Annotated in this window: 47 protein-coding genes (1 of these 47 running past the window's edge); 23 read left to right on the top strand and 24 right to left on the bottom strand. The window is 61.5% G+C overall.

Annotated features, from left to right (window positions below; translation table 11 throughout):
- The 5 genes from ACIOU9_RS16815 to ACIOU9_RS16795 all read left to right on the top strand — a co-directional run.
- Window positions 1-592, top strand: the final stretch of a protein-coding gene (locus ACIOU9_RS16815; RefSeq protein ID WP_332488025.1) for an amidase family protein. 863 nt of this gene lie to the left of the window's left edge; only the last 592 of its 1,455 coding nucleotides appear in the window; its start codon lies off the left edge, out of view; its stop codon occupies window positions 590-592.
- 24 nt (window positions 593-616) lie between these two features.
- Window positions 617-1,813, top strand: coding sequence for a CoA transferase (locus ACIOU9_RS16810; protein ID WP_332499347.1), 1,197 nt, complete (start codon window positions 617-619; stop codon window positions 1,811-1,813).
- Window positions 1,777-3,372, top strand: a complete 1,596-nt coding sequence (locus ACIOU9_RS16805; RefSeq protein WP_402697634.1) for a carboxyl transferase domain-containing protein — start codon at window positions 1,777-1,779, stop codon at window positions 3,370-3,372. Before ACIOU9_RS16810 ends, ACIOU9_RS16805 begins: the two co-directional genes overlap by 37 nt.
- On the top strand, window positions 3,369-4,331 hold the full coding sequence (locus ACIOU9_RS16800; protein ID WP_286134385.1) for an Lrp/AsnC family transcriptional regulator: 963 nt from the start codon (window positions 3,369-3,371) through the stop codon (window positions 4,329-4,331). The genes ACIOU9_RS16805 and ACIOU9_RS16800 overlap by 4 nt, the downstream gene beginning before the upstream one ends.
- A 260-nt stretch (window positions 4,332-4,591) precedes the next feature.
- A complete protein-coding gene (locus ACIOU9_RS16795) occupies window positions 4,592-7,327 on the top strand; it encodes an aminotransferase class I/II-fold pyridoxal phosphate-dependent enzyme (protein ID WP_105662684.1) in 2,736 nt (911 codons plus the stop codon).
- A 172-nt stretch (window positions 7,328-7,499) separates the two neighbouring features.
- Here the strand turns inward: ACIOU9_RS16795 and ACIOU9_RS16790 are convergent, their stop codons facing one another.
- From ACIOU9_RS16790 to ACIOU9_RS16770, 5 genes are all read right to left on the bottom strand, one after another.
- Entirely contained in the window at window positions 7,500-8,741 is a 1,242-nt protein-coding gene (locus ACIOU9_RS16790) for a serine hydrolase (RefSeq protein WP_105662683.1), read from the bottom strand.
- Window positions 8,731-10,356, bottom strand: coding sequence for a biotin carboxylase (locus tag ACIOU9_RS16785; protein ID WP_105662682.1), 1,626 nt, complete (start codon window positions 10,354-10,356; stop codon window positions 8,731-8,733). The genes ACIOU9_RS16790 and ACIOU9_RS16785 overlap by 11 nt, the downstream gene beginning before the upstream one ends.
- A gap of 226 nt (window positions 10,357-10,582) precedes the next feature.
- Window positions 10,583-11,986, bottom strand: coding sequence for an NAD-dependent epimerase/dehydratase family protein (locus tag ACIOU9_RS16780; protein ID WP_286134710.1), 1,404 nt, complete (start codon window positions 11,984-11,986; stop codon window positions 10,583-10,585).
- A 174-nt stretch (window positions 11,987-12,160) separates the two neighbouring features.
- Window positions 12,161-13,666: a sodium/proline symporter PutP gene (putP, locus tag ACIOU9_RS16775; protein ID WP_400289564.1), complete on the bottom strand. Its 1,506-nt coding sequence runs from the start codon at window positions 13,664-13,666 to the stop codon at window positions 12,161-12,163.
- A 136-nt stretch (window positions 13,667-13,802) separates the two neighbouring features.
- Window positions 13,803-14,765 (bottom strand): LysR family transcriptional regulator, encoded by a 963-nt coding sequence (locus ACIOU9_RS16770; RefSeq protein ID WP_105658876.1) that lies wholly within the window; start codon window positions 14,763-14,765, stop codon window positions 13,803-13,805.
- Between the two features lie 233 nt (window positions 14,766-14,998).
- On the opposite strand from ACIOU9_RS16770, the gene ACIOU9_RS16765 reads away from it, so the two are divergent.
- Window positions 14,999-18,517: a proline dehydrogenase family protein gene (locus tag ACIOU9_RS16765; RefSeq protein ID WP_402697631.1), complete on the top strand. Its 3,519-nt coding sequence runs from the start codon at window positions 14,999-15,001 to the stop codon at window positions 18,515-18,517.
- 73 nt (window positions 18,518-18,590) lie between these two features.
- On the opposite strand, the gene ACIOU9_RS16760 is transcribed toward ACIOU9_RS16765, so the two are convergent.
- Window positions 18,591-19,190, bottom strand: coding sequence for a hypothetical protein (locus ACIOU9_RS16760; protein WP_332727621.1), 600 nt, complete (start codon window positions 19,188-19,190; stop codon window positions 18,591-18,593).
- 94 nt (window positions 19,191-19,284) lie between these two features.
- Between ACIOU9_RS16760 and ACIOU9_RS16755 the strand changes: the two genes are divergently transcribed.
- The 4 genes from ACIOU9_RS16755 (at window position 19,285) to ACIOU9_RS16740 (ending at window position 24,492) form a co-directional block, all read left to right on the top strand.
- Window positions 19,285-20,193, top strand: a complete 909-nt coding sequence (locus ACIOU9_RS16755) for a LysR family transcriptional regulator (RefSeq protein ID WP_400343791.1) — start codon at window positions 19,285-19,287, stop codon at window positions 20,191-20,193.
- A 162-nt stretch (window positions 20,194-20,355) separates the two neighbouring features.
- Complete coding sequence (locus ACIOU9_RS16750) at window positions 20,356-21,702, top strand: MFS transporter (protein ID WP_359192590.1); 1,347 nt, start codon at window positions 20,356-20,358, stop codon at window positions 21,700-21,702.
- A 37-nt stretch (window positions 21,703-21,739) separates the two neighbouring features.
- Window positions 21,740-23,023 (top strand): M20 family metallo-hydrolase, encoded by a 1,284-nt coding sequence (locus tag ACIOU9_RS16745; RefSeq protein WP_400343793.1) that lies wholly within the window; start codon window positions 21,740-21,742, stop codon window positions 23,021-23,023.
- Window positions 23,020-24,492, top strand: coding sequence for an amidase (locus tag ACIOU9_RS16740; RefSeq protein WP_359192585.1), 1,473 nt, complete (start codon window positions 23,020-23,022; stop codon window positions 24,490-24,492). The genes ACIOU9_RS16745 and ACIOU9_RS16740 overlap by 4 nt, the downstream gene beginning before the upstream one ends.
- Before the next feature lie 60 nt (window positions 24,493-24,552).
- On the opposite strand, the gene ACIOU9_RS16735 is transcribed toward ACIOU9_RS16740, so the two are convergent.
- From ACIOU9_RS16735 to ACIOU9_RS16720, 4 genes are all read right to left on the bottom strand, one after another.
- Window positions 24,553-25,725: an ABC transporter permease gene (locus ACIOU9_RS16735; RefSeq protein ID WP_332488005.1), complete on the bottom strand. Its 1,173-nt coding sequence runs from the start codon at window positions 25,723-25,725 to the stop codon at window positions 24,553-24,555.
- A complete protein-coding gene (locus tag ACIOU9_RS16730) occupies window positions 25,722-26,603 on the bottom strand; it encodes an ATP-binding cassette domain-containing protein (protein WP_332488003.1) in 882 nt (293 codons plus the stop codon). Before ACIOU9_RS16730 ends, ACIOU9_RS16735 begins: the two co-directional genes overlap by 4 nt.
- Before the next feature lie 79 nt (window positions 26,604-26,682).
- Window positions 26,683-27,348, bottom strand: a complete 666-nt coding sequence (locus ACIOU9_RS16725; RefSeq protein WP_105658871.1) for a response regulator transcription factor — start codon at window positions 27,346-27,348, stop codon at window positions 26,683-26,685.
- The gene (locus ACIOU9_RS16720) at window positions 27,345-28,715 is read right to left on the bottom strand and encodes a histidine kinase (RefSeq protein WP_332502674.1); all 1,371 of its coding nucleotides are present in this window, start codon (window positions 28,713-28,715) and stop codon (window positions 27,345-27,347) included. Before ACIOU9_RS16720 ends, ACIOU9_RS16725 begins: the two co-directional genes overlap by 4 nt.
- Before the next feature lie 149 nt (window positions 28,716-28,864).
- On the opposite strand from ACIOU9_RS16720, the gene ACIOU9_RS16715 reads away from it, so the two are divergent.
- A complete protein-coding gene (locus ACIOU9_RS16715; protein WP_359192574.1) occupies window positions 28,865-29,416 on the top strand; it encodes an acyl-CoA thioesterase in 552 nt (183 codons plus the stop codon).
- Between the two features lie 47 nt (window positions 29,417-29,463).
- Here ACIOU9_RS16715 and ACIOU9_RS16710 read toward each other — a convergent pair whose 3' ends face one another.
- Window positions 29,464-30,090 carry a phosphoribosylanthranilate isomerase gene (locus tag ACIOU9_RS16710; protein WP_400343803.1) on the bottom strand — a complete coding sequence of 209 codons (627 nt, stop codon included), beginning with the start codon at window positions 30,088-30,090 and terminating at the stop codon, window positions 29,464-29,466.
- A complete protein-coding gene (locus tag ACIOU9_RS16705) occupies window positions 30,087-31,073 on the bottom strand; it encodes an acyl-CoA thioesterase (protein ID WP_400343805.1) in 987 nt (328 codons plus the stop codon). The genes ACIOU9_RS16710 and ACIOU9_RS16705 overlap by 4 nt, the downstream gene beginning before the upstream one ends.
- A 118-nt stretch (window positions 31,074-31,191) precedes the next feature.
- Here ACIOU9_RS16705 and ACIOU9_RS16700 point away from each other — a divergent pair, with 118 nt between their 5' ends.
- From ACIOU9_RS16700 to ACIOU9_RS16690, 3 genes are read left to right on the top strand one after another with little or no spacing between them, the layout of a single operon-like run.
- The gene (locus ACIOU9_RS16700) at window positions 31,192-32,931 is read left to right on the top strand and encodes an ABC transporter ATP-binding protein/permease (protein ID WP_402697630.1); all 1,740 of its coding nucleotides are present in this window, start codon (window positions 31,192-31,194) and stop codon (window positions 32,929-32,931) included.
- Entirely contained in the window at window positions 32,931-34,691 is a 1,761-nt protein-coding gene (locus ACIOU9_RS16695; RefSeq protein WP_402697629.1) for an amino acid ABC transporter ATP-binding/permease protein, read from the top strand. Before ACIOU9_RS16700 ends, ACIOU9_RS16695 begins: the two co-directional genes overlap by 1 nt.
- Window positions 34,692-34,751: 60 nt before the next feature.
- Complete coding sequence (locus tag ACIOU9_RS16690) at window positions 34,752-36,518, top strand: FMN-binding glutamate synthase family protein (protein WP_400289589.1); 1,767 nt, start codon at window positions 34,752-34,754, stop codon at window positions 36,516-36,518.
- On the opposite strand, the gene ACIOU9_RS16685 is transcribed toward ACIOU9_RS16690, so the two are convergent.
- From ACIOU9_RS16685 to ACIOU9_RS16670, 4 genes are all read right to left on the bottom strand, one after another.
- On the bottom strand, window positions 36,515-37,579 hold the full coding sequence (locus tag ACIOU9_RS16685) for an enoyl-CoA hydratase/isomerase family protein (RefSeq protein WP_402697628.1): 1,065 nt from the start codon (window positions 37,577-37,579) through the stop codon (window positions 36,515-36,517). The genes ACIOU9_RS16690 and ACIOU9_RS16685 overlap by 4 nt on opposite strands.
- 59 nt (window positions 37,580-37,638) lie before the next feature.
- Window positions 37,639-38,544 carry a LysR family transcriptional regulator gene (locus ACIOU9_RS16680; RefSeq protein ID WP_105658862.1) on the bottom strand — a complete coding sequence of 302 codons (906 nt, stop codon included), beginning with the start codon at window positions 38,542-38,544 and terminating at the stop codon, window positions 37,639-37,641.
- A gap of 46 nt (window positions 38,545-38,590) precedes the next feature.
- On the bottom strand, window positions 38,591-38,854 hold the full coding sequence (locus ACIOU9_RS16675; protein WP_105658861.1) for a hypothetical protein: 264 nt from the start codon (window positions 38,852-38,854) through the stop codon (window positions 38,591-38,593).
- 135 nt (window positions 38,855-38,989) lie between these two features.
- Window positions 38,990-39,466: an Lrp/AsnC family transcriptional regulator gene (locus tag ACIOU9_RS16670; RefSeq protein WP_133834920.1), complete on the bottom strand. Its 477-nt coding sequence runs from the start codon at window positions 39,464-39,466 to the stop codon at window positions 38,990-38,992.
- A gap of 237 nt (window positions 39,467-39,703) precedes the next feature.
- Between ACIOU9_RS16670 and ACIOU9_RS16665 the strand changes: the two genes are divergently transcribed.
- The gene (locus ACIOU9_RS16665; RefSeq protein ID WP_402697626.1) at window positions 39,704-40,948 is read left to right on the top strand and encodes an MFS transporter; all 1,245 of its coding nucleotides are present in this window, start codon (window positions 39,704-39,706) and stop codon (window positions 40,946-40,948) included.
- A gap of 21 nt (window positions 40,949-40,969) precedes the next feature.
- On the top strand, window positions 40,970-41,452 hold the full coding sequence (locus tag ACIOU9_RS16660; protein WP_332487982.1) for a hypothetical protein: 483 nt from the start codon (window positions 40,970-40,972) through the stop codon (window positions 41,450-41,452).
- Here the strand turns inward: ACIOU9_RS16660 and ACIOU9_RS16655 are convergent.
- The 3 genes from ACIOU9_RS16655 to ACIOU9_RS16645 form a co-directional block, all read right to left on the bottom strand.
- Complete coding sequence (locus ACIOU9_RS16655) at window positions 41,439-42,431, bottom strand: LLM class flavin-dependent oxidoreductase (RefSeq protein ID WP_105658859.1); 993 nt, start codon at window positions 42,429-42,431, stop codon at window positions 41,439-41,441. The genes ACIOU9_RS16660 and ACIOU9_RS16655 overlap by 14 nt on opposite strands.
- Before the next feature lie 126 nt (window positions 42,432-42,557).
- Window positions 42,558-42,761, bottom strand: coding sequence for a cold-shock protein (locus tag ACIOU9_RS16650; RefSeq protein WP_013349999.1), 204 nt, complete (start codon window positions 42,759-42,761; stop codon window positions 42,558-42,560).
- A gap of 294 nt (window positions 42,762-43,055) precedes the next feature.
- Window positions 43,056-44,573: an MFS transporter gene (locus ACIOU9_RS16645; protein WP_402697624.1), complete on the bottom strand. Its 1,518-nt coding sequence runs from the start codon at window positions 44,571-44,573 to the stop codon at window positions 43,056-43,058.
- 134 nt (window positions 44,574-44,707) lie between these two features.
- On the opposite strand from ACIOU9_RS16645, the gene ACIOU9_RS16640 reads away from it, so the two are divergent.
- Window positions 44,708-45,262: a TetR/AcrR family transcriptional regulator gene (locus ACIOU9_RS16640; protein ID WP_402697623.1), complete on the top strand. Its 555-nt coding sequence runs from the start codon at window positions 44,708-44,710 to the stop codon at window positions 45,260-45,262.
- Window positions 45,263-45,279: 17 nt separating this feature from the next.
- Window positions 45,280-46,536, top strand: a complete 1,257-nt coding sequence (locus ACIOU9_RS16635; RefSeq protein ID WP_332594915.1) for an MFS transporter — start codon at window positions 45,280-45,282, stop codon at window positions 46,534-46,536.
- On the opposite strand, the gene ACIOU9_RS16630 is transcribed toward ACIOU9_RS16635, so the two are convergent.
- Together ACIOU9_RS16630 and ACIOU9_RS16625 are read right to left on the bottom strand one after the other, a co-directional pair.
- Window positions 46,533-47,189 (bottom strand): trimeric intracellular cation channel family protein, encoded by a 657-nt coding sequence (locus ACIOU9_RS16630; protein ID WP_105658855.1) that lies wholly within the window; start codon window positions 47,187-47,189, stop codon window positions 46,533-46,535. The genes ACIOU9_RS16635 and ACIOU9_RS16630 overlap by 4 nt on opposite strands.
- 59 nt (window positions 47,190-47,248) lie before the next feature.
- Window positions 47,249-47,788: a DUF1697 domain-containing protein gene (locus ACIOU9_RS16625; RefSeq protein WP_402697621.1), complete on the bottom strand. Its 540-nt coding sequence runs from the start codon at window positions 47,786-47,788 to the stop codon at window positions 47,249-47,251.
- 75 nt (window positions 47,789-47,863) lie between these two features.
- Here ACIOU9_RS16625 and ACIOU9_RS16620 point away from each other — a divergent pair, with 75 nt between their 5' ends.
- Window positions 47,864-49,813, top strand: a complete 1,950-nt coding sequence (locus ACIOU9_RS16620) for a prolyl oligopeptidase family serine peptidase (protein WP_402697619.1) — start codon at window positions 47,864-47,866, stop codon at window positions 49,811-49,813.
- Here the strand turns inward: ACIOU9_RS16620 and ACIOU9_RS16615 are convergent.
- Together ACIOU9_RS16615 and ACIOU9_RS16610 are read right to left on the bottom strand one after the other, a co-directional pair.
- Window positions 49,810-50,220: an RNA-binding S4 domain-containing protein gene (locus tag ACIOU9_RS16615; protein ID WP_402697617.1), complete on the bottom strand. Its 411-nt coding sequence runs from the start codon at window positions 50,218-50,220 to the stop codon at window positions 49,810-49,812. The genes ACIOU9_RS16620 and ACIOU9_RS16615 overlap by 4 nt on opposite strands.
- A 43-nt stretch (window positions 50,221-50,263) precedes the next feature.
- Entirely contained in the window at window positions 50,264-50,560 is a 297-nt protein-coding gene (locus ACIOU9_RS16610) for a hypothetical protein (RefSeq protein WP_286172318.1), read from the bottom strand.
- A 129-nt stretch (window positions 50,561-50,689) separates the two neighbouring features.
- On the opposite strand from ACIOU9_RS16610, the gene ACIOU9_RS16605 reads away from it, so the two are divergent.
- From ACIOU9_RS16605 to ACIOU9_RS16595, 3 genes are all read left to right on the top strand, one after another.
- Complete coding sequence (locus tag ACIOU9_RS16605) at window positions 50,690-53,119, top strand: Tex family protein (protein WP_402697656.1); 2,430 nt, start codon at window positions 50,690-50,692, stop codon at window positions 53,117-53,119.
- 145 nt (window positions 53,120-53,264) lie between these two features.
- Window positions 53,265-53,765, top strand: coding sequence for a ferritin (locus tag ACIOU9_RS16600; protein ID WP_133834868.1), 501 nt, complete (start codon window positions 53,265-53,267; stop codon window positions 53,763-53,765).
- A 100-nt stretch (window positions 53,766-53,865) separates the two neighbouring features.
- On the top strand, window positions 53,866-54,579 hold the full coding sequence (locus ACIOU9_RS16595) for an SH3 domain-containing protein (RefSeq protein ID WP_133834867.1): 714 nt from the start codon (window positions 53,866-53,868) through the stop codon (window positions 54,577-54,579).
- A gap of 17 nt (window positions 54,580-54,596) precedes the next feature.
- Here the strand turns inward: ACIOU9_RS16595 and ACIOU9_RS16590 are convergent, their stop codons facing one another.
- Window positions 54,597-55,262, bottom strand: a complete 666-nt coding sequence (locus ACIOU9_RS16590) for a LuxR C-terminal-related transcriptional regulator (RefSeq protein WP_402697614.1) — start codon at window positions 55,260-55,262, stop codon at window positions 54,597-54,599.
- Between the two features lie 406 nt (window positions 55,263-55,668).
- Here ACIOU9_RS16590 and ACIOU9_RS16585 point away from each other — a divergent pair.
- The coding region (locus ACIOU9_RS16585) for a choice-of-anchor G family protein (RefSeq protein ID WP_402697613.1) at window positions 55,669-57,671 on the top strand (2,003 nt) is incomplete at its 3' end.

Genomic DNA, 57,671 nt, shown 5'->3' with positions numbered 1-57,671 from the left:
GGCCGCTGGCGCAATTGTCGAAGAGGCGTGCATTGACTTTACCGATGCCGACGAAGTCTTCGGCAACACCAGGGCCTTCGATTTCGCCACTAATCTTGGCGGACTAGTGCGGAGCCACGGCTCGCTGATCAAGCCCGAGGTCCTCTGGAATGTCAAGAAGGGGACGGACCTCGACGGAGAAGCCATGATTTCGACGATGGCGGCCCGAACCCGGCTGGAACGAGCAGTTCAGCGCTACTTCTCGCGCTACGATCTGTTCCTCTCCCCGGCAACCCAGGTCTTGCCCTTCGACGCAGCGCAGCGCTGGCCTGAGCAAATCGCTGGAACCCGCGCCGAGACCTATCTGGACTGGATGCGATCTGCCTGCCTGCTCTCGGCCACGAGCCTGCCGGTCATCGCCATGCCAGGAGGCTTCACCGAGTCCGGGCTTCCGGTGGGATGGCAGCTGGCGGCGAATCACTACAAGGACGCCCAGCTGCTCAATTGGGCTGCCGGCTACGAGGAGCAGAACCGCTTCGCAGACGTGATGCCGGTTCTGGCCACTGATCCGCAGTCGGTGGCCGTCAATGCAGTCAAGACCGCCAGCGCCTGATACCGGAATTCTAGAGAGGCAAATATGAACAAGGAACAGCACAGCACCGGACCGCTGTCCGGGTACACCGTCATCGACTTGTCGCGGGCCTTGGCTGGACCGCATGCCACGATGATGCTTGGCGATCTGGGAGCCCGAGTAATCAAGGTGGAAAATATCCAGGGCGGCGATGACACCCGAGGCTGGGGTCCGCCCTTCGTCGGGCCGGAGGAGGACCGCCAATCGACCTATTTCCTCTCGTGCAACCGCAACAAGGAATCCATTGCCCTGGATCTGAAGAGCCCCGACGGAATCCAGACCCTGCGCAGCCTGCTGACGCAGGCCGATGTCCTGGTAGAGAATTTCCGCCCCGGAGTGTTGGACCGGCTCGGCTTCGACGATGCAGCCCTGCAGATGATTAACGGAAAGCTCGTGACCCTCTCGATTTCCGGCTTCGGCCATGACGGCCCTGAAGCCTGGCGCAGCGGATACGACCAGATTCTGCAGGGCGAGGCCGGGCTGATGTCGCTGACCGGTTCCGGACCGGAGGACCCGCAGAAAGTCGGCGTTCCCATCGGAGACCTGCTGGCCGGGATGTACGGATCCTACGGCGTGCTGGCGGCCCTGCTGGAACGCGAGCGCACGGGCAGAGGCCAGCATGTGCGCACCTCGCTGCTCGCATCGATCATCGGAGTGCATGCCTTTCAGGGCACCCGCAGCACGGTTGCAGGACAGGTTCCGCGCGCCCAGGGCAACCACCATCCATCCATCGCGCCCTATGGACTGTTCCGCAGCGCCGATGGCTTTGTGCAAATTAGCGTGGGCAGCCCGAAGCTCTGGGATTCACTGGTGGCGGCATTCCAGCTGCCAACCGAGGGGTTCGAAACCAATGAGCATCGCGTCGAACGGCGTGACGAGCTCATCGAAGCCATCGAAGAAAAGTTCATGCGCCACGGTACCAGCCAGCTGCTGGAAATGCTCGGTGAAGCCGGCGTCCCTGCCGGCATCGTCAGAACCCTGGATGAGGTGTACGAATGGGACCAGGTGCGCTCGCAAGGCCTGGCATTGAATGTCCAGCACCCGTTGCTAGGGGAGCTGACCCTCCCAGGCGCGCCGCTGCGGTTCTTCGAGGGCGGCAAGGAAGTCACCCGGACCGGGCACTCCGCTCCGCCACTGCTGAACCATGACGAGCAGCGGATCCGGGAATGGCTCAAGACCCGCGCGCAGCAGGCGGTGCGTTGAGTATGGTGCAGGAGAAAATCGAGCACATCAGTGCACAGCACATGATCGACCAGGTGCTCGATGTGGGCAGCTTCGAGAGCTGGGATGAGCCGGCGGATTATTCTTTTGCCGATGACGCCTACCGGGCCCAGCTGGAAGAAGCCGCGCGCCATTCCGGGGCCGACGAAGCGGTACTGACCGGATCCGGCACAATCAATGGCCGCAAAGTGGCCGTCGTCCTCTCCGAATTCGGATTCCTGGCCGGATCAATTGGCCAGGGCACCTCCCGCAGGATTGCTTCGGCATTCGAAAAAGCCGCCGCATTGGGACTGCCGGTACTGGCTTCCCCGGCCTCGGGCGGAACCCGGATGCAGGAGGGAACCCCTGCGTTCGTGTCGATGGTGCACATCACGGCCGCGGTTAGGGCGCATTCTGCTGCCGGGTTGCCATACCTGGTGTACCTGCGGCATCCCACCACCGGAGGGGTTATGGCGTCGTGGGGATCCACCGGGCACATCACCATCGCACAGCCCGGTGCCCTGCTGGGATTCCTTGGTCCGCGCGTGTACGAGACCATCTACGGCAAACCCTTCCCGCAGGGAGTGCAAGTCTCCGAGAATCTCCACAAGCACGGGCTGATCGACGCCGTGGTCCCGGTCCATGAGCTGGGCGGGCTGGTCAACCGGGTGCTTGCAATCATCGCCCCGGGAGATCTGATCGACTCGATTGCCGGCTACCCCTTGGCAGATGACCGGAGACTCACCGAATCCCAGGTGTGGGATGCCATACTCGCCACGCGCAAATCCCGACGCCCCTCGGTGCGCCACGTCATCAAGTACGCCGCCAGCGATGCGTTGCAGCTTTCCGGGAGCACCGAAGGGGAAAGCGATCCGCGGATGTACCTGGCGCTCGCGCGCATCGGGGGCCAGCCGGCGGTGGTCATCGGCCAGGACCGGTCGCGGATAGACCACTCCGAAAACCTCGATCCGCTGGGGCCTGCCTTCCTGCGCGAAGCCCGGAGGGGGGCGCTGCTGGCACAGAATCTGGGCATAGCGATGCTCACCGTGATCGACACCGAAGGAGCGGCGCTGAGCCGTGAGGCCGAGGAAGGCGGCATGGCCGGGCAGATTGCCCGCTCGCTGAGCACCTTGGTGGGCATTGGCGTTCCGAGCGTTTCGCTGCTGCTGGGCCAGGGCACCGGAGGCGGCGCACTTGCCTTGCTGCCGGCTGATATCTCCATAGCCGCAGCAAACTCCTGGCTCTCCCCGTTGCCGCCGGAGGGAGCCAGCGCGATCATGTACCGGGACACGGAGCACGCCGCACCGTTGGCTTATGCCCAGAAAACCGATGCATACTCGCTGCGACGTGCGGGGATAGTACAGGTGATCGTCCCCGAGGAGTATGATGTGACCACCGCTCCGAAGCGCTTCTCGCTGGAAATCGGAGCGGCAGTGTCCACGGCGCTTGCGCAGCTTGCGGCGACAGATGCCGCGCAGCTGCCTGGCCGGCGCGCGCTGAAGTATGCATCGATTGGCCGGCCGAAAACGGCCAACCAGGAGGTGCGGGACGCCGCTGGATGACTAGAACAGAGGAACGGATGATCGAGCTGAGCACGGTGCAACGCCGCATCATTGCCGCCCTCCAAGTGGACGGGCGAGCCACCTGGCGGAAGATAGCTGCCGTGCTTGACCTGCCTGAACGCTCGGTCGCCCGCCATGGCGCGTGGTTGCTGGAGAATGGGCTGGTTACGGTTGCGGCGATCCGCCACCGCGAGCATTCGCTGCTGATCGCGTGCACTTGCGCCCCGGGCACCGGGCGGATTGCCAGTGAATCCTTGTCTTCCCGGCCGGATACCAGCTTTTCCTACCAGGTCACTGGCCGGGAGGATCTCGTCGTGGAAATGCACTACAACGGAGATGTGACCGAAGTGCTCTCCCTGGAACTGCCTGCTACGCCGGGGGTCTCGTCGATTGTCGTGTATCCGGTGTTGAAGTACTTCAAGACGATCCGCGGGTGGCGCCTGGGATCCTTGAAGCCCGCAGAAGAGCTTGCCTTGCAAAAGGACCCGGATGTCACGAGCTGGCGCATCCAGCCGAACCTCAACTCCAAGGACGAGCAGATCATCGATGCTTTGCACGATGACGGCAGAGCCAGCTTCGAGTCGATTGCCCGCCGGGTGGCGATGAGCGAGACCTCTGTTGCGCGGCGGATCGATTGGCTCCTATCCACCGGGCAGATCGCCATTCGCGCCCTGGTTGAGCCCCTGGCCGTGGGGTTGCCGGTCGAGGCATTGCTCTGGGTTTCGACGACGCCATCCCAAGTCGAAAAATTGGGCCAGCGACTCGCCACCCGACCGGAAGTTCGCTATGCAGCGGCCGTGGCCGGGGATTGCCAGTTGGTGGTCGACGTGACGGTGGCCAACCAGGCCGAGCTCTATGACTTCATTTCCCACAGCGCCTGGGGGAACTCGATGCTGCAAGTTAAGGCCTCTCTGGTGGTTAGCGCCCGCAAACGCGGTGGGCGGCTGATCAGTAGCTGAACCAGACCAGGAAACCGCGTCGTGCAGCACCAGAATTCAACTGGAGTCCAACTCGTCTTTGGCCGCTGTTCGCCGCTGGGCCCAGGAAGGTGAACGGCAAGTGAACACTTCGCCGAAAGGCGATAATAATGCGTAATATCGCCTCAAGGGTTCGGAACCGCTTCGGAAGTGGCATAGTCTCACGATACCGGGCGGCATGGCTTCGCTCGCGCTGTTAACAACCAGTTAACGCTGCAGGGGTGAAAGGAATACCGGCAACCGTGAGCAAGAGGTTGACCTACGGGACGAACCAGGGAACGGCTACGCCTGAAAGCGCGTGGCGCAAACGCAAGGACGCGTGGGAGCACTTGGGCTATGTGCTCAGCGAGATCTCTTCTGAATACCAGGAGGAAGACCGCCGCACGGAGCACGAACTGGAGGCCGGCCGGTTGCTGGGGCTGCTGGCAGCCATAGAACCGTACTGGGCGAATCCCGGCATCGAATACTTCAACGAGGTTTCCCGGCTCATGTCCGGCGGGCAGTACGAAGATGCCATGAAGCTGGTCTACCAAGCGAACCAGACCTTCAGGACGCTGACCCAGTACATTGACCTTGAAGGCCATGACGAGGCGGAACAGGATCCATCCCAGCTGGGTAACGGTGCACCTGGCAACGCCAGGGTGCAGGCACCGATGGTGGAAATCCTGCTGGTGGATAATGGCCCGGCGGAGGAGATTGAGCTTTTCAAGGAAGAAATCGCCGAACAGCGCCAGCGCACCGATCCGTTCCACTACAACTTCGTGGTGGTGCCCAGCGTGGAAGATGCCTTGGCCGCGATCCTGATCAATCCCGGCATCCAGTCCGTCGTGCTCACCGCCCGCTTTGATGTGCGCACGCGCCGCCGGCTATCCTCGACGCTCAAGAATTTCATTGCCCGGCGGATGGAAGGCTATTTCCAATCCACTAGGCAGATCCAGGGCCTGCTGGATCTGGAAAACATCCTCGATGAACTGCGCCCTGAAGTCCCGGTGTACCTGATCGCCGGGGTCGCCCTGGAATCGATTGCCCACGAGATCACCGGGCGTTTCCGCCGGATCTTCTCGCGCAATGACCGGATGGATCTGCACCTGTCGATTGTCTCGGAAGTGCTCGAACGCTACCAGACCCCGTTCTTCAACGCGCTGCAGAAGTACGCCAAGCGGCCTGGCGGGGTTTTCCACGCCATGCCGATTTCCCGTGCAGGTTCGGTGCAGAACTCCCCATGGGCCAGGGACCTGGTGGACTTCTATGGCAAGAACCTGCTGCTGGCCGAAACCTCGGCCACCTCCGGCGGGCTCGATTCCCTCCTGGACCCGCAAAGTTCCATCAAGAAGGCCCACGAGCTGGCGGCCCGGGCTTTTGGCAGCCACCGCACCTACTTCGTCACCAATGGCACGTCGACCGCCAACAAGATCGTGCACCAGTCGATTCTCGCTCCGGGGGACATCGTGCTGGTGGACCGCAACTGCCACAAGTCCCACCACTACTCGCTGGTGCTCGCCGGGGCGAACGTCAGCTACCTGGAGGCCTACCCGCTCAACGAGCATTCGATGTACGGGGCGGTGCCGCTGGAGGAGATCAAGGGACGGCTGCTGCAGCTGCGCCGCGAGGGCCTGCTGCACAAGGTCAAGATGCTGACCTTGACCAACTGCACCTTCGACGGGATCATCTACGACCCGCGCCGGGTGATGGAAGAATGCCTGGCCATCAAGCCGGATCTGGTGTTCCTCTGGGACGAGGCCTGGTTCGCCTTCGCAGGATTCCACCCGGTGTACCGCCAGCGCACCGCCATGACCGTGGCGGCCGTGCTGGAAAAGCAGCTGGAAACCGCGGATTACCACCAGCGCTACTCCACGCAGCGTGCGGCCCTTCCAGCACCGGGCACCATCGAGCACCCGGAGAATGACCAGGCCTGGCTGGACACCCGGTTGATTCCGGATCCGGAGCAGGTCCGTCTGCGAGTGTATTCCACCCAGTCCACGCATAAGACTCTGACCTCCTTGCGCCAGGGCTCGATGATCCACATCTACGACCAGGACTTCGCGGTGCGCAACCTCAACGCCTTCCGCGAGGCCTACATGACCCACACCTCCACCTCGCCGAACTACCAGATCCTCGCCTCGCTGGATATCGGCCGGCGCCAGGCCGAGCTGGAAGGCTATGCGCTGGTGCAGCGCCAGGTCGATTTGGCGCAGTCGATTTCGCGGGCCATGGCGCGCAACGAGCTGCTGGGCAAGTATTTCAAGATCCTGCACTCGACGGACCTGATCCCGCAGAAGTACCGCCGGTCCACCACGCAGAACCCGGTGCGCGACGGGCTGGCAGCCTGGGACGAAGCCTGGGCAGAAGACGAGTTCGTGGTCGACCCCTCACGCCTGACCTTGGACATCAGCCGCACCGGCGTGGACGGGGACACGTTCAAGCACGAGTACCTGATGGATGGGCATTCGATCCAGGTCAACAAGACCAGCCGCACCTCGGTGCTGCTGATGACCAATATCGGCACCACCCGTTCGGCCGTGGCGCACCTGATCGAGGTGCTGGTGAAGATCGCGGAGGAACTGGACCGCAAACGCCGCCTGGATGGGAGAGTGCTGGCGCTGGGCAAGAAGCCCGCGGCCGAACAGATTCCCTTGCCGGACTTCAGCGCCTTCGCTCCTGAATTCGCAGGAGGCGGTGGAAGCGGGGACATGCGCTCGGCCTACTACCTGACCTACCAGGACCCGGCGACGCATTTCCTGTCCTCCGCGCAGATCCGCACCCAGCTGGTGAACGGAGAACGCGTCGTGTCGGCGGTATTCGTCACCCCGTACCCGCCGGGATTCCCGGTGCTGGTCCCCGGCCAGGTCATTACCATATGCATTCTGGATTACATGGACCGATTGGACACCCGCGAAATCCACGGTTACCACCAGGATCTGGGCTACCAGGTGTTCACCTGCGAAGCCCTGGAACAGGTCGCGGCGCAGCAGCCCTGAGCGGTTTGAGCGGCTTGCCTTGAACGCAGCTCGCGGACCCACCCGGCATCCCCGGGTGGGTTCCGGCTTCCGCGGCGAAGAACGCTGCACGCAAGAACAGTTGCCGTCACGACCCGAAAGGCCCTGATTCGCGCACCGAATGCGCAAATCAGGGCCTGAATCGTAAGCAGCCCTAAGGCTGTATTTTCCGTCCGGCCAGATGCGCCGAGATCGCCTCGAACGCACGAATGGTCGGGAACAGCTTGGAAGCATCCTGCGGCAGCGGCCAGCTGGAAAGCTTGACCGCGACCAGCTTGGTCGCCGGATCCATATAGATCATCTGGCCATGGATGCCCAGGGCCACCGCGGCCCCGGTGGCAGGGTTCGGGAACCAGATCTGGTTCCGGTAGTGCCCGCCGGGCATCATGTTGTCGCCCGGGGACTGGGCGAACGCCTGGACCAGTGCGGGATCGGTGGCGAAGGTGTCGGCGATCCATGCCTCGGAGAGAACCTGCTTGCCGGTCAGCGCACGCCCGCCATTGACATAGAGATGGCCGAAACGCGCCAAATCGCGCAGGCAGGCGTTGAATCCGCCGTCGAACATTCCGGTGCCGAATTGGTCAACGCCCATCACCAGATCCTGCTGGGCACCGAGCTTGGACCAGACATAGTCCGAAAGCAGTTCCTGCAGCGGGGCGCCGCCGGCGGCTTCCAGCACCCAGCCCAGGGCGTCGGTCTCGCAGGAACGGTATTCGAAGACCCCGCCGTGCGGTCCCTTGGCCTGCAGGGTCAGCAAGAACTCGTACATCCCGATAGGCCCGATGCCGCCACGCGACGGGGCCCAGCCGATGGCTTCCTCCAGCTGGCGCACCTCGGCATTGGGATCCAGATACTCTTCGGAGAATTTGATCCCGGAGCGCATATCCAGCAGGTCGCGCACCCGGGCGCCGGCATAGCCGCTGCGTTCCAACGCCGGCACGTAGGTGGCTACCGCCTGCTGGGTATCAAGCATTCCGGCGTCCACCAGCGCCCCGGCCAGGGAACCCACCAGGGTCTTGCTGACCGACATCAGCAGATGATCGGTCAGCGAGGTCATGGTGTTGTAGTACTTCTCCCAGAGGATCCGTCCATTGTGCATGACCAGCACGGCGTCGGTATTGGTCGCGTGCATTACCCCGCGCACGGTCAGCGCCGGGTCGGTAATGCTCGCCTTGGCCACTTCCAGTTTGCCCAGCTTCTCCTCGGCCAGGTGCAGCCTGACGATCGGGCCATCGCCGCGCGAGACCTTCACGGTGGGATGGATCCTGGCGATGTTCTGGAATGAGCGCTTGATGTTCTGCGGGTACTGCCAGGTGGCGATGTTCAGCGCCTTGCTGGGAGGACCTGCCAAGTTGGCCGCCATGTGCCCGGTGGCATCAGTCGCTTCAGTTGCCATGCTCTGATGGCGGAACGTCAATTCCCTTGTATTGGGATCGGATGCAGGAGATGAAGTGCTTGGCATCGATGCTGAGCTTGGTTTTCTTCTTGCCTTCGTACTGCAGCTTGGCCTTGGTGACCAGGACCCCAAGATCGGCTCCCTTCCATCGGTAATCCTCTACGCCGTAGATGCGCAGGAAGAATGCTTCCTTGTGGGTCTGTAGCTGGTGCCAGTCCAATGCGGAACGGGAAAATTGCAGCTTGCCGCGCGAGTCGAGGTAATAGTTTCCGGTGCGTGGGGCATGGGTGATGTACTGCAGGATGTCATCGGTTTCCTTGATGATCATGTGGCTCCAGACATCAGCCCCGCTCATCTCTTCCCAGCGAGCATTGATCTCGTCAACGTCCAGCTCGAATTCCACATCAAGGAATTCAAGCAGGTGGAAGAGGAACAGCGGCACGTCGGCATAGGCTCCGGCGGTGACGTTGGTGATGGCGCTGGCCCCGGAGATGCGCGGGTTCAGTTCGCCCAGGTACACCTCGTCGGTGTCGGTGTCCACCAGCACGTCCACCTCGAAGAAGCCGCGGTAGCCGGTGTCCTTCAGACCGTTGCCCACCTTGCGGACCAGATCGATGGCGCGCGAGCGCTGCGAGTCGGTGACCACATCCGGGTGCATCTCATTGCCGCACCAGCCGCCCTTGTACGGAGTCAGTTCCTTGTAGCCGGCCAGTTCGGTCAGGATCGGCCCCACCACCGTGCCGCATTCGGTCAGCACTGCCTCAACGGCTACCGGCTGGTTGTTGATGCGCTTCATGATCTTGAGCTGTTCGCCGATGATGTTCTTGGCATGCGCCTTGAACTGCGCCTTCGAGTCGATGAAGAAGGTCGTCTTGCCCGAATCCCCGTAGGGGGTCTGGACCACTAGGTCCTTGCCCAGGCCGGCTTCCTCGGCCAGTTCCATGAGCTCGTCGTAGTTATTGGCGGTGCCCAGCACGTTGGGCACCGATGGTGCGCCGGCGGCATTGCCCAGCTCGGTGGTAACGATCTTCGAGTCCAGTTCGGTGCGCAAGGCGGCCGAGGGCAGGATCAGGTCGTAGCCCAGTTCCTCGCAGATTGATTCGGTTTCCTCGTCGAAGAAGACCATCGCGATCTTCGGCCGGGGACCGCCCGGGGTGCACTGGGAATCGATGTATTCGCGGACCTCGGAGTTCTCCAGCAGCCAGTTGTTGATCTCTTCGGCGCTCTGGAAATCGACATAGGGCTTCTCGGCGGGGGTGAAGACCCGCGGGTGGTGGCCGTCCCAGCCGTCGTAGTAGGTGATGTAGCTGAATTTGCGGACCCATCGGTCAAGGCCCAGCAGATTGACCGGGGTGGCGCCGAGGAAGAAGATCGGAGTGGTATTGGTGCGGAAGAAATGGCGAACTTCGCTCATGTTCTTCAGCTTGCGGTCCATGCGCAGGACCTTGGCCGGGAGATTCTCGGGTTCGGACTCGTTGTAGGCCGCGTCGACGGCGACGTTGGCGCTGAGCTGATCGGTAACAACGCGCGCCTTGTGGCGCAGCTTGTCCAGATCGCTGGGTTTGGGTATGCGGTGGCGAGAAGCCGGGGCGTGGGCTTCAAGAATGTTGGCCATGATGTGGAGATGTCCTTTGAAACTGTCCGAAGAAGGGCGGTTGCACGGCACAATGCGTGACAGTTTCATGCTCAGCGCTCATCGTAAGCACCGGCACACGTTCTGCTTAACGCGTGGTGAACATTGAGCCCGCCCCCGCCGATGCGGCCTGTGACTTGGCATGCAACGGCAGGTTCGGGCTCAAAGCTAGGTAAAGGTTACTCCTTATTGCGGTAACTGGCGGCTGCTAGCCAGACACCGTCGATGCGAAATCCAGCTGCTGGAATTCGAATCCGGCCTGCTGCAAGACTTCGCTGGTGACCTTGCGGCCGGTCAACGCGACCCGGGCATTGGATCCCATGACCGCGGCGCCGATCTTGGGCAGCACCGACCCGGTGGGCAGGCCAGGCAGCCCAGCGATGGATCGCAAGGCGGCCATGACCTCGGCATTGCGCAGCGGTTTCGGGCTGGCGGCATGCACCAGGCCGGCAGGGATGGAAGGCTCTTCGAAGCCGAGCAGGCAGCGGATCAAGCGCAGCCAGTCTTCCAGCCCGATCCAGCTGAACCACTGCTTGCCGTCTCCCAGCGGACCGCCCATGCCGGTATTCACCAGCAGGTTCAGCGGGCCAAGCAGGGGAGCGTCGGGGTGCATCACCAGCGAGGTGCGCAAGAGATAGCGCTGCTCGGCGTTGACCGCGGCCTCGGCGAAGGCCTGCTCCCATGCCGAAGCGACCCCGGTCATTTCCGGCAGGGCGCGCTGGTCGCTGGGAACGGGGCTGGACTCGGTCAGCTCTTCCTCGCCGGCGTCACCGAAGATGGCGGTGGTGCTGGCCTGGATCCAGGTGGCCAGCTGGGGCGCCGAGGCTGCGGCTTCGGCCAGGGTCTTGGTGGAGGCCACGCGCGAGTCGGTGAGCGCTGCGATGTTCTCCGGGGTGTTGCGCTTATCGACGCGCTCGCCAGCCAGATTGACCAGGTGCACCGGATTCTTGCTGGACAGCGCGCGGGCCCAGGGCCCCTGGTGCACGCCATCCCAGCTGTACTGCTCGGCAGGGAAATCATTTTCCGGGTTGCGGGTCAGCACCGATACGGAAATGCCGCGGCAGACCAGATCGGCGACGAGGTTGCGGCCAAGGAATCCGCGACCGCCGGAGATCACCACATGGGCATCGCGCTTGCGGTGCGCACCCGGGGCGATGATCCGGTACAGGCGGGCCGCCGCGATGGCGAAGTCCTTGCACAGGGCGTTGGCCACGGTGAATTTGAAAGCGGTGGTGCCCGGGCCGTTGAGCTCAGCGGTGAAGTGCAGCACGGATCCGTGCTCATGGGGCTCTACCTGCCAGCGCAAGACCATTTCACCGGCCGGCTGCGGTTGGGTGAACTCCACCATGAGGGTGTCCTGGTTGCGCCGGGTGATGGAGCCCGAAGGCGCGGTGCTGCGGTGCAACGGGCCGAAGAACTTGCCCGGCGGCAACAGATCCACCTTGGTGCCCACGCCGCGCTGGTCGTCATGCACGATGAAGCCGTCGAAGCTCTTCATCCACTGGCCGGTCTGCGACAGGTTGCCCACGATCGAGTAGACGGCCTGCGGGCCAGCGGCCAGGAACTGCGACTCGGTGCGCTGCCAGTGCGTGAATTTACTCGTGGTGCTCATCTTGGAATAGTTCCTTCCAGCTCGGTTTCTCGGGCATAGCTCTAGGCTACTGTGCCCGGTGCACTTCGGCAGGATAGACATCGAAGCCTGCCTGAACTGTTACACCAGGGTCCTGGAACGGGAAAAGCTCCCTTGGTCCATGCGGACCAAGGGAGCTTCGGATCGGGGCGTTGGCTAGGCAGTAACCTTGGCGCCGACTTCCTGTTCCATTTCGGTGAACTCGCCATCGATGGTCGGGTTCGGGCGGTAGGTTGCCCGGGAAACCAGCCATGCGACAACCAGTGCGGCGAGGAAGCCCGGGACGATCTCGTACATGGCCGAGGCCAGCACGTCCACGTTGCCCCAGATGAACACCACGACGGCGCCGGTGACCATGCCGGCGAAACCGCCCACGGCGGTCAGCTTGCGCCAGTACAGGGCCAGCAGGACAACCGGGCCGAAGGCGGCACCGAAGCCCGCCCACGCGAAGGAGACCAGCTCAAGGATGGAGGAGTTCGGGTTCAGCGCCAGCAGGGCGGCGACGACGGCCACCAGCAGTACGCCGGAGCGGCCCAGCATGACCAGGGCCTTGGGCGAAGCCTTGCGGCCGGTGATGTTGTACAGGTCCTCCACCAGTGCCGAGGAGCAGACGATCAGCTGCGAGGACATGGTGGACATGATGGCCGCCAGCACAGCGGCGAGCACCAGTCCGGCGATCAGCGGGTGGAAGAAGATCTGGCTCAGCAGCAGGAAGACAGTTTCGCTGCTGGCCTTGTCCAGCGGCTGATCGGCGAAGTACGCGACGCCGATGAACGCGGTGGCGATGGCGCCCAGGGTGGTCAGGAACATCCAGCCAATGCCGATGCGCCGTGCGGTCTTCGCTTCGCCCGGGGTGCGCAGCGCCATGAAGCGCACGATGATGTGCGGCTGGCCGAAGTAGCCCAGGCCCCACGCTGCGGTGGAGAAGATGGCCACGGCGGCCAGGATCGCGCTGTTGTCGCTGAAGGAGGAGAACAGGTTGAACGCTTCGGGATTGACTTCGGTGACCTTCGAGGTGATGTCCCCGATGCTGCCGATCTGGATGACTGCCACAATTGGCACGGCAATCAGTGCGGCGAACATCAGCACGCCCTGGACCATATCGGTCAAGGATGCTCCGAGGAAGCCGCCGAACAGGGTGTAGAGCAAGGTGATTCCTGCCACGAAGAACATGCCCGCAAGGTACTGCCAGCCGAAGGAAGCCTCGAAGAACTTGCCTGCAGCCACCATTCCCGAGGATACGTAGAAGGTGAAGAACACCAGGATGATCACCGATGCGCCGATGCGCAGCAGGTGGCTGTTGTCCTTCAGGCGCTTTTCGAAGAAGCTCGGGATGGTGATGGCGTTCTGCGAGATCGCGGTGTAGGAACGCAGCCGCGGGGCGACGAACTTCCAGTTCAGCCACGCGCCGATGAGCAGACCGATGCCGATCCATGCTTCGTGCAAGCCACCGAGGTAGATGGCGCCGGGCAGGCCCATGAGCAGCCAGCCGGACATGTCGGATGCGCCTGCGGAAAGGGCTGCGACCCACGGCTTCAGGCCGCGGTCGGCCAGCATGTAATCGTCAATGTTGTTGGTGCGGCGATATGCAATATAGCCGATGCCAAGCATGGCGGCCATGTAAATTGCGATCGCAATCATCTGGAAAGTCTGGTCGGACATTTTTCCTCATTACCGTTTGTGCCTGGGGCTTTTCTCAGCCGCCATAGGCGCGGATTTCTGTGGTGCGAGTCACCACTATGGCACTAATTCTCCGGTTTGTCGCCGGGTGCCATTTGGTCTGTGATCATTCTGTTATCTAGTCGACCGTATCGAAGTCTGCAGGGGTAGCCAAAATCGCGGAGTTGCTTGCATCACTCATTCCGGGCTGCGCGTGCAGCGATTTCCGCACCGCGCGGATGGCCGGGGATTGGGTGGAGGAATGCCGCATGGCGGTGAAGATGGTGCGCTCGGGAGAGCCGGGAAGATCCACCGTGCGCAGGCTGCTGCGCTGGTCGCGCAGGACCAGCTCGGGGAGCATCGCCACAGCGTTGCCTGAGGCGACTAACTGCACGTGAGCCTGCAAATCAGCGGTTTCGTAGCGCAGGTCTGGCTCGAACCCCGCAAGCCGGCAAGCCTGCAAAGCCCAGTGCCGGCTGGCGGCACCCGCCGGTTCCACCACCCAGGGCAGGGAGTTGGCATGCTCCAGGGTGTGTACCCGGTCGAATTCGGCGTTCCCGGCCGCACCTCGTGCCGGCAAGGCCAGGCGGATCGGATCGTGAGTCAGAACACGCCGATCGAGGTTGTCGTAGTGCGGCGCGGAATGCCCCGAGTACTGCTCCGCGACCACCAAATCGAAACTTCGGCTGCTGGTTTCATTCAACGCGTCCGCCGGTTCCTGCTGGCTCATTTCCACCCGCAGGTTGGGGTGCTTGGTGCGCAGTTCGCGCAGTACCGGTGGCATGAGGCGGAGCATGGCCGTCTGGAAAACCGCTAGTCGGACGGTTCCAGAGACGGTGGACATGGCCGCGGACAAATCCGCTTCGGCGCGTTCCATGGAATCGAGCAGTTCTTCGGTATGGGCCACCAGGATCTGGGCCTGAGGGGTGAGCTTGAGGGTGCGCCCGGTGCGCCGCAGCAGCTCCACTCCGGTTTCGGATTCCAGCTGGCTCAGTTGCTGCGATACGGAGGAGGGGGAGTAGCTCAGTGCATCGGCCACCTCGGCAATGGTTCCGCGGATATGCAATTCGCGAAGCAAGCGCAATCTTCTCAGTTCAAGCACGGTTTTCCCGCCATTCAGCTAGTGGGGACTCTCGGAGTCTAGACACTTCGGCAAAACCGAACGAACATCTTCGGTTTTGTTCACTTTTGCTTAAGACAATATAGGTTCATACTCGATCTTGCACACAGCTTTTCTTGGCGGTTCTCTGGCAACAGCAGACCACCGGATTAGCCATAACGACATCAGCGTTCGGTGCCGAACCACAAGTACGAATTGCATCGAAGGGACCACCAGTGTCTTTCACCTCCACCCAGCACGTAGTGCCAGCCGCACTAGATGCCGACGGCAACCCGCTCACCTCGCCGGCCGAACTCGCTGACGACGTCATCAAGCTGGTGCGCCGCTGGCTCACCGAAGCTTCCGAATACCCTGTAGATGCTGCCGCTGCCCGTCTGGCCGGTGTGCTCAAGGACCCCAAGGGCCTGGACTTCACCGTAGGCTTCGTCGATGGCGTGATCCGCCCCGAAGACCTGAAGGTCGCAGCCGCCAACCTCAAGGCGCTGGCTCCCATGGTGCCAAGCTTCCTGCCCTGGTACATGCGCAAGGCCGTCGCAGTAGGCGGCGCCATGGCCCCAGTCGTGCCGCAGGTAGTAGTTCCCATCGCCCGCAAGGTCTTGCGCGAGATGGTAGGCCACCTGATCATTGACGCCTCGGATGCCAAGCTCGGCGGCGCGATCTCCAAGATCAAGCGCGAGGGCGTGGACCTGAACGTCAACCTGCTCGGCGAGGCCATCCTCGGCGAAGGCGAAGCAGCCCGCCGCCTGGATGGCACCACCAAGCTGCTGGAACGCAACGACGTGGACTACGTGTCGATCAAGGTCTCCTCCACCGTCGCCCCGCACAACCACTGGGCGTTCGATGAAGCCGTGGAGCACATCGTGGAAAAGCTGCAGCCGCTGTACGAGCTGGCTGCCAACAGCCCGAAGAAGAAATTCATCAACCTGGACATGGAAGAGTACAAGGACCTGGAGCTGACCATCGCGGTCTTCACCAAGATCCTTTCCAAGCTGGAATTCAAGGACCTGCCCGCCGGCATCGTGCTGCAGGCCTACCTGCCAGATGCCCTGGGTGCAATGATCCAGCTCCAGGAATTCTCCGCGGCCCGCGTGGCCGAAGGCGGCGCACCCATAAAGGTCCGCGTGGTCAAGGGCGCCAACCTGCCAATGGAAACCATGGAAGCCGACATCCACGGCTGGCCGCTGGCCACCTGGCACACCAAGCAGGACTCTGACACCAGCTACAAGTCCGTGCTGGAATACGCGCTGCGCCCCGAACACGTGAAGAACATCCGCATCGGCATCGCCGGGCACAACCTCTTTGACGTTGCACTGGCTTGGCTGCTGGCCAAGTCGCGCAATGCCACCGACGGCATCGAATTCGAAATGCTGCTGGGCATGGCTACCGGCCAGGCCGAAGCGGTGCGCAAGGACGTCGGCTCGCTGCTGCTCTACACCCCGGTGGTGCACCCGCAGGAATTCGACGTGGCCATCGCCTACCTGATCCGCCGCCTCGAAGAGGGCGCCAGCCAGGAAAACTTCATGTCCGCAGTCTTCGAGCTGGCCAAGAACGAGGCCTTGTTCGAACGCGAGAAGAACCGCTTCCTCGCTTCCCTGGAAGCCATGTCCAATGTGGTCCCTGCCCCGCACCGCGTGCAGAACCGCCAGGTCCAGGATCCGGCGCTGAGCACCCGCGTGGCCGGTTTCGCCGATGGCTCCACCGAATTCTTCAACACCCCGGATACCGACCCGGACCTGAACCAGAACCGTGCCTGGGGACGCGAGATCCTGGCCAAGATGCAGGAATCGCCGCTGGGCAAGGAACTGGTCAAGAACAACACCCTGAACAGCGCCGGCGAACTCGACGAGTCCATCGCCATGGGCGTGGATGCCGCCGCCGGCTGGCAGCAGCTGGGCTCGGCCCAGCGCGCGCAGATCCTGCACCGTGCCGGCCTGCTCTTCGAGGAGCGCCGCGCCACCTTGCTCGAAGTCCTGGGCTCCGAATGCGGCAAGACCATTGACCAGGGCGATGTAGAAATTTCCGAGGCCATCGACTTCGCGCACTACTACGCGGAACTGGGCCGCGAACTGGATGCCGTGGATGGCGCGAAGTTCGTCCCGTCGAAGCTGACCGTGGTCACCCCGCCATGGAACTTCCCGATGGCGATCCCAGCCGGTTCCACCCTCTCGGCGCTGGCCGCCGGTTCCTCAGTGATCATCAAGCCTGCCAGCCAGGCCGCCCGCGTGGGCGCTGTCATGGTGCAGTGCCTGTGGGATGCCGGCGTGCCCAAGGACGTGCTGCAGCTGGTCTTCGTGGGCGATCGCTCCCTGGGCCAGCAGCTGGTCTCCGATGAGCGCGTGGACCGCCTGATCCTCACCGGCGGCTACGAGACCGCGGAACTGTTCCGCTCCTTCCGCAAGGACCTGCCGCTGCTGGCCGAGACCTCCGGCAAGAATGCCATCATCGTCACCCCGAACGCCGACCTGGATCTGGCTGCGCGCGACGTCGTGCAGTCGGCCTTCGGCCACGCCGGCCAGAAGTGCTCGGCAGCCTCGCTGGTGGTGCTGGTGGGCTCGGTGGCTGAATCCCGCCGCTTCAACAACCAGCTGATCGATGCGGTGAAGTCGCTGAAGGTCGGCTACCCGTGGAACCCCGAATCCCAGATGGGTCCATTGATCGGCGAGCCGGGCGAAAAGCTCAAGCGCGGCCTGACCACCCTGGGCGCCGGCGAGCGTTGGGCCATCGAGCCGAAGCAGCTCGATGACTCGGGCAAGCTCTACTCGCCGGGCGTGCGCTACGATGTGGCCCGCGGCAGCGAATACCACAAGACCGAATACTTCGGCCCGATTCTCGGCGTGATGACCGCCAAGACCCTGGAAGAAGCCGTGGAGATCGTCAACGAGGTGGACTACGGCCTGACCTCGGGCCTGCATTCGCTGGATTCGGCAGAGATGGGCTACTGGCTGGAGAACATCCAGGCGGGCAACATCTACGCCAACCGCGGCATCACCGGTGCCATCGTGCAGCGCCAGCCATTTGGCGGCTGGAAGAAGTCGGCCATCGGCGCAGGCACCAAGGCCGGCGGTCCGAACTACCTGATCGGCATGGGCTCCTGGGTGGATGCCCCAGCCACGCAGGGCGCAGCGCTCTCGGCATTCGACGAGCGCCTGCTGATCACCGCAGAACTGGATTCGGAGCAGGCGCAGTGGCTGGGCTCGGCACTGGCCAGCGACAAGCTGTGGTGGAACAACGAGTTCAACCAGGCCAAGGACCGCTCGGGTCTGGTCGCCGAACGCAACATCTTCCGGTACCGCGCCGTTGACGTGACGGTGCGCTTCGAAGAAGCCACCAGCGGCCACGGACTGGCCGAGGCGCTGCGCGTCATTGCCGCCGGCGTCACCGCAGGTTCCCGCGTGATCTTCTCCGCTGACGTGCAGCTGCCCTTGGGCGTGCGCAACCTGTTGGCCGAGAACTCGGTCACCGTGGTGCGCGAAGACGCTGCGGCATTCGCCGCCCGTGCTGCGAAGCTGGCTGCGAAGACCGGTCCGGAGTCCGCTGCCCGCATCCGCCTGATCGGCGGCTCGATGAAGGCTGTCGCCGAGGCAGCCAACGGCAAGCCGGATGTGGCCATCTACGCATCGCCGGTGACCGCTGCCGGACGGGTGGAGATGCTTCCGTTCCTGCATGAGCAGGCCGTATCCATCACCGCTCACCGCTTCGGCACCCCGAATCACCTCAGTGATTCGCTGATCTAGCAGGCAAGCGCATAAAGCAGTGGCCAGCATCCATTTATTTGGATGCTGGCCACTGCTTTATGCCGGATGCTCTTTACTTCTTGCGTACCTTGTACTTGGCGACCAGAAGATCCGCGGTGGCGGAGAGGATCGCCGGAAGAATGTAGCGCGCCAAGGTCACCAGGGTAAAGGCGAGTACGGATCCGCTGGCCGAACCAGCCACGGACAGGGCCGCAAATCCCAGGCCCACCGCGGAGAGCAGGCCGACGATCCAGCCAGCGAGCTTGCGGGGACGCAGGACGAACCAGCCAACTAGCGAAAGCACCGGCAGGAGCAGGCCCCAGACGGTGAAGTAGCCGGTGTACATTCCTTGCAGATCCAGCGCGGAGACCAGGAACCAATCGCCATATTCCACGGTGTCCAGTACCGGCAGCTTCAGCAAGATGTCCAGGACCAGCGACAGCAGGACCAGCAGCATCGCGAAGACCTTGGTGTCCTTGCGCGCTTCGAGCAACCAGAAGCTGCCGATGGCCACGAGCCTGATCACCCATAACGCGATCAGGGAGAGCAGGCTGCCGCCGGTGACATAGTCGGCGGTGGACAGCAGCGTGGATCCGGTGATGCCGGCGATCAGCACCAGCCAAACAATGATCAGGCGGGCCGGCAGATGCAACAGTGGTTTTTCTTCGCTCACTTAGCCAAGTCTAATGAAGCTGGCTGTGCATCGACTTGGTTTCACCCTAATGGAGTACCGATTAGTAGGCCAATACAGGGCTAGGATGACTTGCATGGCGCGTTCATTCACTCTGATCCAGTTGCGGTATTTCATTGAAGTTGCGCGGTTCGAAAACATGCGTGCCGCAGCAGCGTCCTTGAATGTCTCGCAATCGACATTGTCTGCCGCGATCAACCATTTGGAACGCGATTTAGGCGTGCAGCTGTTCCTGCGGTTACCAAACCGTGCGTTGAACCTGTCCGAGGACGGGAAGCGACTTGTGGCAGGTGCCCGGAACCTTTTGGAAAATGCGGAGATCTTGCACTCGTCATTGAGCGGAGCGAGCCATGAACTTAGCGGAAGACTGCGCGTCGGAATTTTCGCGCCGTTGGCACCCTTCGTTGCACCGAGGTTGTTCGCAGCATTCAAATCCGCATTCCCCGGTATCGAATTGCAATTTATCGAAGGCGAGCAACAACAAGTTCTAGATGCCTTGCGCAAGGGCGAATGCGAAATAGCGCTCATGTATGACCTCGGCGTCGGAGCAGAATTCTCGATGGAGCAGGTAGACCGGTTAGGTGCGCACGTCATCGTGGCCCAAGAACATCCGCTGGCGCAAGGCAACGGAACTGTATCGCTAGAGGACCTCGTTGACGAGCCGCTAGTTCTGCTCGATCAAGAACATTCAAGAGAGTACTTTCTCAAGCTCTTCTCCTCGTTGGGACTCCAACCCAATGTGGCCCATTGGGTTTCAGGATACGAGACCGTCCGTTCCTACGTGGCCATGGGGTTGGGATATTCGGTTCTGAACCGGCGTTTGTCGCATGACCTGACCTACACCGGCAAAGCCGTAGTGCCCCTGCAAATCAGTGATCCGGTCATTCCCATTTCAATTGTGGTCGCCTATCCGAAGGAGATGCAGATGACGCGGAAAGCACGGGCGTTCGCAGACCTTGCGGGCGAGATCCTGAACGACGGGTAACTTCTGATCGCTTTTAGCGATCACGCCAATAAAACTTTTGCGTTGGACGACATGACGTGGATCACAGATCGTTGAGTACTAAGAGGCCGGACTGCTCGTCCGCTCCTTCCACAGCAGCTTCCTGAGAATTCGGCGGAGCTTAGCCCGAAAGAAGGCAGACTCGTGACCCTGAATAGCATTGATGCCGGCGCGGTGCCGTCGACGACGAAATCCGACATGAAACAGAAGCGTCGCGTGCTGGCCGGTGGCAGCATCGGACAGTTCATCGAATTCTACGACTTCACGCTCTACGGGTTATCGGCAGTCACGCTGTCCGCACTCTTCTTCCCATCAGACAGCCCGCTGGCAGGCCTGCTCGCGACGTTCGCGACGTTCGGTGTCGCCTTCTTCGTCCGGCCGCTTGGCGGAATGTTCTTCGGCGTGCTGGGAGACAAACTCGGTCGCCGTAAGGTCTTGTTCATCACCTTGATGACTATCGGACTGGCAACATTCGCTATCGGACTGTTGCCGACCTTCGCGCAAATTGGAGCTCTGGCTCCAGCACTTCTGGTGTTGTGCCGACTCGTCCAGGGATTCTCGGCCGGCGGCGAATCTGTCGGTGCACCTGCCTTCGTCTTCGAACATGCGCCAATTGATAGACGAGGCTTCTGGCTGAACATCACTCTGGCAGCTACAGCATTGCCGTCGGTGATAGGTGGAACCCTGATCCTGGTGCTGTCCACGACGATGGACTCCGAAGATTTTGCATCCTATGGCTGGCGTATACCATTCCTGCTCGCCCTCCCGCTCGCACTCTTCGGCCTTTGGATTCGCTCCAAGACCGAAGAGTCGGAAGCATTCCAGCAGGTGCTCAAGAAAAACGAGCACAAGGAGTACAGCCCTTTGCGCCAGACGTTCGCAGAGAACAAGCTCCGGATGCTTCAGGTCATCTTCGTCATGGCGCTGACAGCCATGGGGTTCTACTTCCTCTCCGGATACTTCGTTTCCTATGTCCAGGTAACCGGAAACCTGAGCCTGGAAATGTCGCTAGTGGCAAATGCCGTAGCCATGGCCAGCTACGCGATCCTGCTTCCTATTGGCGGACGGTTCAGCGACCGCTTCGGACGCAAGCCGATGCTCATCGCAGGTTCCGCAGCGCTGATGATACTCAGCATTCCATGCTTCATGCTGGTAACCAGCGGTTCACTCGCCTTGGCAATCATAGGGCAACTGCTCTTCGTGGTTCCCATGTGTATTTATGGCGGCGGTTGCTACACCTTCTTCGTGGAAATATTCACCACCAGAACTCGGTACACTTCCTCAGCCATCAGCTACAACGTTGCCTACGCAATCTTTGGCGGCACTGCTCCATTCGTCGGGACGTGGCTGGTCTCGGGCACCGGTATTGCGATGATCCCAGGCGTGTACATGGCCACAGCCGCACTTATCGTGCTGTGTCTGCTGGTCTTCACCCCAGTGCCGGAAACCCATCCGCTATATGCCAAGTCTTCGCCAGCCACCGGCCAGTAAAAGCGCCGTACTCTAACTTCACAGAAAGGAATTCACCATGCACAACGAATTTCTCGTTGACTTCCACCACGTTGCCGAATTCGGCGCAACGGATAAAAACGGTGTCGACCGGCAAGCAGCCACACCCGAGGACAAACTCAGTCGAGATTGGTTCGCGCGATTCACCAGGAACCACGGCTGGGAACTTCGCGTCGACACTATCGGCAACATGTTTGCATTGATCGAACTTACGCCAGGGGCCCCCTACATACTGCTGGGATCGCATATGGATTCGCAACCACTGGGTGGACGCTTCGATGGTGCCTACGGTGTCCTCGCAGGCCTGCATGCTGCCAAAGCCATTGAGTCAAGGTTGAAAGCGGAATTACAGCAGCCGGCCTTCAACATAGGGGTAGCCAATTGGTTCAATGAAGAAGGCGGCCGGTTCGCCCCGTCCATCATGGGCTCTTCTGTGTTCGAGGGCTCCATGGACGAACAACAGATGCTGCAAACCCGGGATTTGGCGGGGATCAGCGTCGCAGAAGCCCTGGAATCTATTGGATACCTCGGCCACGATCAACGTCCTGAAGTGGCAGGCTACGCGGAGATCCACATCGAACAGGGACGCATCCTGGAACGAGAGTCGATCAACATCGGAGCTGTCGATTTTTCCTGGCACACGCAGAAGCTGGACGTCGAAGTGCTTGGGGAACAATCCCATACCGGTGCAACGGCCATGGCCGATCGTCATGACGCACTTGTCGCTGCGAGCAAGGTGATACTGAAAGTCCACGACGTCGTGGGACACTTTGCTGAGGGCAGCATCGTGTCGTCGGTCGGGCAAATGACGTTGGAACCGAATTCTCCGATTGTCGTAGCTCGTCGGGTGCACTTGGTTGCTGACCTTCGCGCCGAGATGAAAACGGACGTATTGCGAGCGCGACAAATTCTAATTGGGCAAATTGCGGAGATTGCCCGTGAACACGACATTCGGATCAACGTCAATGATTTCGACGTGCGCGAGATTCAGTACTATCCGGAGTCTGGCCTTGAATTAATCGAGAAAATAACCGCCAATCTGGGCAAGAGCGTTCGTCGTATACGCACGATGGCTGGGCATGACTCGGTAGCGATGAACCGAATGGTGCCGACGGTCATGCTCTTCATTCCCTCAATCGACGGCGTCAGCCATTGCGAACGAGAATTCTCTACTGACGAGGACATGATCCACGGGTTGGAAGTCCTCACTGAGATTGGCTGGGAAATGATCTTTGGCGCCCTAGATGAGAATGCAGCGTTGGCTGGCAACGAGAGCAAAGCAATCCATGGGATTTCCGCATGATGGATGATCTAGCTTTCCTCAGCGCAACAGAGCAGTTATCAGCTTTCCGCAGTGGAGAAATCTCTCCTGCAGAGGTCCTTGAAGCCCAGTTTGAATTGATCAATGCCGACAGGGACCGTGGGGTCGAAAGAATCAACGCGCTGACCGAGACGATGGAAACCGACGCATATGCTGAAGCTGCCAGAAACACGGAGGCGTACGCCAAAGCCCGTCGCGCAAATGAAGTGCAACAGTTGCCGGCATTGTTAGGCATCAGTGTCGTCGCGAAGGAAAAACACGGGCTAGCCGGGCACAGCCTTTCGATGGGACTGCTCTCGCAGAAACAGTCTGTTGCCGAGGTCGACCATCCGATCATCGAACGGCTCCGAACTGCCGGAGCCATTATCCACGGCCGAGCGACGAGTCCTGAGTTCAGCTGCGCCACTGTAACGCACTCTCCTATCTGGGGAGTTACCCGCAACCCTTGGAACCCCCAAATGTCACCGGGCGGATCCTCCGGGGGATCGGGTGCAGCGTTGGCAGCCGGATTTACCACGTTGGCTACCGCCTCGGACATTGCAGGATCAACTCGAATTCCGGCTGCCTTCACCGGAACCGTTGGGTACAAGGCCCCATACGGAAGGATCCCCGGGGCTGGGGAATTGGCCGCTGATCGTTACCGCGGCGATGGGCCGATGGGACGAACCGTCGCGGATGTTCTGCTTATGTCATCAATCATCAGCGGTACGCACCCGGCTGATTCGAACTCTTGGGGATCGACAAATCCCAGCCAAGAATTTGAAGAAGCGTCTCTCGCCGACTTGAAGATCGGGGTCTCCCTGGAGCTGGGCAATTACCCCGTAAGCCAAATGGTTGCCGCAGCGTTCGCCTCGACGATCCAGCGGCTGCGGGATCTGGGCGCGAATATTGTGGAAGTCGACCTGCCCTGGACAACAGACCAGGTCAGGGAAACAAGCTTCGCCCATTTCGGACAAATTCTTGCCCCGGCGATGACCCAGATCATCGGGAACTCTAAAAATCCGAGAGCTGCTTATACCGATCAATTCATTGCCGATGCGCTGGCTCAGGCGGAATCAGTGTCATTGGTCGATTCCCTTCGCTTGGACGCACTGTTCAATCAGCAATTGAACACGGCTATGTCAGGCGTGGATGTCTTGCTTTGCCCGACGAACGCAGTCGATTGGCTGCAGGCCGACGGAGACTACCTGGACGGGATCAGCGTGGCAGGACGGAAGCTTAAGCACTATTGGGAGGGCCATATGACCAGTCCTTTCAACATCGCCAATCATCGACCGGTGATGAATCTTCCGTGCGGTGTGGGTGAGGCCAACGTTCCGATTGGACTGCAGATTGTCGGTCAGCCATGGGATGAAAGGACCGTATTCCAGGCTGCGCTCGCTATGGAACGAGTCATCCAGTTTACCAGTGGTAATCCATACCCAGCACTGGCAGGAACACCGACCGGTTAACATCAGGGAATATGCGGGGACCAGTCCAGAATGGACTGGACCCCGCCTATTCTTGCAGGCTCAGACCTCGAGCTTCAGTGCCTTGCGCAAGGTCAACGCGCCACCGGTGTGCATCACTGCCCTGCCGTAGATCTTCTCGGCAAACAGCAGCACGAGCCAGCAGGCAGCCAGGAGAATTGCCAGCGAAAGAATCGGCTCCCAGAAAGCTACCTCGCCGGAGAGCAGGCGGCTAGGCATTGCCGCCGAGGAGACGATAGGAATGTACGAAGCGACCACCAGGAAGCTGCCCTTGGCATACAACCCGATAAACAGCACCGCCATCAGGAGGCCCACCACGGGCCCGCTGGATTGCTGCAGATCCTCGGTACGGGTAGCCAAGGAGCCCAACGCTGCCCAGATCCCGGCCAGAAGCAGGAAACCGCCGAAGAAGAACACCACGAACCACCCGGCCACCTGGGTGACAACTCCGAGGAACGGGATCTGGATCGGGGAAATGTAGGCAGCCAGCAAGCCAATGCTGAGGAAGGCCAGGAGCTGGATCATTGCGAGAACGACATTCCCGATGATTTTTCCTGCCAGCAGCTGGCGCAGCCGGATGGTGCTGGCCAGGATCTCGACCACGCGGTTCTGCTTCTCCTCGATGACCGAGTTGGCGATGGGCATGCCGAAGAGGAATGCGGCCATGTAGAAGAGGAATGAGAAGACCAGCGCCATGGCACTGGCCATCGCGGCCCGTTCGGAATCGCCATGGAGCTGATCGAGAATGAGGTCCTCGTTATCGGGCAGGCTAGCTGATTCCAGTCCGGCCTCGGCCAGCAGCTGATCGGTCTTCACGGTTTTCATTGCTTCGCGGACCAGAGAACTGAGCTCTTGGTCGACCGCGTTGAAACCGGTCAGCGTGAATTCCTGCGCATCGGCCGAACCGGACAAGGTCGCGTTCAGCCGCTCAGCGGATAGCTGTTGCTCCGCCTGTTCAGGAGCGAGCCTGGAAATGCTCAATTCCACGTCTTCGGGGCGATCCTGGATCACCTGCTCCAGCACCCGGAAACTGGCATCGTCGGTGGCAGCCACGGCGAAATTCGACGTGCGATTGGCGAGGAATCCGGTAACGGCGACCGATCCGATGATGAACAGCAAGGTCACGATGGTGCTGATGATGAAAGCTTTGTCGCGCAGCTTGGTTTCGACTTCGCGCAAGGCGACAATGAGCCATGGAGCCGTGGTGGTGTTCACTTGATGATCTCCCGGTAGATGTCGGCCAGCGAAGGGCGATGGATTGCGAACTCTGCGACGGGCCCGCGGCTCATGGCGGTGGCGAGCACGCGTTGGGCATCGGCTTCGGAATCGAAATTCACCAATGCGTCATGGCCTGAAATATCGATAACGGTGACCCCCGGTTCATTGCGCAGCCAGCCCGTGTCGGAGCCCAGGGACAACCGGTGCCGGGATGCCTGCGTCGCACGGAGCCCGGCTGCCGATGAATTGGCCAGGATCCTGCCGTCCTGGATGATCACCAGATGGTCCACCAGCACATCGAGCAGATCCAGCTGATGCGAAGAGAAGAGCACCGGTACGCCACGCGCTGCATAGTCGCGCAGGATGGAGCTCATTGCGTCCACCGCGATCGGGTCAAGTCCGCTGAAAGGTTCGTCGAGGATGAGCACGTCGGGTTCGTGCAGCAGTGCTGCGGTGACTTGCACGCGTTGCTGGTTGCCCAGGGACAGGGATTCGAGTTTCGACTTGGCGCGGTCAGCCAAACCAAAACGGGCCAGCAGTTCCATGGCCCGTTTGCGTGCTCCGGAGCGGGACAGGCCATGGAGCTGTCCGAGGTAGACCAGCTGGTCAATGACCGGCTGCTTGGGATACAGGCCGCGTTCCTCGGGCATGTAGCCGAAGTTGGGGCGGGTGGCTCCATCGAGCGGTTGGCCGTTGAGCGAAACAGAACCGGAATCGGCGCTGAGCAATCCCATGATGATGCGCATGGTGGTGGTCTTGCCGGCACCGTTGGCACCGACGAATCCGGTGAGCGCGCCGCCAGGTACGGTGAAGCTGATGTCATCGAGCACCAAATTCTGTGCAAATGACCGTGACACATGGTTTAGCTCAAGCATGTTTTCCTCTGCCAAGTATTGTTTCTACTCATCAGCTTAGGAAACTAAGCAGCATTTGCGCTCCGTCTGGAGAATGAAACTATTGGATGAGTCCGGCGCGGTGGGCGAATAGCACGCCCTGCACCCGGTCGCGCAGGTGCAGCTTCGCCAACAGGTTCGACAGGTGGGTTTTCACCGTGGCTTCCGAGAGGGAGAGCACTGCGGCGATTTCCTGGTTGTTCTTGCCCTGGGCCAGTTCGCAGAGTACCTGGCGTTCGCGTTCGGTGAGTTTTTCCAGCTGCTGGGCCTCGGTAGTTGCCGCTGCCGAATCCGCGGCAGGGACCGCGCCGGTGCCACGCTGGATGAGCTTGAGCGTGACTTCGGGGGAGAGCAGCCCGTGGCCGGCGGCCACCTGGTGCACGGCGGCCACCAGCATTTCAGGCTCTGCATTCTTGAGCAGGAACCCGCTGGCCCCGGCATCCATGGCCTCGAAGAGGTAGTCGTCGCGGTTGAAGGTGGTCAGCACAATGACCTTGGTCTGGGTGGTGCTGGCGATGAGCTTCGTGGCTTCGATGCCGTCCATCTGCGGCATTTGGATATCCATCAGCGCCACCGTGGGGTTCAGCTCGCGAACCATTTCCAGGCCCGCTTGGCCGTTGCCTGCCGTGCCGATGACCTGGATCTGCGGATCGGTTTGCAAGATCAGTTTCAGCGACGAGAGGATCAGCGACTGGTCATCGCAGATCACCACGGTAATTTTGCTCATGTTGCCAGTCTAGTTGCCGCGTCGGAAACCACGCGCAACCGGGCCCGGGTACGCCAGCCGTGCGGAATGCGCGGGCCGATTTCCACCAGCCCGTGATGCAGCTTGGCGCGTTCGCGAATGCCACGCAGGCCGTAGCCGCCACCGGCGGAATCCGGCCGGGGACGGCCGCTGTCGGTGACCTCGACTTCTATCCATGCGCCATCGGCATCGGTTCCCGAACGCAGCGACAAGGTAGCTGTGCGGGCCGTGGAATGCGCACGGACATTGGCCAAGGCTTCGCCGCTGATGCGGTAGAGCGCGAGCGACAGGCCTGCCGGCAGGGTGGAAATGAAGCCGGGCTGGTGTTCATCGCGGGAGATCTGGATGCTCAGTCCCTGGCGTTCATTGGCTGCGATCAGCTCATCGAGCTGCGCCATGGAGGGTTCGGGGTTCCGTGCCCCCTCAGCGCTGTTCGGCGAATCCTCCGGTCCGCCGTGTTCGCGCAATACGCCCAGCAGTGCCCGCGTTTCGCTGACTGCACTGCGTGCCGAGGACTCGATGCCGCGCATCAGTTCGATGGACTGCTGGGGATCGCGCTCATGCACCATGCGGGCGGCCGAAGCCTGGATTCCCACCGAGGCGATGTGGTGGGCAATGACATCGTGCAGCTCGCGGGCGATGCGCAGCCGTTCCTCGTTGACCGCACGGTCTGCCAGCTGCTGGGACTGGTCGGCAATGCGCTGGGCCTGGGTTTCCACTATTTGGCTGGCGTAGGCATTGGTCCAGCTGACCATGCCCAGGAAGATCGCGCCGCCGAAGTACAGCAGGTTCATCAGCAGGTTGTAGAAGATGAAGGCCGTTGACGTCGGCAGCACGCCTGCTGGATCCTCGACCATGGAAGTTCCGGTGGCCGTGAGCAAGTCGGAGGTGAAGAAGGTGACGATCACCCAGGTAGCCATGAACAGCAGCACCACGCTCATCGCTATCCACAGTCCCCGGCGGTTCTTCGACCACGTGACCGCGGTGTAGATGCCGATGAAATAGGCCAGCTGCGCGCAGAGCTCCATGCCGACTTGGTAGGTATTTTCGCTTCCGGCGCCCACGAACGCAGCCGAACCGATGAGCATCATGGTTATGGGCCAGCGCCGGCGGAACATCAGCGGCACGATCAGGGACACAAGCACGAGATAGGCGAGAAGAGGATCGGGCGCGTTCTCTTGCTCGGTCAGGGAGAGCAGCAGTTCGTGCATGGCCAGCGCCAGCAGGAGGAAGCCCGAAGCGACGATAATGTCGCGGCGCAAGCTCTTCTTATCCGGAGACGGACGTTCCCAATCCACCGGAGGCAGCGTCGGGAGCCTCCGGTGTACTAGCTCGGGGAGTCGGTACATGGTGTTCCTTGATCATCTCGTTGGCCAGGCATTGGAAACGACTTTACCGGTCTGCGGTTTTCCGGGCATGAGCCTGGAGGCTTATCCCTGGCGTTGACCCGGGAGGAAATGCGCTAGGCAGAAAGGTTACTAGGCAGTAATGTGATGGTATGCACATGATTTTCCGAATCCTCATGGTTTACCTGAACAGCAAGAAGGCTTCCAAGCTGTCCATGTTCGACACCAGCTCAGTGGGCATGCGTGCCACGCTGACCGATATCGACTTTGCCGGCCACATCAACAACGGCATGTACTTCTCGATCTTCGATCTCGGACGCTTCGACTTGATGTTCCGTTCCGGTGTCTGGGACATCATGTCCAGGAATAAATGGGTTCCGGTCGTGCAGACCGAGACCATCACCTTCCGCAAGTCGGTGCGCCTGGGAACCAAGTTCTCCCAGGAAACCCGGCTGATCGGCATGGACGACAAGTGCATCTTCTTCGAGCAGCGCATCGTCGTGAAGGGCGAAATCTACGCTCGCGCCTATGTCGCCACCCGGATGACCTCGACAAAGGGTGCGGTTTCCAACGAGGAAATCCTGGCAGCAGTCGGCTTGGAACTGCCAGCAGACATGGTGCTGCCCGAGTGGCTGCACCAGTGGCGCCAGGACGGAGCGCTGCCCAGCACCCGCAAGCCGGCCCCGCACAATTGGATCCGCTGAATCAATTCACTCGCGCAATTCCTGCTGGACCGTGCCGGGGGGGGGACTCAATGTGCGGGATTCGGCGAAGCCTTGGCCGCATCAATGAACATGGCGATCAGTTCGGGATCCTTGACTCCGCGCGATGATTCGACGCCGGAGGAGACATCGGCGCCGAAAGCGCTGGACGCAGCCAAGGCATCAGCGACATTCTGCGGGGACAGTCCGCCGGCCACCAGCCAGCGCCGACCAGCGGCCAGATCCTTCACTGCCGCATAATCCCAGCTTTCGCCGCTGCCGGGGACCGAGGCGTCAATGAGCAGCAGATCTTCGCCCCAATCGGCAAACTGCTCCTCCGGGTCATCGCGCCGCACCGCGCGGATGACCTTGAACCCGGCCTCATGGGCGGTGCTCACATCCGTTGCCGTGCGCTGCCCGTGCAGCTGCACCCAACTCACGCCGGCTTGCGCCGCAAGCTGAAGCACCGTCTGGATCTCTTCGCCGCGGAATACCGCCACGGTGGCAATGCCTGCGGGAACCGCCTTCACCAATGCGGCGGCGCGCTGCGCGGAAATTTCCCGGGCACTGGGCGTGAGCACGAACCCGATGGCATCAGCACCATGGGCCGCAGCGGCTTGCACGTCCTGGGCCGTGGACAAGCCGCACACTTTGACGAAGGGCTTTGCTGCACTCACTTCGCGTTCTCCTTGGCCATATGGATCGGGGTGTAACCGCCAGGCGCGTTGGCGCGGATGGCCAACAAGTCGCGGGCGTGATTCCACAGCCGCTTGTCCTCCCCGGTGACGGGCACCCAGGGCTTGACCGGAACAGCGGTGCCGGTTTCATCGCGGGTCACCATCACGGTCAGGCAGTAGGTCGTCAACTGCATTTCCCGGGTCTTCGGATCGCCAGAGCGCACATGCACCGCAACGTGCATTCCCTTGTTCCCGGTGTAGACCAGGCGCGCCTCCACCTCCACCAGGTGGCCGATCAGCAGCGGGCGGTAGAAACGCACGCCGCCGGAGAACACTGCAACGGTTTCCTGCTGGCAGTAGCGGGCCGCGCACAGCTCAGCGGCATCGTCAATCCACTTCATCACGATGCCGCCGTGGACCTTGCCGCCCCAGTTCACATCGGTGGGCGCCGCCAGGAAGCGCAGCGTCACGCGTTCGGCGGTTCCCTCATCGGTGTATACCTGATCGTTCATGGACGCGACGATCTGCTCGCGGATCTCAATGCGCGCCAGCGCATTCTCGCGCATGGCGATTTCCCGGGCCGTACCCGGGGTGAACGCCGGAACCGGGGTCGGCTTCCCATTCTCGCCGACGGCTACGAAGATCACCAGGCAGCTGCTGGACTTCACCGGCCGCAATTCGCGCGGATCGCTGAAGGACACCTCGGTATGGATGTGCATGGAGCTGGTTCCGGTGTACACCACTGAAGCGGTCACTTCCACCAGATCCCCGGAGTGGATCGGGTCTTCGAAGTGGATATTTCCTACATAGGCGGTGACGCAATAGCTGGAGGACCATCCCACCGCCGCGGCGTAGGCGGCCTTGTCGACCCACTCCAGAACGGTGCCCGCAGGAACAATCCCGGTGACATCGACGTCGGTTGGTGCCGCGAGGAATCGCAAGGTGACAGAATGCGGACGTTGTTTCAGCTCCGGGGTGCTCATGCACTCCAGTTTCGCGCACAACGCGCATCACGGGCAATGTATGACGCTTCACGGCCCAGCCTGGCCGGCAAGCCCCACGGCGCGGAACTGCCGGTGTGCTCTGCCCTAGGATAGGAGGGTGCGTAGGGTCTTTGGAATATTTTCGGCTGCAACAGCCATCGTGGTGGCACTGAGCCTCAGTGCCGCGGCCGGAACCGCCGGCTTGGTGATCGTCGTGGGCCAAGGCCTGGATGAACTCATGGCCCATCGCCCGCTGGGCACCCAATGGTATGCCAGCGCCTTCGGCGAACTGCTGATCATGGCGGTTGCCACCTTCTTGATCCCGGTCGTGATCTCGCGCAACAGCCTCGACCTGACCGAGTACCACCGCATGAAGCTGCTCAAGCACTATCTGTCCATCGGCCCGCTGGCGGTGCGCGCCTCCGGCGATGGGGAGCTGCTGCATGCGGCGATGGACTCGGTGGAGCGGTCCGTGAAATACCGTTCCAGCTTCATCGGGCCGGCAATCTCCGCGGTAGCCACCCCGGTATTGATCCTGTGCTTCATCGCCTTTGCCATCGACCCGCTCAGCGCACTGGTACTGCTGGTTCCCACCGCGCTGGTCCCGGTCATCGTCCTGGGCTTCCAGCGGCGCTTCGGCTCCTCGAACGGAGAGTACCGCCGAGCCCAGGGCATCCTCTCGGCGACCTTCCTGGACGCACTGCGCTCGCTGGGCATGCTCAAGCTCAACGGCGGCAGCCGGTGGATGGGATCGCGCATCGAGCAGGCCACCGAACGCGTACGCCAGCAAGTGATGAAACTGCTGGCCCGCAACCAGTTGATCTTGCTGGTCATCGATTCCAGCTTCGCCGTGCTGCTGCTCGCCAGTGCCGCCCTGCTGGCCTGGTGGCGCGCCAGCTCCGGGGCCATCACCCCGGGTTCTGCCCTGTCACTGGTGATCCTGAGCTTCCTGATGCTCGCCCCGGTCAACTACGTCGGCAGCTTCTTCTACATCGGGATGACCGGCAAGGCCGCCGAGAAGAAACTGGCCGAAGTCGCCGACATCCCCATGCACCGTTCCATGGCCAATCCGCTGCCCGTGGACCTGCGCCACCGTGATCTGATCCTGGAAGAAGTCAGCGCCAGCTACGACAGCGGGCACCACGCGCTGGACAAAATTTCCTGGCATTTCCCGGCCGGTTCGCGTACTGCCATCATCGGCCCCTCGGGCAGCGGCAAGACGACGCTGCTGCGCGTGCTCCAGGGCCAGCTCGAAGCTTCCTCCGGCACCATCCGCGATGCCCGGCAAGCCATGGGCCCGGCAACCTTGAAGGCCAATACCGCCGTAGTGGAACAGCACGCCACGCTCTTCGGCATGAGCCTGCGCGAAAACCTCCTGCTCGGTGCGCCCCGGGCTGCCGACGGCGAACTGCTCCTGGCGCTGCGCCAGGTCGGCATGGGAGCGTGGTTCGAGGCGCAACCCGGGGGATTGGCGCAACGCCTGGGCGAGTCAGGGGCACGGCTTTCTGGCGGCCAGGCCCAGCGCCTGTCGCTGGCCCGCGCCCTGCTGGCGCAGCGTCCCGTGCTGCTGCTCGATGAGCCCACCAGCGCCTTGGACGTCCAGACCGAGGCGGACGTGCTGGGAACCCTGCGCTCCTTGGACCGCAGCACCACGGTCATCACCGTCACCCACCGGCTGGGGTTGCTGGCCGACTACGACTATGTTCTGGTCATGGACCACGGACAGCTCATCCAGGCCGGACGCCGTGACGAGCTGCTGGCCGCCGACGGCTATCTCAAGGAAGCCATGGACGGATTCCGCCAACGCGCTGATGCGCTGCATGCCAGTGGCCGGAGCCAGCTGGGGGAGGGGAACTAATGCGCACGCAGAAAATCTCCACTATCAAAACCGTCGCCTGGCTGATTGGCAGCACCAAGGACCTGCTCCCGCCGCTGCTGCTGGCCTGCGTGCTGGCCTGCGCCACTCGCCTGGCTTCGCTGGGTATCTACGCCGTGGCCGGGTTCGGCCTGGCCAAGGCCCTGCACCTGGGCGGTGAGCAGCTGCCTATGGTCCTTGGCTGGGGACCGCTGATCGCTGTGGTCATCCTGCCGGGGCTGGTCAAGGGAGCGGTGCGCTACCTGGAGCAGTATGTAGGGCACCGGGTGGCCTTCCTGTCCCTGGCGCGGCTGCGCAACCGCATGTACCAGGCATTTGAACGCCAAGCGCCCTTCGCCGCGGACAGCAAGAATTCCGGCGGCATGCTCGCCAAGGCCACCAGCGACATCGACAAGGTCGAAGTGTTCTTCGCCCACACCCTGCCCCCGGCCGTGGCGGCAGTGGCAGTCAGCGGCCTGGCAACCTGGGGAACCTGGGCGGTATTCGGCATGCAACCGGCCCTCGTGCTGCTCGCCGGCTATGTGCTGATCGGGCTGGCCATCCCGGCCATTGGCGTCGGCGCCCTGCGCCGTACCGCGCGGGCCACCGCCAGTGCTCGCGGCACCCAGAACCAGCTGCTGGCCGACACGCTTGCCGGCATCGACGTGATTCACGGATTCAATGCCGGCAAACCCGTCATGGCGCGGATGCGCGAAAGCCTGCACGAAAGCCGGCAAGCGGCGCGATCGGCCGGAACCCTGGGCGCGGTACGGGCCACGCTGACACAGCTGGTGGTCTGGGGCAGCCTGCTCGCGCTCTTTGTCCTGCTGAGAACCGCCGGGCAGTTCGGCACGCTGATCGTGCTGTGCTGTGCCCTGGTCCCTTCCTATGAAGCGGTGCGCGCGGTAGACGGGTTCATCCTGGGCCTGCAGGATTCGCTGGCCAGCGCTCGCCGGCTGTACGCCACCGCGATAACCAGCCATCCGGTTTCCGAACCCGCCAACCCGGTTCCCCTTCCTGCTTCCGGCACCTTGCGCGTGGCGGATCTGTCGGTTGACTTCGAGGGCCATCGGGTAGTTCGCGGCGTGGATTTCGAGCTGGAACCAGGCTCCCTGCTCGCATTGGTGGGCGAAAGCGGCTCCGGCAAATCGTCGGTCGCGGCAGCCCTGGTGCGCTCGGTGGAAGCTGCCGGCACCGCCAGCTTCGGCGATGTGCCGCTGGAGGCCGCCAGCTTGGCGCAGCTGCGCACCCGGATCATCCTGGTCTCACAAGAGGCGGTGATGATCAATGGAACGCTGCGCGAGAACCTCTTGCTGGGTGCGGAAGGGATCAGCGACGCCGAGATGGAGCAGGTCCTCGACGAGCTGGGCATGGGCCCCTGGCTGCGCCAGCAGAAGGCCGGATTGCAGACCCGGTTGGGGGATCGCTTTGCCCGGCTTTCCGGTGGCCAGCGCCAACGCGTGGCCCTGGCCCGGGCGCTGCTGCGCAACCCCGCGGTATTGATCCTCGATGAATCCACTAGCGCCCTGGATGCAGGCAGCGAACAGCTGGTCCTGGAAGCAGTGGAACGCCGCCGCGGTGAAGGGATGGCGGTGCTGATGATCAGCCACCGGCTATCGATCCTGGCCCGGGCGCAGAACGTGCTGGTGCTCCATGAAGGAGTGGTGCTGGAACGCGGTGCGGCGCCAGCGCTATTGGCCGATGGGCAATCCTTGTTCTCCCGCATGGCCGTGCGCGAAGCGGACCGGATTTTGCCAAGCTGATCCACGCCCCGCCCAATGGATGGAACTGACAAGGCAGCGGGGAGGTACTAGGCTCGCATCATGATGCGAATAGTGGTTCTCCTGTTCCTGGCTGTCCTATTCACTGGCTTCGTGGTGACCGCAATCCTTGCCGGCACCTCCGGGGAATGGGTGTGGTGGATCCTCGTCGTGCTCACCGGTTTGCTGGTGCTTCTGGGCATCAGGGACCTGCTGCAAAAGAAGCATGCGATCCTGCGCAATTTCCCGATTGTCGGGCACGCCCGCTACCTCTTCGAATTCATCCGCCCCGAGATCCAGCAGTATTTCATTGAGCGCAATACCGATGGCCGTCCTTTCAACCGCGACACCCGCTCTCTGATCTACGCGCGGGCCAAGGGCGCCGATAGCCATAAGGCTTTCGGCACGGAGCTGAATGTCAATGAAGTCGGCCACGAATACCTGCTGCATTCGGCAGCTCCGGTAGCCCCGGTAGCATCGCAGCACCGCGTACGGGTGGGGTCCAGCCAGTGCTCGCAGCCCTATGAGATTTCGCTGATGAATATCTCCTCGATGAGCTTCGGCTCGCTTTCTGCCAACGCCGTGCTGGCGATGAACAAGGGCGCCGCGATGGGAGAATTCGTCCATGAAACCGGTGAGGGCGGGCTGACCAAGTACCACCTGGAATACGGGGCCGACTTGTTCTGGGAAATCGGTTCAGGCTACTTCGGCTGCCGTACCGAGCAGGGCCGCTTCAACCCCGAAACCTTCGCTGCCAAGGCGAACCATGAAAAAGTCAAGGGCATCACCATCAAGCTCTCCCAGGGCGCCAAGCCCGGGCTCGGCGGCGTGCTGCCGGCTGCCAAGGTCACCGCGGAAATCTCCGAGGCCCGCGATGTCCCGATGGGCGTGGACTGCATTTCACCGGCCAGTCACGCAGAATTCTCCACCCCGCGCGAATTGATGCACTTCGTAGCGAAGCTTCGCGACCTCTCCGGTGGCAAGCCAGTGGGCATCAAGTTCTGCGTTGGTTCCCGCACCGACGTCATGGCCCTGTGCAAGGGCATGCTGGAAACCGGCATCCTGGTGGACTTCATCACCATTGATGGCGCTGAAGGCGGCACCGGAGCTGCGCCGCTGGAATACGAGGACCATGTTGGCGCCCCGCTGACCGAAGGCTTGATGCTGGTGCACAACACCTTGGTGGGTGCCGGACTGCGCGACGAAATCCGCCTCGCCGCGGCAGGCAAGGTCGCCAACGGCTCCGACATCATCAAGCGGCTGATCCAGGGAGCGGATTTCACCTTCTCGGCGCGTTCCATGATGATGGCCACCGGCTGCATCCAGGCCCAGCAGTGCCACACCAACCACTGCCCCGTAGGCGTAGCCACGCAGAACAAGCGCCTGATGCGTGCCCTGGATGTGGAGGACAAGGGCCACCGCGTCTACAACTACCATCGCTTGACCGTCACCGAATGCGCGCAGATCATGGCATCGATGGGACTGACCAGCCCGGAGCAGCTGAACACCCGGATGCTGCGCCGCCGGGTGAACCTGCAGTCCACTCGCTCCTACGCCTCGCTGTTCCAGTGGTTGCGTCCCGGCGAGCTGCTCGAGGATATTCCAGGTTCCTGGAAGGAAGACTGGAATGAAGCAGACGCGGACCACTTCGGCGAGCACGCACCGCTGGACTACGCGGCACCCAAGAGCGTGGATATCACCCCGTCGGTGGTTCGAGAACCAGCAGACGCAGTGAACGCACCGCGCATTGAGCCCAGGGATTCAGCCAAGGTGCGCCCGGTGCATGCAGATGTCACCCGGCCAGAAGGCAAGCCGGGAGCTGACAGCTAGCCTTCAGAATCAGCAGCCAGAGACCGCAACGCCTCGTGGTCCACTTCCTCCAGCGAAGACGGAATCCACGTGGGGTTGCGGTCTTTGTCGATGACCTGGGCACGGATGCCCTCGGCAAGATCGGCACGGTGCATCAGGTAGCGAGCCAGGCGCAGTTCGCGGTCCAAGGCCGAACGCAGGTCCTGCTCCTCACGTGCAGCCCGCACGTTGTAGAACGCGCTGGCCACGCTGGTCGGGGAATTCGCTGCCAGCATCTGCGCGGCACGCTGCGCCGAAGGATGGACCATCTGCTTCAAGCGTGCCAAGACTTCCTGCGGGGTGGCGGCACTGAAAGCATGATCGATCCAGCCGCGGTCCAGTTCCAAGGCGAAGGACTCGGGCGCACCGTGCATGACCTCGATAGCAGCCGCGATCTCTCCGGCATTCAGCCCCGCGAACTCATCGAGCTCATCGAGGATGTTCTGGGCGAAGTCCTCGGTGACAACGGCATCGGCAAAACCGAGAAGTACGGCATCGGCACCGGTGAAGGACTGTGCACTCATCGCAAAGAACTCGCCGAAGTGGCCCGGCGCGCTGGCCAGCAGGTGGCTGCCTCCCACATCCGGGGTGTAGCCGATCTTCGCTTCGGGCATTCCCATGGTGGCGTTCGCGGTCACCAGGCGCACCGGTGCGTGCGAGGCCAAGCCGATGCCCCCACCCATGGTGATGCCATGGGCCAAGGTGATCAGGGGCTTGGGATAGGTGGAGATCAGGTAATCCAGTTCGAATTCTCTCGCTAGCAGATCGACGAAGTCCTGATGGCGTCCGGTGGTGACTGCTGCATGGAAATCGGCGATATCTCCGCCGGCACAGAAGGCGCGTTCGCCGCGGCCGGTGAGCAGCACCAGCGAAATCGACGGGTCCACGGCCCACGCACGCAGCACCCGGCCCAGCTCGGTGAGCATTTCCAGGGTCAACGCATTGAGCTTGCTGGCACGGTTCAGCTCGATGTGGCCGATTGGTCCATGCACGGCCGAGATGACTACGCCATCGCTGGAAGATGCAGGGGTCTGGTTCTCCACCGGGACATTCCTCTTTCTTGGGACAGACGCAGGCACCAGTGGCGCCGCGGCGCAACGAATCAGCGGGAGAGTACCTGGGCGAGCCGGTCCAATACCAGCGCGGCCTTCGGCTTCTTGGAATTCTCCGGTTTCAACGCGAAGATGGAGCGGGCCAGGCGAATCTCGGGGGCATCCACTATGCGGATGCCTTCCGGAGCGTTGGCCATGGCCAGATCGGGAACCAGGGCGGCGCCCAGTCCCGAGGAAACCAGGCTCAGCGAGGCATTGAAGTCATCGCAGTAGGCAGCCACCTGCGGGTGGATGTTGTAGGACGAGAACAAGCGCGAAATCAAGGTGGCATCCGAGGTGCCCGGGTGGTGGAAGATCCATGGCCATTCGGCCAACTGGTCCACGGTCAGCTGGGCGTCTTCAGCGATGGGCCAGGACGCCGGGATCACTACCCGGAACTGGTCATCGCCCAACCAAGTGCGCTCCAGGGACGCTGGCCACGACAGTCCGCCGGGTCCCACCTGGAAGATCAGTGCGAGGTCGAGGTCGCCGCCGGTGCCAAGGCCTGCGACAGTTTGCTGGGGTTCGCCGATCCACAGGCGCAGGTTGATGCCCAAGGAGGACCAATCCGGTGCCTTGAGGATTTGCGGCAGCGCGTAGGTCGCCAGCGAGGGGAAGATGCCAAGCTTGATTTCCTCAAGGTCGGTAGCTTCGGTGGAGATGGTGGCGACGTCTGCCATGAGGGCGTCGAGGTCGGTGAGCACCCGTTTGGCATGGCGCACCATGCGCAGGGCACCTGGCGTCGGGGTGATGGAGCGTGCGCCGCGCAGGAACAGCGTGGTACCGGTGCTTCGCTCCAACGCTGTCATCTGCTGGGAGACAGCGCTGGCCGTGTAGCCCAAGCGGGTTGCGGCCGTGGCAAAGGAACGATGCGCCACCACTTCGAGCAATGTGCGCAGATGAACTGGATTAATCACTTCTAAAGTCTATGGCCTTTAGCCAAAGATTTGCTTAGCCCACGGCCTAGAGTTCGTCCTCAAGGTCAACAAGCTCTGTGCTTTCCTCGTCGTCGTCATCGTCTGCGGCGAATTCGTTGTCGAGCTGGTCTTCGGTTTCCAGGTCATCGTCGTAGAGGTAATTGCGCTGTGCCAGCGGGTCGAGGTTGCGCATGGTTTCCGGCATGTCGCTTGAGCCCTCATAAGCTTGGGAATCGCGTCCGTCATCCGGTTCGTAGATGTCGTTGCCGAACTCCGGCGCAAATTCTGTGGTGTCGAAATCCTTCGTCATTGCGTACTCCTTCGTCGAATACGAGGGATCCGCCGGAAGCCGGGGATTTACCTCGTGACTTCTCGTATCACCAGCGTAGGACGCTGCTTCGGGAAACGAAAGACTTGTTTTCTGCAGCTGACAGTGAATGACTTCTCAGTGGTCATGTTCGGCATAGTGCTCCAGCAGGGGAGCGGCACGGTAGGCCAGGTGCGTATGGAGCGCGAAGGTTGTTTCCGAACGGGTGACGCCCTTGACGCGCAGGATCTGGCGCAGTGCTGATTGCAGCTGGTGGGTGTCGGTGGCGATGAGCCGCACCCAGAGATCTCCACGTCCGGAGGTCTCGTGGATTTCCAGCACGCTGGGGATCTGGCGCAGCGCGGTGACCACGGTATCCAGATCGCGGTGGTTCACTTCCAACGTCACGAAGGCCAGGACGTCGTAGCCGAGCTTGCTCAGATCGATGTCGCGGCCGCCGTCGCGGAGGATTTCGGCGCGCTGCAAACGGCGCAATCGCGACTGCGCTGTGTTGCGCGCAACACCGACCTCATCTGCGAGTTCAGAGATTTGGATGCGGGGATCCTTGATCAGTGCGAGCAGCACTTTCAGGTCTACATCGTCTAATCGCACTATATGCTCACTCCGGGTTATCTGCGGGGACAAAATTTTGAACAATCTGCTCAAATGCTAGCAAGAAATCTCTCTCGTTGCTTTCAGCAGGCGGATATTAGTGAGTGAACGCTCTGTTGTAGTAGACAAACGCAAGCAGAACGCTCAACTAACCGGTGGGGCAGCGAGTGGCCCCACCGGTAAAAACTCTTTCTGGGCATTCTTCGTGCCCAGCTGGTCTGGACTACTTTGATCCCGGGAGTGAATTTGTCGGTTATCAGCGAGCTGCGCATGCAGCCAATGAACCATCGCGTACTCTCCTGGAACCCCGGGCTGACCGCTCGACTGGTGATCACCGTGTCCGTCAGCTTCCTGCTGCTGGTCGGAGCCAACCTGGCCACCCCGCTGTATCCGGCACTCCAATCCGAATTGCACCTTGGCGCCATGGGAACCACCGTGGCCTTTGCCAGCTACGTCTGTTCGCTGATGCTCTTCCTATCCACCGTGGGGCATTGGTCGGATCATATCGGACGCCGTGCGGCGCTGGTGATCGCGGTCGTTGTTTCCTTCGCTGGAACCCTGGTCTTCGGATCGGCCGGCAACCTGCTGGAACTGTGCCTTGGCCGTGGTTTGCAGGGCGCCGGTGTCGCGCTGGCTACCGGTGCTAGCGCCGCGGCCCTGCGTGAACTTCTTCCTGCGCGGCCTGAGTGGGCTTCGCGCTTCACCCTCTTGGCCTCATCGGGCGGTGTCGCCTTCGGACCGGTCTTGGGCGGGCTGCTGGCTCATCTGCCTGGCGGGCGCACTACCGTGTTCATGGTGCAGGCGTTCTTGCTGCTGCTGGTCCTGGTCCCATTGAGCACCCTGCAGGCCCGTCCGGCCATTGCGCTGGTTGAGCGCGGACAGCGAAGCAAGGCCCTGGCCCCACGCCGCTTGGGCGTCCCCAGCTCGGCCCGGGCACCGTTCTGGCTCGCTGCACTCGTTGGCTTCTTGAGCTTCGCCATCTTCGGCTTCGTGCTGTCCTTGGCACCTGGCTACTTCGCCCAAGCCTTTGGCCTGGATTCGGTGCTGGTCATTGGCCTGATTGCCGGCCTGCCCTTGGGCATATCCGCCCTGTCGCAGCTGGTCGTGCGCGGCGGCAAGGCCTTGCTGCCTATCGGTCTGGGATTGATGGCGGCCTCCACCGTAGTGCTGGCCGTGGCTGCCGAGCATCGCCAGCTGCCATGGGCCATCGCGGCATTGGTATTCGTGGGCCTGGGCCAGGGCATGGCCTTCCGCACTGCTTTCGCTCAAGCGGTGGACGCGGTCAACGACAAGCAGCACGCCCAAACCGTGTCCACCATATACCTGGTGACCTACCTGGGCAGTGCTGTTCCAGTCATCGCGCTGGGCTGGGCCGTCGGGGTCTTCGGGCAGCAGCAGAGCATCCTGGTCTTCTCCATCGGCTGCGCCGTGGTGGCGGCAGTGCTAGCCGTCTGGGCACTGGCAGGACTGCGCAAAGTACGCTAGAACCGGGCGTACTGTGGAGGCATGACTAGTCCCCTTCCAGCGCCTGCTAGCCGCGGCGCACAGTGGGCCGTGGCTGCACGCATCTACATTCCTGCACTGTGGCTCGGCCTGATCATCGGCATTTCATTCATCGAGGCACCACTGAAATTCACCGCACCCGGAATCACCATTCCCTTGGGACTGGGCATTGGACGCCGCGTCTTCTTCGCCATGAACATGGTCGAGATCATCTTCTTCATTGCCCTGGTGGCCGGGTCGGCCAAGCGCGCTGCCGGCAAGGCCTGGGGCTGGGGCGTAGGGCTGGTCGGCCTATTGCTGCTGATTAAAACCGCAGCGATCCGCCCGGGCCTCTCTGCGCGTACCGATGCGGTGCTTGCAGGAGTCTCCGATGGCGGATCGCTATGGCATTACGCCTATATTGGCGTGGAATTCTCCTTGACCCTCGCTCTGGTTGCGCTGCTGCTGATGGCAGCCAAGCGCTGGATCAGAATTACCGGGCGCTAGCCAGCTGGCAGGCCTCGGCGGTAATCATCACCGATTCGAGTCGAGCGTGCTCCTCGGTGGGGTAATGGATGGTGATCAGTTCATCTGCCTGAGCTGCCGAAGCGAAGTGGCGCAGGTATTCGGCAACCTGTTCTCCGGTGCCCACCGCGGTGTAGCGCATCATGTCCAGGATCTGCTGCGCCTGCGGAGTATCCATGAGCATATCGATCTCCGCTTCGGTGAATTCCTTCTTCGCGGAACGGCCGATGAAGCTTGCCACGCGATGGCGCTTGGCAACGTCCAGCAGTTCATGCGCTCGTTCAGCCGTTTCCGCAGCCAGCACGCCTACGCCGGCAATGACATACGGTTCAGCCAGTTGCTCTGAGGGGGTGAACTCCTCGCGGTAGATGCGGATCGCTTCATGCAGCGCAGCCGGTGCGAAATGCGAGGCGAAGGAATACGGCAGTCCCAGCTGGGCGGCGAGCTTGGCACCGAAGAGCGATGAGCCCAGGATGTACAGCGGAACGTTGGTTCCTGCTCCCGGGGTCGCCTGAACGGTAGGAACCCTGGATTCGCCGGCGAGATAGGCCTGCAGCTCCAGCACATCGTGCGGGAAGGAATCGGCGGCCGACGGGTCGCGGCGCAAGGCACGCAGGGTGGTCATGTCGGTACCCGGTGCACGGCCCAAGCCCAAATCGATGCGGTCGCCGTAGATTTCGGCCAACGTGCCGAACTGCTCGGCGATCACCAGAGGGGAGTGGTTCGGAAGCATGATGCCGCCCGAGCCGAGGCGAATCTTCTCGGTGTGGTGGGCTATGTGGCTGATCAGCAACGAGGTCGCGCTGGAAGCAATGGTGGGCATATTGTGGTGTTCCGCGTACCAGACGCGTTCATACCCATGGCGTTCTGCAGTTTGCGCCAAGCGGACGGAGGACTTGAAAGAGTCGGAAATAGTTGTTCCGGGTTCAACCGGAGCAAGATCCAGAATAGATAGCTTCACACTGGGTACAACCGGTGGCGTACGGGAAGTATTCCAGTAATTTCGGCCTCAAACGCAAGGAACGGCTATCCGCAGTGCGGATAGCCGTTCCTTGGCTAAGTCTGGCGTTAGCGCCAAAGACCTTCTTTAGAGAGCGCGAATGTCTGCAGCCTGCAGACCCTTTGGACCCTCAACAACTTCGAACTCCACCTTCTGGCCCTCGTCCAGGGTGCGGAAACCCTGGGTCTGGATTGCAGAGAAGTGTGCAAAGACGTCTGGATCGCCGCTGTCTGGAGCGATGAAGCCGAAGCCCTTTTCAGCGTTGAACCACTTGACGATTCCGGTTGCCATTTTCTTATTTGGTCCTTTCAGACGTTTCTCGCCGGTTTAGTTGGCGAGCTTGGTTGTAATCTGCGCATCCTCCGAATTCCAGGATGGAGAACGGATAATGCGAAGCAGCCAAGTCATTCACTTCACGTCTAGAAGGGGGCTCGCGTCAACCGAGGTGGTACGACATTCACAAACTTCTAACGGGTACTTCGCGAATTACTTTGGAACTACATTGCCTAGCCTACGTGTTTGGTGACGACAAATGAATAACTTTGAACCAATTAATCAGAAATTTGGTTAAGCGGTGAGCCGAGTTCACCGAAATGCCGGTTTGATGACGCGGAATACGACCACGGCAGCGATCAGGGACAACGCCGCGGCGATGCCGGATGTCAGCAGGACTCCGTGGTCGAAGGCCATGGCTGCGGAGCCCAGCAGAGCTTGCGCATCGGCGGCGCTCAAATCGGCGGCGACCTGGTGCGCTCCGCCCAAAGTCTCGCCGGCAGTTTGCAGCTGGGCATCGGTCAGCGAGCCGGGCGCGAGCAACCGCGAGGTGTAGACCGTATTCAGGATGGTACCGAGCACTGCAATGCCCAGTACCGAGCCCACTTCGTAGGCGGTTTCCGAGATCGCCGATGCCGCGCCGGCCTTGGAAGCGGGTACTGCGGAGAGCACCATGTCATTGGACAAGGTCTCGGTCATGCCGATTCCCGTACCCAAGACAGCAAACGCGGTCATGAGCAGGAAGGAATTGGATCCCTCCCCGGCCAAGATCACCAGCAGGTAGGCGACCGCGGAGAGGATCAGGCCGATGGCCATGATGTTCGGCGTGCCGAAACGGCGCGAGAGCGCCACCGAGAGCAATCCGAAGCCCATGGTCAGCACCAGGCCCGGGGTCATCCACAGTCCCGCCACCAGCGGGGAGAATCCCGCAATGAGCTGCAGATGCTGGGAGACGAAGTAGATGAAGCCCACCAGCGAGAAGATGCCAATCAGGTTGACCATCAACGCGCCAGAGAACAGTGCGTTGCTGAACAAGCGGACATCGAGCATCGGCTGTTCGGCCTTGAGCTGCCGGCGTACGAAAGCTGCACCGCAAATAATGGCCAGGACGATGGCCGCGGCCGAGAAGTACCACGGGGCAGTTACCGCAGTCTTGATGGCGTAGACAAATGGCAAGAGGGTGAAGACCACCAGCAGGATCGAGAGCGGATCCACGCGGCCCGGGTTCGGGTCCTTGGATTCGGGAACAAGGATCATGCCGCCGATCAGCAGGGGCAGGAGCATTGGCACGGCCATCAGGAAGACCGAGCCCCACCAGAAGTGCTCGAGCAGCACGCCGCCGACAATGGGGCCAAGCACAGCGCCGCCGGAGAAGGCCGCCGCCCACACCGCAATGGCGGTTCGGCGTTCGGTATCATCCGGGAAGATATTGCGGATCAAGGACAACGTGGCCGGCATGAGCATTGCGCCGAAGACGCCAAGCAGGGCACGGGCTGCCACCAGCTGGGTGGCATCCGTGGCGAAGGCGGCGAGGGCGGAAACCAGTGCGAAGCCGGTCGCGCCGATCAGCAGCAGCTTGCGCCGGCCGACGCGGTCGCCCAGTGATCCCATGGGGACCAGCAGCCCGGCCAGGATCAGCGGGTAGATGTCGATAATCCACAGCAGCTGGTTCCCCGAGGGGGACAGGGCTCCGGTGATTGCCGGGACCGCGAAGGAAAGCACGGTGTTGTCGACGGAAATGAGCAGTACAGGGAACAGCAGGACCACCAGTGCCGCCCAACGGCGCGGCTTGCTGAGCACTGTAACGCGTTCGGAGATATTCGAGGTCATGACGTTCGCCCTTGGGTAGGTAGTGGAATGCGCGGCGATTTGCCCGCAATTGTTAACTGTACCGTCTAGACGGTATAGTTACAATTGTTGGTAAAGTCAGATCGATCACGAACTACACCTTGGAACGGAGAACTATGGCTCGCCCACCTGCTGCCCGCGGCAAAGTGCTTGACGCCTATATCGCGCTCTTGTGCGAAGAGGGGGAGCGGGCAGCCACGCTGGATGCCACGGCCGCACGCGCCGGGGTCTCCAAGGGCGGGCTGCTCTACCATTTCGCCTCCAAGGATGCGCTGGCGGACGCGGTCATCGAGGCCGCGGAGGAACACGTTGCCCGTGATGTCGAGGGGATGCGCACCGCAGCGGAAGGGGCTTCCGTTTATTACGTGCGCACCAGCGCGGAAGTCGATACCGAATTGGATCGGCACCTGGTGGCCCTGCAACGCCTGGCCCAGGCCGGGGTCAAAGCCGCGACGGAAAAAATCGAGAGCACCAATGAGCGCTGGTACCGGTGCATTCTGGATGAAGTCGGCAGCAAGGACATCGCGCATCTGGTGATGCTCGCCGGCGAGGGGCTCTACGCGAACCTGGCCCTGCCCGGGACTTGGTACGCACGCAATTTTGATGGCGAGCTCAATCGCTTACTAGAGTTGGTCTCGAGAATAAAAAAGTTGGGAAACCTCAACGAATAGCGAGCAGGTAGAAATCAATGAAGAACAAGAGCGTTGCTTCTCCAATCAGAGGACGAGTTGGAGCGCTGCTTGGCATCCTGCTGCTGGCACTGTCCCTGCGCGCCGCGGTGGTGTCAGTATCCCCATTGCTCTCCCGCATTGAAGCGGATATCGCGTTCACCGAGTTCACCACCGGCCTGCTGGCGATGCTCGCGCCCATTGCTTTCGCAGTCTTCGGCCTGCTCACTCCGCGGCTGATCAAGGCTTTCGGTCTGGAAAAAACCCTGATGATCTCGCTGGGCCTAGCCGTCATCGGCCAGGTAGCGCGGATCTTCATGCCCGAGGTCTACTCCTTCCTCGCCCTGTCCATCATCACCTTGGCCGGCTACGGCATGGGCAATGTGGTGCTGCCGCCATTGGTCAAGAAGTACTTCCCGGACCGTATCGGCATGGTCACCAGCGGCTATGTCACAATGCTGGCCATCGGCACCTGGATGGCCCCCCAGTTCTCTGTTCCACTGGCCAATCTCAGCGACTGGAAGATCTCCATTGGTTCCTGGGCCGCCCTGTCGGGCATCGTGCTGGTGCCATGGCTGGTGCAGCTGGTTGCCGACCGCGGGACACAACGCCCGGATAATCCCGTCCACGCCAGCGGGCATCCGCAGCCTATCGCCAAGATCAACCCCTGGAAGTCCAAAGTGGCTTGGGGCCTGGCAATTTTCCTGGCCGGCAACTCGGCGCAGACCTACGTCTACTTCACCTGGCTTCCGCCCTACCTGCAGAACCGCGGCCTCGACGAAATGGCAGCAGGCAACATGCTGGCGCTCTTCGCGATCCTCGGCCTGCCGGTCAGCCTGCTGGTTCCGCTCTGGGTGCCTCGGCTGAAGCACCCGATCATTGCAGTCCTGGTCTTCACCTCGTGCTGGATTGCCGGGCACCTTGGCATCTACCTGTCGCCAACGCAGAACACTGCGTTGTGGATCTGCCTGGCCGGCCTCGGGCAGGGCACCTTCGCCATTGCGCTGCTGATGATGAACCTGCGCTCGCGCACAACCTACGGTTCAGGCGTGCTTTCGGGCTTCGCCCAGGGCCTTGGCTATGCCGGTGCCGCGGTGGTTCCCATGCTCTTCGGCGTGGTGCAGAAAGCCACCGATTCATGGGGCGCGGCCTTCTCGATGCTCGGCGGCTGCGTCATCGTGATGCTGGTCGGCGCGATCATCATCAATCCGCCGCGCACCATCGAAGATGATTCGCCAGGCACCGAGGACCTGGGCAAGCTCGAGCGCATCGACTAGAAGTGGCGCTGCGGACCTTCGCTGGACGGTGGCGTGGGGCGGGAGCGATGCCAATGGCCCGCGGCCAACGGGACCGACCAGCCGAAGCGGATGGAAGCCACGCGGATGGCAAAAGCCAAGGCGGCAATGCCGGCGCCCACCGGAACGTTCATCAGCCCCAGATGCCAGGCCACGGCGGTGAGCGCGGCACCCACCATGGCGGCCAACGCGTAGATATCGCGCGGGTTGAACAAATCAGGGGTGACGTTGGAAATGACATCGCGCATCAAGCCGCCGCCTACGCTGGTGATGACACCAAGCAGGACCGCGGTGACCGGATTGAAGTCGTGTTCCAGGGCCTTGAGCGTACCGGTGACGCAGAACAGGCCCAGGCCTGCCGCGTCGAATAGCTGGACCAGGCGGTGCAGCTTCTGCACCGCGGGGGTAAACGCGTAGACGCACAGCGCGGCGAGCACCGGAGGCACAAAGTAGACCGGATGCGCGAAAGTCGCCGGGGATTGATTGAGAATTAAATCCCGCACCACTCCGCCGCCCAGTCCGCAGACCCCGCCGAGGAAGGCCGAACCGAGCAGATCGAAGCCACGGCGCGCGGCCATCAATGAACCCGCGACGGCGAAGAAGAAAATGCCAATGAGCTCGATCAGGATGTACATTCCGGGCCTTTTGCAGGTCAATCAGTGGGTCAAGGCTCAATTATTGCTCACCGGCGATCTCAGCCAAGAATCTTGGCGAGCTTGACCAAGGTGTTGTGGTTACGGGTCGTCACAATGCGTTGCTTTGCCTGTGCGGCCATGAGCTTCCCGATGGGATTCGCGGTGCTTTCGCCCTTGGGGACAATCCACGCTACGGCACGGCCCTGGACCAGATAGGCTCCTGGCCCAGCGAGTCCCTGGATAGCGGCGCCCACCGCTTGGGCATCCTCAGCCGATTCGCAGAGCGTGAAGTAGCCATGGTGTTCGCTGGCCGGATCAGGCAAGGGCAGCGGGAAGGGCTGGGACAGCTGCTGGATTTCCGCGACGGTGCAGACAAGCGTGGGAATCGGCCGCTGGTAGTGCCCGGCCAGAACCGCATTGCAGTGCTCCTGGACTTCCAACGGATCAGAACTGGATGCGCTGAGCACCGCATTGCCGCTGGCCAAAAGGGTTTTCACGTCGGTGAAACCAGCAGCGAGAAGCAGCTGGGCCAGGTCCTTCATCAGGACCTTGACCCCACCGACATTCACCCCGCGCAGGAATACGGCGTATCTAGTCATGGATCAATCCAAGCGCATCGGATTGATGCTTGTCGAGGGTCGTTATGAGTCATAAAGATCGCTAGGATCAAGAATATGCCTACGCACTTACCCTTTGGATCATGGCCATCATCGATTTCCGCGCATGACGTCGCTGCCGGAACCAAGCCGCTGGGCGGAGCCTGCTTCTTCTCGGACAAGCTCATTGTCCAGGAAGGCCGTCCTGCCGAAGGCGGGCGCGTCACGCTCATGGAATACGGCACCGACGGCACCGCCGGTGCAGAGCTCATCCAGGCACCATTCAACGTGCGCTCCCGGGTCCACGAATACGGTGGCTCCAGCTGGATGCTCATCGAGGGCGGCACTCCGGCCATTGTTTTTGCGAACTTCGCTGACCAGCGGGTTTACCGGCAAACCGTCGGGGAGCACGATGCCGCGGCCCTGACCCCCGCCAGCGTAGCCGACGCAGACCCGCAGCTGCGCTTCGCCGAATTCACCCCTGGTCCAGAAGGCAGCATCCTGGCCATCATGGAGGACCTGCGGGCAGAGCCGGTACGCCACATCGTGCAAATCCCCCTGGACGGCAGCGCAGCCGAGGACCCGGGCAAGATCCGCATCCTCAGCGCCCCGGCGCGATTCGTTGCAGCGCCACGGCTGAACCCCGCGGGAACCCGGCTGTCTTGGATCAGCTGGGAACATCCGAATATGCCGTGGGACTCCACCGAGCTGCACCTGGCTGACTTCACCGAAGAAGGCGTACTGGAGGACACCGTCATTGCCGGTGGAGCAGAAGTCTCGGTCATGCAGCCGGAATGGCTCGATGATGACCAGTTGGCTTTCATCTCCGATGCCAGTGGCTGGTGGAACCCCTACCTCTACCAGGACAGCTCGGCACGCACCACCCGGCTGGTTGACCGTGCCGCAGAATTCGCCGGCCCGCTCTGGCAGGTGGGCACGCGATGGTACCTGGCAGAAAGCGCCCGCACCCTGCTGTGCTCCTACGGCACCGGCACCACCAAGCTGGCACGCTTGCACGCGGACACCGGGGGATTGGAAGACCTCGCGCTGCCATTCACCGGCATCCGCCCGTTCGCGCTGCGTGACGGGTGGCTGCTCGCCGGCACGTCCTCGATGACCCAGGGCGAAGAAATTACCTTGATCAACCTCGACACCTTGGAACACCACCCGGTGACCCGTGCGATTGCGCAGCTGCCGGATCCAGCGGTGCTTCCGGAGGTTGAAGAGTTCGAGTGCAAGAACCTCGCCGGCCAGTCCGTCCATGCGTTGCTCTACCGGCCTTCCCAGGAAGGCTACGCAGGAATGGAGGGCGAACTGCCGCCCTTCGTCACCTTCGTGCACGGCGGCCCGACCAGCCAGGCTTCCCCGACGCTTAGTGCCACGGTTGCCTATTACACCTCGCGCGGGATCGGGGTAGTCGACGTGAACTACGGCGGCTCCACCGGCTATGGCCGCGAGTACCGCAACCGCCTGCGCGGGGCCTGGGGCGTAGTCGATGTTGCCGATACCGTCGCGGTGGTCAACGCGCTGGTAGCGCAGGGCATTGCCGACCCCGCACGCATCGGCATCGAAGGCGGCAGCGCCGGCGGGTGGACCGTGCTGTGCGCGCTGACCTTCTCCAATGCCTTCACCGCGGGCATCAGCCGCTACGGTGTTTCGGATCTGGTGGGCCTGGTGCAGGACACCCACGACTTCGAATCGCAGTACATGTTCACGTTGGTCGGACCGTACCCGGAAGCTGCTGATCTGTACGAGAAGCGCGCGCCAATCAATCACGTGGCGAAGATTTCCTGCCCCGTATTGCTGTTGCAGGGGGATGAAGACAAGGTGGTGCCGCCGGCGCAGTCCCAGATCGTGGCGGACGCGCTGGCCGAACGCGGCATTGCCCATGCGTACATCCTCTTTGAAGGAGAACAGCACGGGTTCAGGAAGTCGGAGAACATCATCAAGGCGTTGGAAAGCTCATTGGCCTTCTACGCGCAGATCTTCGAATTCCAGTCGGACGTTCCGGCGATCGTGCTGTCCTAGGACAGATCAGGACCTGAGTCCGGGGCCTGCCAGGAATCCCGCAAGCGATCCATTTCGCGGCGGTCCTTCTTGGTGGGCCGGCCGGCGCCGCGTTCGCGGATCGGTACCTGGGGAATGACCAGGCGTTCGCGCGGCGGGGTGTGGTCGATGTAGCATTTTGCGGCAACTGGCGCGCCGACGCGCTTGGAGATCAGCCCGCTGACTTCCAGCTCGCGGTCGAAACCGTCTTTGCGCACACGGATGCGATCACCGGAGACAACGGTTTGCGAAGCCTTCACCGGATCGCCGTTCAAGCGAACATGTCCGGCACGGCAAGCAGTGGTCGCGGACGAACGGGTCTTGTAGATGCGCACTGACCACAGCCACGCATCGAGACGTACTTTGCCGCTTCTTGGAATTTCGACCATGGGAAAATTCTAGATCAGCAGATGGCTAGCGCCGCTGAAGCTGCTAAACCGTAGCCTCGTCGCAAATCCCGATCAGGCGCTGCTGCAGCGCTTCGGGTGCTTGGTCTCCTGAATTTGCGAGCTCCTGGAGCACATCGACCAAGTCTTGCGGCAGGCCACCGCCTTGGACCGACTTCACAATGGACGAGAGGACACGAAGTTCGCTAGCGTCAATGGTGCCGTCCTGTACCGGTGCGCAGGCCTGGCGCACGATTTCCTTGGACGCTGCATCGGTCAGCTGGTTAGCCGCGTCGGCCGCGGTGTCTTCAACAAATGCGCATCCGGTGCTCAATAGAGCCATACACGAAATCGCAACGAGCGCTGTTGCTTTTCGAACTTTCTCAATCCCCATAACAATAAATCATAGCCATGGAGATTGAGTTTCTGCTGAATGCCAACCGAGTCGATCATCTGAAGATCGGATGGCATGATGCACAATGGATCGGTGACTAGCGAGCAGAAGAACACCGCAAATGACAGCGCAACGGGGCAGCAAATCATTGCCCAACTGGCCCGGGAACTCTCCGAGGAATCCGCGGTCGCCCCCTGGCAGGTCAAGGCAGCGATCGAGCTCCTGGACTCCGGATCCACCGTTCCCTTTATTGCCCGTTACCGCAAAGAGGTTACCGGCATGCTCAGCGACAGCCAGCTGCGCCTGCTCGAAGAACGGTTGCGCTACCTGCGTGAATTGGAAGACCGCCGCGCAGCTGTACTGGAAGCCATCGCCGAAGCCGGCAAGCTGACCGACCAGCTTGCCGAGGCGATTCGCGCCGCCAGCACCAAGGCGGAACTCGAAGACCTGTACCTGCCATTCAAATCCAAGCGCCGCACCAAGGCCCAGATTGCCCGCGAGGCTGGCCTGGAAGCCTTGGCCGATCTGCTGCTCGCGGACCCAATGACGGATCCGGTGCAGGCGGCTGCCGACTACCTGAACCCGGATGCAGGATTTGCCACCGACGCAGATGCGCTTTCCGGCGCGCGTTCCATCGTGACCGAGCGCGTATCCCAGGATGTCGTTCTCGCCGGTGAACTGCGCGAACGCCTGTGGAACACCGGCAAGATCGGTGCCAGCGTCGCCTCGGGCGCCACCGCAGAGGGCCAGGGAAAGTACTCCGATTATCTGGACTATGTGGCACCACTTGATCGCTTGCCATCGCACCGGGTCCTGGCACTGTTGCGCGGTGAACGCGAAGGCGTGCTGAATCTGCAGCTCGCTGAAGCTGATCCACGCGACGAACAGGCCTTGGACGAAGCGCGCAGCGCCTACGAGAACGCTATCGCCTCCTCCCTGGGACTGAACGTTCCCACCGGTGCGCCTGCTGCCAAATGGATTGCGCAGACCGTGCGTTTGGCGTGGAAAGCCCGCCTGCTGACCCGCTTTGAATCCGACCTGCGCTCACGCCTGTTCGAAGCCGCTGAAGATGAATCGGTGAAGATTTTCGCGGCGAACCTGCGCGATGTGCTGCTGGCGGCGCCGGCCGGCAACAAGGCCGTGCTGGGCTTGGACCCGGGCCTGCGCACCGGTGTGAAGGTTGCAGTGGTGGACCTGACCGGCCAATCGGTGGAAACTGCAACGATCTATCCCCATGCGCCAGCCAATAAATGGAATGAATCCATCGCGGTACTGGCCAAGCTAGCCCAGAAGCACGGCACCACGCTGATTGCGGTAGGCAACGGCACAGCGGGGCGCGAAACAGACCGTCTGGCTGCCGAGGTCATCAAGGTGCTTGGCGGCGCGGGCGTCAGCAAGGTCATCGTCTCGGAAGCCGGCGCTTCGGTCTACTCGGCCTCCGAACTGGCCAGCCAGGAACTGCCGGATATGGATGTGTCGCTGCGCGGCGCGGTATCGATCGCCCGCCGCTTGCAGGACCCGCTGGCCGAGCTGGTGAAGATCGATCCGAAGTCCATCGGCGTGGGCCAATACCAGCATGATGTCACTGCCTCGAAGCTGGACCGCGCGCTGGATGCGGTGGTCGAGGACTGCGTGAATGCCGTAGGCGTCGACGTGAATACCGCATCCCCTGCCTTGCTGGCCCGGGTAGCCGGCGTGGGACCGCTGTTGAGCCGCAACATCGTGGATCACCGTAACGCCAACGGCCCTTTCGCCACCCGCAAGGATCTGCTGAAGGTACCGCGTCTGGGAGCCAAGGCCTTTGAACAGTGCGCGGGCTTCTTGCGCATTACCGGCGGCAAGGAGAAACTCGATGCTTCCTCGGTGCACCCCGAAGCTTATGTTCTGGCCAAGACCCTGCAGAGCAGCGCGGAGGCGCAGGGCCGCCGGCTTGAAGAGCTGAACCCGCAGGACTTCGCCACGGACCAGTTTGGCGAGCCAACCATTCGTGACGTGATTGCCGAGTTGCGCCGTCCTGCCCGCGACCCCCGTGGCGAATTCGTGACGGCCACGCTCAAGGAAGGCGTTGAGACCATCAAGGACGTCAAGCCGGGGATGATCATGGAAGGCACCGTCTCCAACGTTGCCGCCTTCGGTGCGTTCGTGGACCTGGGCGTCCACCAGGACGGCCTGATCCACGTCTCGGCCATGAGCAGCAAGTTCATTTCGGACCCTCGCGAAGTGGTCAGTTCCGGCCAGATTGTCAAGGTCAAGGTGCTGGAAGTGGATACCGTGCGCAAGCGCATTTCGCTGACTCTGCGACTGGATGACGAACTGCCTGCTGCTGGCGCGGAGGCCAGGAACTCCGGACCAGGCGAACGCAAGGGACCGGGAGCTGGCCGTTCGGCGCGCTCGGGCCAGAACCGCACTGGGCAGAACCGCAAGGCCCAGCCCGCGCAGGGCAAACCGGCTGCACCGGGCAACACCGCGATGGCCGAGGCGCTGCGCAGAGCAGGACTGGGCAAGTAGGTTAGCATCGTATCGGCATGCCTAAGTTAGGTTAGTATCGGCTACATTAACTCGATCCCAACTTGGGATGATTCCCTAATTCAGGTTTGACTAAGTGAGTCCGAACTTCGGTGACAAGGTGGCAAAACAGGTTTAGTCTGATGACATGGAACTTACAGGAAAACTGGCAGAAGCCTTCAGCACCCAGGTAACTCTCGAACTAACCGCAGCAACGGTTTACCGTCAGCTGGCAGTTGAAATGGACGTATTGAGCCTTCCCGGCATTGCTGGCTGGTTCCGCGCCCAGGCCGGCGAGGAAATCGTGCACGCGGAAAAGTTCATGACCCACATGACCGACCGCTCGGCCCACCCGAAGATTGGCGAGCAGCCTGCCCCGACTGTGAACGTGAACAGCGTTGCAGATGCCTTCGCGGCTTCCTTGGCCCACGAGCAGAAGGTCTCCGGAGCGATTCGCGAGCTGTACCGTTTGGCGCAGACCGAGGGCGACATCGACTCCCTGCCGCTGCTGCACTGGTTCATCGATGAGCAGGTTGAAGAGGAAGCCACCGTTGGTGAAATCCTGGATCGAGTCAGGATGATCGGCAACGATGGAAGCGGTCTGCTGCGACTGGATGCAGAGCTCGGCTCGCGTTCTTCCGCATCCTAAGAGGCGGCGAAGCACGCATCTTCTAAAAATGGAATAAACTTAGGGAAGCAACCGGTGGTTGCTTCCCTAAGTTTTTTCATTTGAGGTGGTTGTGAACCAGGTGGGCTATCCACATCAGTCGGCTCGGACGTCGTCCATTGCCAATACCCACCGGACGACTGCCTCGCTCAAGCTGCGCAAGGGCGCCGGCCGCCACTACGTAGTGCAGAGCCACTTGGAGCACGGCACAGAGCTGGTCCTGATTGAGGTCAATGGCTCGTGGGCGCATGTTCTCGTGCACCAGATCTACGGTTGGCTGCCGAATATCTATCTTGAAGCGATCCCGGCGGTCTTTGACGAGCCGGTAGTCGCCGAAGACGATGACGAGCTGGCCGAGCCAGTTCTTTCACGCTATTCATTGATCGAAGCCACCCATGCTACGACGGCAACGTTGAATCTGCGCAAGGGAAGCGGCACGGGGTATCCGGTGCTCAAGGTCATTGACCAGGGGTCCAAGGTCCGCTCGATGCTCCAGCAGGGATTGTGGTCCCAGGTGCAGTGCGGCAAATTGCTGGGCTGGGTTCCCAGCATGTACCTGCAGGAGATTCCCTCCCGTCCAGCCAAGGGCGGGCTGATCGCCGTCCCCAACCAGCGGGCACTGACCACCATCGGACTGAACGCGAGACGCGGTCCTGGCGACCATTACTCGCTAGTGCGGATTCTCCCAGCAGACACGGCCGTGGTCATCGTCGCGCGCCAGGGCGCGTGGCGGCAGATTGACCGTGACGGCGAAGAAATGTGGATCCCTGCCAGTCAGCTTCGCACGGTGTACTGACCAGATTCGATTCTGCTTCAGGCGATCTGCAGATCCGCAGACGAAACCAATCCGGATTCTGTAGCCACTACTGCCAGCTGCACACGATTGGTGACGCCCAGTTCCTCCATGATGCGCGCCAAGTGGAGCTTCACCGAGCCCTCGGAGATGTGCGCGATGCGGGCGATCTGAGAATTGGTGAGCCCGGCCGCGACGAGGCGCACCAGGCTGCGATCACGTTCGCTGAGCTTGCGTACAACGGATTGCTGGTCTGAGCGGCGCACGATTTTCGCGGTCGATTCCCAACCGTCCGACGGCTGGGCAAAAAGTTGGTAGCCTGCAGCGAGCATGCGCAATGCGCTGGGCAGTTCCGAGCTGATGGAGCTTTTCGAGATCAGTCCCGAGCTGCCAGCATCGTAGGCCTTGGAGATGTCGTCCCGCTGGTATCGGGCAGCCAACACCACGATCTTGGTATTCGGTGCACTCTCGGAGATTTCCCGAATCGAGCAATACAGATCCGTCCCATTCAGCGACGATTCCAGGATGACGAGGTCCGGCTCCAACTCGGTTGCAGCTTGAACGGCCTCGGACATGCAATCCGAAACATGCTCGATCACCATGTCGCTGGCCTCGGCTAAGACTCCAGCAATCCCGGCCCGTGAGAAATGGTCACTATCAGCCAGATGAATGCGGATGTGCGACATACAAGAATCCTCCATCACTACGAACTGGTGTTGTCCTGGCCAATCCTTCCTAACCCGTTCTGCGGTGGGGAAAGCTAGCAGGTGATTCACAGTCTATGGCCAACTAGTCAAATCCCTTGGCTTGACAGATAGCATTGCGAGGTTGTTGTCATATTGTTACATCACTGTTTGGGTAAATTTTCAGGTCAGTGGTTGTAAGTGCATTATTTTCTCCAATGGCAAGAAGTTAAATTACTGCCCAGTATTACCTGTTGGCCATCGATTCTGACCGTATGGCCAAGAAGTTTGACCTGAGTATGCAAAGAAATGGCTGAAAGAAACCTGTGAGCCGGGGTTCGTCCAGCATAGGGTCAAATAGGAGCTCTTTGGGGTTCCCTAGATCACAACCAACTTTTGGAGGATAGTGGTGCAAGCAAATAATTTGCCACCTAAGAATGGCAAGAAACCGCGTGCCGCACGCCGCGTTCTTGCAGGGGCAGTCGTTGCCAGCCTATTCGTGGCTCCTACCGTAACTGCCGCATACGCGGCACCTGCTGACGGCTCTGAAGCCCTGGGTCGCGTACTGGATCTGAACTTGCTGGACATTCCTGTTGCTGACGCTGGTTTTGCCTATGCTGGCAATCCAAGCGCGCCGGGCCCAGTTCATAATCCACTAAACGTTGAAGCTTTGGGTGCTCTGAACCTCAACTTGGGTACAGGACTCAGCAACGTGCCATTGATCAACGGTGACGGCACTGGACTTCTGACCTTGGGTGAAGCTGGAGTTCTTAGCTCGTACGCCGAAACCCCGAGTGTGACTAGCGCGAAGGCGGGAGCAGGCGCAGTCAGTGCTGATGGAACCATCGGTCTCGACGGCACTAACTCGGGCGATATGACTGCGAACGTCGACTTGACCCGATTGCTTGGTCAACTCGGTGTAGACGGATTGACCGACCAGATTGTCGACGAAGCATCGTTGGAGATCGGCGCGTTGGGCTCAACCGCTGACAAGACCGACGGCACCTTGGATACGCAATACCTAGTCGCAGGCGCGTCTGCCACCGTTAGCAGCCCTGCAGTCGAGGGCTTGACTAGCGCGCTAGGCGCCGTTGTCGATGATCTTGGTACGACACTCAACACTGGTTTGTCGACTGAAGGTGTACTGGGCACCATTACTTCTGGCCTTGAAGCAATTGATATCGATCTGCGCCCTCTCGCGCGTATCGGTGTCACAGATTCAACGGTTGCCCTTAATGGTATTGACGCGGCTTTGTCGCAAGTCAAGAACGACGTACTGACTGGCGTCGTCACTTCTGATACTGGGCTGGTAACCATTGATCTCGGGTCAGGCGACATTAGCGTTGACCTTTCAAAGATCACTACTGGCGGACTCAATGGTAAGCCTGCAAATTATGAAGTGCTAAGCACCACGGCAGTTCAGGAAATTGCAGATGAGATCACTCTTGCACTTTCGAATTTAGTAACGGATCTTCGCGACAGTATGGTTGCGGCGCTTGACCAAATCGACATCGTGGTAAATCTTGGCCTAGAAGCGCGTTTGCTACTTCCCCTGGCATCAGGTACCGCAACCGTAGAAGGAAGCGTTGCTAGCTTCTTGGGATTAGTTGAAGACCAGCCGACGACGAACGTCGATCTGACTCTGGCGGGACTCGACCTCGGAGCCCTTATTACTCCTTTGGCCACTGGTGTAGTGGATGTCGTGGGCAGTGCCTTGGGTACCTTGGTCAATCCGGTAATTGACGGACTGCCTGGCGTCATCACCGGAATCGTCAATGGCGTAACGGATCCTCTGGAACCAGTAGTTGAAGGGGTTCTCAACGAGATCGTTGAGATCACCGTCAATGAGCAGGGAACCACTGTAATCGACGATCCGGATAGCGAGCAGGATTCTACGGAGGCTGGCGACTACGTTGCTGCGCTTTCGGTGACGCTGCTGCCTGCAATGGGTGATAGTGCAAACAAGATCTCGTTTGCACGTTCCGAAGTACGAGCTGCGGATGAAGCATCAGTCATCATCACTTCCCCGGAAAATGGTGCACAGATTCCGGAAGGCGAAGTCGTTACCGTTGAAGGTTCTGCTCAACCAGGCAAGACCATCACCGTAACGCTAGATGATTTGACCGAGGAAGCCATCGTTGGCGAAGACGGGACTTGGACCGTCGAGTTTGAAGGCGTGACTCCCGGTGAAAAGACTGCAGTAGCGACTGACGGCGACGATGATGCGAATTCTACGGACGAAGTCACTTTCGAAGTAGTTGCCGCAGCGGTTGATGCTGACGCTACCGATGCTGATGCAGTTGATGCTGACGCTACCGATGCAGTTGATGCTGACGCTACCGATGCAGTTGATGCTGACGCTACCGATGCAGTTGATGCTGACGCTACCGATGCAGTTGATGCTGACGCTAC

Source organism: Glutamicibacter sp. NPDC087583 (assembly GCF_044743685.1).
Taxonomy (GTDB): Bacteria; Actinomycetota; Actinomycetes; order Actinomycetales; family Micrococcaceae; genus Glutamicibacter.
The sequence above is the reverse complement of the archived record's forward strand: the minus strand, read 5'-3'. Positions and strand labels throughout refer to the sequence as shown.

Bases quoted from the DNA above. Each gene is read 5' to 3' on its own strand.
- ACIOU9_RS16810 (WP_332499347.1), top strand. From the start codon at position 617: ATGAACAAGGAACAGCACAGCACCGGACCGCTGTCCGGGTACACCGTC.
- ACIOU9_RS16805 (WP_402697634.1), top strand. From the start codon at position 1,777: ATGGCTCAAGACCCGCGCGCAGCAGGCGGTGCGTTGAGTATGGTGCAG.
- ACIOU9_RS16800 (WP_286134385.1), top strand. From the start codon at position 3,369: ATGACTAGAACAGAGGAACGGATGATCGAGCTGAGCACGGTGCAACGC.
- ACIOU9_RS16790 (WP_105662683.1), bottom strand. From the start codon at position 8,741: ATGGCAACTGAAGCGACTGATGCCACCGGGCACATGGCGGCCAACTTG.
- ACIOU9_RS16785 (WP_105662682.1), bottom strand. From the start codon at position 10,356: ATGGCCAACATTCTTGAAGCCCACGCCCCGGCTTCTCGCCACCGCATA.
- ACIOU9_RS16780 (WP_286134710.1), bottom strand. From the start codon at position 11,986: ATGAGCACCACGAGTAAATTCACGCACTGGCAGCGCACCGAGTCGCAG.
- putP (WP_400289564.1), bottom strand. From the start codon at position 13,666: ATGTCCGACCAGACTTTCCAGATGATTGCGATCGCAATTTACATGGCC.
- ACIOU9_RS16755 (WP_400343791.1), top strand. From the start codon at position 19,285: ATGGCGCGTTCATTCACTCTGATCCAGTTGCGGTATTTCATTGAAGTT.
- ACIOU9_RS16745 (WP_400343793.1), top strand. From the start codon at position 21,740: ATGCACAACGAATTTCTCGTTGACTTCCACCACGTTGCCGAATTCGGC.
- ACIOU9_RS16740 (WP_359192585.1), top strand. From the start codon at position 23,020: ATGATGGATGATCTAGCTTTCCTCAGCGCAACAGAGCAGTTATCAGCT.
- ACIOU9_RS16730 (WP_332488003.1), bottom strand. From the start codon at position 26,603: ATGCTTGAGCTAAACCATGTGTCACGGTCATTTGCACAGAATTTGGTG.
- ACIOU9_RS16725 (WP_105658871.1), bottom strand. From the start codon at position 27,348: ATGAGCAAAATTACCGTGGTGATCTGCGATGACCAGTCGCTGATCCTC.
- ACIOU9_RS16720 (WP_332502674.1), bottom strand. From the start codon at position 28,715: ATGTACCGACTCCCCGAGCTAGTACACCGGAGGCTCCCGACGCTGCCT.
- ACIOU9_RS16715 (WP_359192574.1), top strand. From the start codon at position 28,865: ATGCACATGATTTTCCGAATCCTCATGGTTTACCTGAACAGCAAGAAG.
- ACIOU9_RS16705 (WP_400343805.1), bottom strand. From the start codon at position 31,073: ATGAGCACCCCGGAGCTGAAACAACGTCCGCATTCTGTCACCTTGCGA.
- ACIOU9_RS16695 (WP_402697629.1), top strand. From the start codon at position 32,931: ATGCGCACGCAGAAAATCTCCACTATCAAAACCGTCGCCTGGCTGATT.
- ACIOU9_RS16690 (WP_400289589.1), top strand. From the start codon at position 34,752: ATGATGCGAATAGTGGTTCTCCTGTTCCTGGCTGTCCTATTCACTGGC.
- ACIOU9_RS16675 (WP_105658861.1), bottom strand. From the start codon at position 38,854: ATGACGAAGGATTTCGACACCACAGAATTTGCGCCGGAGTTCGGCAAC.
- ACIOU9_RS16660 (WP_332487982.1), top strand. From the start codon at position 40,970: ATGACTAGTCCCCTTCCAGCGCCTGCTAGCCGCGGCGCACAGTGGGCC.
- ACIOU9_RS16650 (WP_013349999.1), bottom strand. From the start codon at position 42,761: ATGGCAACCGGAATCGTCAAGTGGTTCAACGCTGAAAAGGGCTTCGGC.
- ACIOU9_RS16645 (WP_402697624.1), bottom strand. From the start codon at position 44,573: ATGACCTCGAATATCTCCGAACGCGTTACAGTGCTCAGCAAGCCGCGC.
- ACIOU9_RS16640 (WP_402697623.1), top strand. From the start codon at position 44,708: ATGGCTCGCCCACCTGCTGCCCGCGGCAAAGTGCTTGACGCCTATATC.
- ACIOU9_RS16635 (WP_332594915.1), top strand. From the start codon at position 45,280: ATGAAGAACAAGAGCGTTGCTTCTCCAATCAGAGGACGAGTTGGAGCG.
- ACIOU9_RS16630 (WP_105658855.1), bottom strand. From the start codon at position 47,189: ATGTACATCCTGATCGAGCTCATTGGCATTTTCTTCTTCGCCGTCGCG.
- ACIOU9_RS16625 (WP_402697621.1), bottom strand. From the start codon at position 47,788: ATGACTAGATACGCCGTATTCCTGCGCGGGGTGAATGTCGGTGGGGTC.
- ACIOU9_RS16620 (WP_402697619.1), top strand. From the start codon at position 47,864: ATGCCTACGCACTTACCCTTTGGATCATGGCCATCATCGATTTCCGCG.
- ACIOU9_RS16615 (WP_402697617.1), bottom strand. From the start codon at position 50,220: ATGGTCGAAATTCCAAGAAGCGGCAAAGTACGTCTCGATGCGTGGCTG.
- ACIOU9_RS16610 (WP_286172318.1), bottom strand. From the start codon at position 50,560: ATGGCTCTATTGAGCACCGGATGCGCATTTGTTGAAGACACCGCGGCC.
- ACIOU9_RS16605 (WP_402697656.1), top strand. From the start codon at position 50,690: ATGCACAATGGATCGGTGACTAGCGAGCAGAAGAACACCGCAAATGAC.
- ACIOU9_RS16600 (WP_133834868.1), top strand. From the start codon at position 53,265: ATGGAACTTACAGGAAAACTGGCAGAAGCCTTCAGCACCCAGGTAACT.
- ACIOU9_RS16590 (WP_402697614.1), bottom strand. From the start codon at position 55,262: ATGTCGCACATCCGCATTCATCTGGCTGATAGTGACCATTTCTCACGG.